The following is a 57,671-nucleotide window of genomic DNA, read 5'->3' on the forward strand; positions in this document are numbered from 1 at the left end:
CTGCTGATATCAATGCCAATAATAATGTTTTTCATAACTTTGCTTTTACGATTCAACAATGATTTGAGAAATTCATCATAAGCTCAACTCCTTAATAACGGGTCACTAGCCCAAATTTCTATCTGAGTCTTTGATGAAAGGGAAGCCAAAGTCTTAATCAAGATATGAGCCACAAACTCAGAGGAACGAATAGTTTACTTTTGCTTCCTTTCTCAATCATAAATCTACTTAAATTTTAAAAAACAAATCTAAAGGAGGAACGAGAAATCTCCGCAAGTAGCTCCGCAATCTAATGTCTCAATCTTTGTAGAGTTTCTTGCGAAGATTTCTCGTTCCTCGAAATGACAAAACAATGTTCAAATGCGTTTTACCTAAAACAAAAAATCCCAAACCCCAACAAGAATTGGAATTTGGAATTTTAAAATATTGGAGTTTCTTTAAAACTAACCTTTAATTTGTTTCAAAGAAGTCTTAATTCCTTTTATTAAAGACGAACTGAAGCCATTGTGTTCCATTTCATTTAAACCAACAATTGTACAGCCTTGTGGCGTTGTTACACGGTCAATTAATTGTTCTGGGTGTACTTTCTCTTCTAAAAGCATTTTTGCGGCTCCTTTTACGGTTTGTGCGGCAATTGCTAAAGCAGTATTAGAATCGAATCCAATTTCGATTCCTGCCTGCATAGAAGCACGAATATAACGTAAAGCATATGCAGTTCCGCATGCGCCTAAAACTGTCGCTGCATCCATTAATTTTTCGTCGATTACAGGAGCCGTTCCTAAATCCTGAAATAAGTCAACAATTGGCAATGCTTTTTCTCTGTCTTTTTCAGGGAAAGAAATACAAGTTGCCGATTCTCCAAATTGTGCTGCAATATTTGGCATAATACGCACAACCGGATATTCGTTATTTGTTTTTGTTTGAAGAACATCCAAAGACAATCCGCTTACGGCAGAAGCAATTGTTTTATTTTGAATTACCGGCAGAATTTCAGCCAAAACAGTATCTACCTGATACGGTTTTATGGTTAAAATTACCACATCGGCTTCCTGAATATTATGTTTATTATCGTTAGAAACCGTAATTCCGTATTCGGCTAAATATTGAATACTTGCAGTGTTTCTTCTGGTTACGGTAACCTGATTGTTTTTAGAAAATTTTGCAATTCCCAAGGCAATAGAAACCCCAAGGTTTCCTCCCCCTATAATGTGTACTTTCATCCTGCTTGGTTTTAATTTATTTTGGACTTGCTAACAGCCTGTTTTTCGGCTGTAAATTACGCAGATTTTAAGGATTTTAAATCACTGTAATCTATTAATTTGTGGCAAAAATTTAAAACCCAAGAATCAATTTGGCTACTCCAAAATAGAGCATAATTCCAAAAACATCATTGGTTGTAGTGATAAACGGCCCGGTTGCAATTGCGGGGTCGATTTTGTTTTTATGAAGAAAAAGCGGCACTAAGGTTCCTAAAATTGCAGCAAACATAATCACTACTATCATAGAGATCGAAATAGCAATTCCCACTAAATATTGTCCGTACATAAGAGAATGATATCCTAGTAAAAGCAGGGAAATTATACTTCCGGAAATCATCGAAACGGTAATTTCTTTGCTAAAATAACTTTTGCTGAATTCTTTCAAAGTTCCGTTTGCCAAACCCTGTACCACGATTGCCGATGCCTGAACTCCAATATTTCCGGCTGTAGCCGAAAGCAGGGGCACGAAAATAATTAGGGTTGAATATTTCTGAAAAGCGGTTTCATTATCTTTCAAAACAAAAGAAGCTACAATCTCGATTACCATACCAATTAAAAGCCAAGGCAAACGTGCTTTTGTTAATTCAAGAACGCTGTCATTTGTTTCAATGTCCTGCGTAATACCCGCTGCTAACTGGTAATCTTTATCGGCTTCTTCTTTAATTACGTCTACGATATCATCAATTGTAATTCTTCCCACCAAACGACCAAGCTCATCCACAACCGGAATTGCCTCCAAGTCGTACTTTTGCATGATACGCGCTACCTCAACATCTTCGGTATCAACGTTTACGAAATTTAATTTTCGGATATAAACATCGCCAATTTGTGTTTTTGTAGATGAAGTCAGTAAATCTTTAAGAGACAATCTTCCTTTTAGGCGGTTTTCATCATCAACAACATAAATAGAATGTACTCTCGAAACATTTTCTGCCTGAATTCGCATTTCTTTTACGCAGGTTAAAACATTCCAGTTTTCATTGACTTTTACAAGCTCTTTACCCATCAAACCACCCGCCGTGTTTTCATCGTAGCGTAATAATTCGACAATGTCTTTTGCGTGTTCTACGTCAAGTAACTCAGAGATAACTTCAGCTTTGATTTCCTGCGAAAGTTCAGCGATAATATCTGCCGCATCGTTTGTCTCCAGCTCATCAAGCTCTTCGGCAATTTCTTTCGGTGAAAGTCGGCTTAAGATATTTTCACGCAGATCTTCTTCTAATTCCAGAAGAATCTCGGCGGTTTTATCACTATCTAAAACTTTAAAAATATAGGTTGCTTCGTCAAAATCCAGTTCATCAAGGATTTCGGCGATATCAGCATGGTGAAGGTCGTTAAGTAAAATTTCAAGTTCATTGTCATTTTTCTTAACGATTAAATCTTCTAATTGATGAATAAATTCTTTGCTAACTTTGAACTCCATCGGCTTCTATTTTTTGAGTCAAAACAATAAATTCGTCAACGCTAAGTTGTTCCGGACGTTTATCAAAGATAATGTCTTCTCTTAGTTTATCTGATAAATTTAATGTTTTCAAACTGTTACGTAATGTTTTTCGTCTTTGCTGAAAAGCCGTTTTTACAACCGTAAAAAATAACTTCTCACCACAAGGAAGACTATAATCTTCCTTTCGGGTCATTTTCATCACACCCGACTTGACCTTGGGCGGAGGAATAAAAACATTTTCGCTTACAGTAAACAAATACTCAGTATCATAGAAGGCCTGGGCTAAAACGGATAAGATTCCGTAAGCTTTTGATCCTTTTTTTTCGCAGATGCGCTCTGCAACTTCTTTTTGAAACATTCCGGAAAACTCCGGAATCTGATCTCTAAACTCTAATGTTCTAAAAACAATTTGAGTCGAAATATTATAAGGGAAATTTCCAATTATAGCAAATTGCTTATCCTTGTAAACTTCATTAATATTATATTTTAGAAAATCCTGAGAGATAATCTGATCTTTTAATTTTGGATAATTTTCACCCAAATACGCCACAGATTCTGTGTCGATTTCAATAACGTGTGTATTTATGGGCTTTTCAAGCAAATACTTAGTCAACACACCCATCCCTGGTCCTATTTCTAAAACCTCCTCGTATCCTTTTAAACTCAAAGTATCGGCAATTGCTTTTGCAATACTTTCGTCTTTAAGGAAATGTTGTCCTAAATGTTTTTTGGCTTTTACTTTTTCCATTTTCTTTCTTGTTTTGCCACAAGGGCGCAAAAGTATTCTTTTTGAGGCGAAGGGTCAAAGCTTATTTCACTTTTTTTGCCACAAAGGCTCAAAGACACAAAGCTTTATTCTTTTTTGCCACGAAGGCTCGAAGGCACAAAGTTTATTCTTTGTTTTTCCGTTCGATTATAATCTGAAAATTATCTTTATTTTTATCTACTTTGTTTTTTACAGGAAATCTGCTTATTCGCTCGCTCAAACGTAAAAAACTATAAAACCTTTCCGCTTTTGATAATTTCAAAAAATCGTCCTGCTGCTGTTTATTGCTTTCTTCTTTAGTTTGAAATCGGATTTCCATAATATCTTTGTTTTTTTGTGTTGCAACAAAGACTCAAAGCTTTATATTTTTTTGCCACGAATTACACAAATTATCACAAATTTTAAATCTATAATCTGTGTAAATCCGTTTAATCAGCCAAATCTGCGGGCTATTTCTTCTTACTGAAAACTAAAATTAATGTTCTGAAATAACCTCCAGCTCTGTTCTAAAAGAAAGCATTTTATCTGCAAATAATTCTAAGGCTTCTCTATCAAATTTAGGTTGATCTTCTAAATAATACTTCTCTAAAGTATCTTTACTGTCTGTCGTGTATTGTACAGAATACGTGATTCCGCCCATTTCTTCTTCAACTAAAACTTTTACAATTCTTGCTGATGAAAATTTTTGTGTTGCTAAAATCTCCGGTATGTGCTTTTCCTGCATCCATTTTAACCATTGATCGTGTGCGCTTTCGTGTATATTTGTAGTAACGTTGAAAATAATCATTTTTCTTAATTTTAGATATCAGATTTTAGATTTTAGATTCTCTGTAAAAGGTTAGAATCTAATTGAACTAAATCCAAAAATCATTTTTTTATAAATTCTTTCTTTGGAATTTGGAATTTAAAATATTGGAATTTACAAATTCTTATCCCCCCTTAACTCGCGGTATTTTTTTCTGGCATCAACAAAGTAAATACTATCCTGATGGCTAAAAATTACCTTTTCATATAAAGGCTTGGCCTTTTCTACATCTTTTAATTCGTCGTTGTAAATTTCTGCTGAGAAAAACAATGCTTCATCTACATAAATTCCGTCGCTGTGGCTGTCAATGATTTGCTGGTATTGGCTTAAAGCCGAAGTATAATCTTTCTGACTTTCATATATTTGACCTAAACGCAACAATGTTACAGCTTCGATTTCCTGCCCTTTAAAGGTTTTCAGGATGTTTTGAAAATGTGTAATTGCTTCTTGTTTTTTATTTTGATAAAGTAAAAAATCGCCTTTTGCAAATTGCTTTAAAGCTGTTTGAGTCGAATCGGCAACGGTATTATCATTTATCAGTAAGAAATATTCAAGAGCGTCATTAGCAATTAATTGTGTGTTTGCCGATTTTAATTCTTTAAACTGTTTTAAAGCCCATTCAAAATCGCCTTTGTAATAACTTGTTTTTGCTGCTTTTAAACTTGCTTCATGCGACATGACATCATTCTTTAAATCCAGCTGAATCTGCGAATAATAAATCAATGCCTGATTGAACTTTTCTTCTAAAAGCAAAATATCTCCCAGCTCCATCTTTGCATCAGCCTGTTGATAAGCGTTTAAATTTAATTCTAAAGCTCTTTTTACAACTGTTTTGGCTTCTTCCGTCTTTTTCAAATTAAAAGCCAGGAAATGTGCCTGAATTAATTGCAAAGATAAGGTAAAAGGATTTATTTCATAAGTAATCAGTAATTGCTGCAATTCTGCTGTAATGGCCGGATAATCTTTTTCCTGTGCTTTATCAATTTTAATCTGCATTAAACTGGCGTTGCTCTGAATCAGTAAATCTGTATCTTTTGTGTTTAGAAGAATAAAATTCAGAATTTCAGAGGCAGTTTCGGTATCATCTTCATTTAAGGCAAACTGGCTTAAGTTTACAATGCTGATTAAAGATTCCGGTTCACGTTTGTAAATGGCTTTTTCCTGAATAAAAGCTTTTCCAAATTCTTTTTGCTGTACATAAAACCAGCTTAAATAATGATTCCAGAAAACATCCTGATCTTTTTGCGTTCTTAAAATCAATGCTTTTCGCATAGCATCTTTAAAAGCCGTATTATCTGTTTCGCCGTTCATAAAACGGGATAACTGTGTTTGGATTAAATTAGCGTTTTGCTGGTTATTATAAGATTCTGTCAGTAAAAGATCTATCATTAAATCGGTTTTTCCTAACTGGCCGTACAACATTCCAATTTGAAAATTGAAATTATAATTCGGCTGAACCTGCATGGCGGTTTGATACGCTTTTAAGGCATATTCTAATAAAACCTTTTTCTCGAAAGCATTTCCAACTCCGTAAACATCATTGGGACTGGTTTTGATTTTATCGATTGCCTGTTCATAGTAATTTTTGGCTTTCGATTCGTTTTTCTGTAACTGGTAATTGTATCCTAATTCCACCAAAAAAACACCTTGTTTATAGGCATTGTAACGACTTAAAATTGTTTTTTCGGCAAGATCAAACTGCTGCAATTGCTGATAACAATCTATCGTTCGTAAAAAGTATTGGGTATTTGATGGTGAACTTCTTAAAAGATCTTCGTAAATGATTTTTGCTTTTTCAAAATCACCTTTGTCGTAGTAATTGTTTGCTAACTGTTCGTTTTGCGAAAATGCAAAACCAGACCACAACAAAACGATATAGATAAAGATGTTTTTCATATTTCAGTTTTTAAATGTGGTATTTTTTAGTATTCAATCACAGCTTACAGTCTCGGTAATCGGTTCAGCTAAACTGAAAACTGAGACTGTGACTGTAAACTATATACTAAAGTTAGTCAATTATATCAAATCCGCAGTAAGGACGTAAAACTTCTGGAATTACAATTCCTTCCGGCGTTTGGTAATTTTCTAAAATTCCGGCCAAAACTCTAGGCAATGCTAATGAACTTCCGTTTAATGTATGTGCCAATTGGTTTTTTCCGTCTTTGTCTTTGAAACGTAATTTCAAACGGTTTGCCTGAAAAGTTTCGAAGTTAGAAACTGAACTAATTTCTAACCAGCGATCCTGCGCCGTAGAAAACACTTCAAAATCGTAAGTCAAAGCTGATGTGAAACCCATATCGCCTCCACAAAGACGTAAAACTCTATATGGTAATTTTAATTCTTTTAAAATATCCTTTACGTGCTCCACCATTCCGTCAAGCGCTGCGTATGAATTATCCGGATGTTCGATACGTACGATTTCAACTTTGTCAAATTGATGTAAACGGTTTAACCCGCGAACGTGTGCTCCGTAAGAACCTGCTTCACGACGGAAACATGGCGTATAAGCAGTATTTAAAACCGGCAATTCGCTTTCGTTTAAAATAACATCACGGAATAAGTTCGTAACTGGAACCTCAGCTGTTGGGATTAAATATAAATCGTCAATTGTTGAATGGTACATTTGTCCTTCTTTATCTGGCAATTGTCCTGTTCCGTATCCTGAAGCTTCGTTAACCAAATGCGGAACCTGAACTTCGTTATATCCTGCTGCTGTGTTTTTATCTAAAAAATAGTTGATTAACGCACGCTGCAAACGAGCTCCTTTTCCTTTGTAAACAGGAAATCCTGCTCCGGTAATTTTTACACCCAATTCAAAATCGATGATGTCGTATTTTTTCACCAATTCCCAGTGCGGTTGTGCGCCTTCATGCAAAACCGGAATATCACCTTCCTGAAAAACATTCAAATTGTCATCTGGAGTTTTTCCTTCAGGAACAATATCTGCCGGAAGATTTGGCAAAGTGTATAATTTATTTGTTAACTCAACCGCCAAAGCTTCTGCTTTTTCGCCAAGTTCTTTGCTTTTTTCTTTTAATGAAACGGTTTTTTCTTTTAAGATGGCTGCTTTAGATTTCTCACCCGCTTTCATCAATTCGCCTATATCTTTGGACAATTTATTAGATTCAGCTAAAGTATTATCTAATTCCACCTGAGTTGCACGACGATTTTCGTCTAATTGCACCACCTCTTCAACAACGCTTTTAGCATCGATATTTCGTTTTGCTAAAGCCTTGATTACTTTCTCCTGATTTTCTCTAATAAATGCGATTTGTAACATAGCTTGATTTTTATAACTATTGTATTTTTTAATAACGGAAGCAAATTTAAGGAAATGTTTGCTAAGATTACGTACAAAGTTTAGTCTAAAGTTATTTGAAGGATTCCGCAGAGATACACGAAGTTTTCGCAAAGATGCGAAGACAGTTTTATTCTTTTATTAGTTTAAAAGTTTGGACAGAATCGCCAAGCGTTACTTTCAAAATATAAAATCCGGAATCAAGACTAATGATGTTTATAGTTCCGTCGCTGGTTTTTCCTTTTAAAACTGATTTTGATTCGAAATTAAAGAATTCAAAATCAAAGTTTTTAGCATCGAAGTTTTCTATGGAAATGGTTGTCTGCACTGGATTTGGCGAAACAGAAGGTTTCTTTTTAACTGATTTTTCTAATGGCTGTTTATTACAGGCACTTTCTAAAAGCGAATCCAGGTCATTTTCATCGTATACCAAAGTGTAATGAAGTTCTTTTGCTTTTTGAAATAATTGGCAGGCATCATCATATTTTTTCTTGTCGAGATAAATTATTCCAAGATTTTTCATTGCATACGAATTGTTTTTATCCATTTCTAATGCAGCTTCTAAATCAGCAATTCCTTTTTTAGATTCTCCCAGTTTATGATAAAGTAGACCTCGGGTTGTTTTTAAATCTCTTCCACCCTTTATATTTCCTTTGTCATATTGAAAAGCTTTTTCGATATTTTCAAATGCTTTTTCATACTCGCCTTCATCACTCAATAACCTGGCGAGTGCCCAGTATGCTTGGGCATGGTCTGGTTTTTCTTTTATAATTTTCTCTAAATAATAGCGTGCTAAATCATACGATTTTCTTTTTTGCAACAATGTTGCAAAGTTGTATAAAATGCGATAATCAGTGGGCGCGTTCTTAATTGCTTTAAAATAATAATTATACGCAAAACCTTCCATTTCGAGAGTTGCATATACGCTTCCCATTCGGTCGTAAAGTTTGCTTCTAAAGACTGCGGTTTTCTTTTGAGCAGAATCTGATTCTGTTACTTTTTTGTTTTTCGGGTCTTTGTCGATGGCAAATTCAACCTTTTTTAAATCTTCAATTGCTAAAGTATTATTGCCAAGACTTACTCCTAAAACTCCTCGATTATACAAATCGTTAATAGTTGTTGGATTAAAATTAGTTCTTGCATTAATATCCGTCAGCATCTTTAAAGCTTTTTTGACTGATTCTTCGCGGTCTTTATTAAACGGAAGTTTATGATCTGTTCTGCCCGTCATTTTTCCGTGTGCAAAATTCCAGGTTACAAGTTTTTCGCCTTGATAATTATACTGAAAACAATCACCGTCTTTTAATCCGTCTTTATCAAAATAGAAAACTTCGTTTATCTTTCCGCTTGGATAATAGGTTTTAGAACTGTCTTGCTTTTTATCTGCACCGAACCAAATTTCGACCGAAACTACTTTATCATCATAATAATAGCGCGTAACATTATCTGCGGCCTCTTTTTGTTTTTCCTGAGCCAGCAAGAAAAAAGGCCAAATGAGTACAACAAAAAAGATTTTTTTTGACATGTTTTGTTTCAATTGAATGCGAATTTACAAAAACCGATTTCGATCGTCTTTTTTAAACGAATAAGTTTTTCCGTCAAATTTCAGTTTTTGGAATTCTTTTTTGACTTTTAGGTCGCTTTTTTGCTGAATGTCGTTTTCTAAATCTTCTTCGGCAGCGTCTTCATAAGTATAGATTTTTGAAACTAATAAATCATAAAAACCGCTTGTTTGCGAGGCAGAAAGACTAATTCCGGTTTCTAAGGTTTCTATTTGATACGTTCCGCCTCCGTTTGAATCTCCGTTTGCGGAGCGAATTGGGTATTCATATAAAACTTTCCTGATTCTGTTTCCATCAAAAGTAACGATGGTAAATTTTTCTTCAGAATACATTACAACTCTGCTGTTTGAATATACTTCTGTGCTAAAAGCAATAGCCGGAGTTTTGTCATTCAACTGTAATACATTATTCAAAATATATGTTTTTGCAACTCTTAAACCTTCATTTTCGTAATAACCGAGATTTTTATCGGTTTCTTCTGCCAGAATTTTTCCGTCTTCATTATTAACAAAAACGAATTTTCTTTCGTAGTAATTGCCTAAATCTTCTTCGCCCGACTTTGTTTTGTTTTTCTTAATAACACAAATCACAAAAAAGGTTGTTTCGTTGTTGTAGCGAATTGAACTTACATCTTCAATTTTAATATTGGAATATTTGATGTTTAGATTTTCGGCAGTTTTTTTGAGCAGGCTCAAATTGAGTTCTTCGGAAGGAACAATGTCTTCACTTTTTCTAAAAAGAAGCTGTTCTGCTGGTTTTGGGTTTTCAGACTGAACGGCTAACGATGGGGCGTTTTCGTCAATGATCTGTTTTTCATTTTTTCCACAGGAATATAGAAATAGAAAAATGCCACTGAGAATTAAGTAGGTTTTAATTTTCATTGGTGTTGATTTTAAAATTAGGGGCTATCAAATATAAAATATTCTTAGTTAGCTTTTTAAATAAAATCAAAAATTTAATAAAATTGGTAAATTATTTATATTCTACTAATAATTCTCTTAATTCATTGCTTTTTAAAAACACAGCAAATCGTCCTGCCAAAAGCAGCATATCTCTTTCTTCTGGTCTGATTCGGAGTTTTGTTTCAATGTGTGAGGTGTATTCATACATTAACAGAGTTTCTCCGGCTGTAAATTCTGAAAATTTATCTTTTTGAAGTGTTGCAGCGATTATCTCACCGTCTTTATTTTTTCTGAATGCGCTTTCGCCGAATTTGTTTACAATGTCTGATTTAAATTCCGTAAATAATTTAAACCAGCCCGCAGCATCATCATTTGTGGTTTTTAATTCTGTTATCAATTCTTCGTACTTTTCATCTTTTTCCATTTTTTGCAAATGATTTCGAATGGTAGTAAAACCAATAACCTGATAATTTTTTACCGGAATTTTATAACGTTCAAAAGTGTTTTCTACGTCTCTGTCAAAAGTTATGTATCGGGTTTGAACAGTATAAAGTGAAGCAGTTTCAAAAAGGGAAAGCAGTCCAATTTTCGTATCGTTGATATATGGTGTTTTTTTACCTTGTCCGAGACAATCAATAAAAAGCGCTTTTTTGTTTTTGTCATCAACAGTTGTATCGGCATGGAGAAGCTCAACTAAAGTTTTATATCCTGTATTATCTGAAGCACCGCCGTCAATAATACATAAAATTTTATCCTGATTTTTAATCCCGAATTTCACCTTTGGGAGAACGCCCGGAAAAGCAGAACTTGCCGTAATTCCGTAAGTTACCGGAAAATTGTAACCGTCGTTTATTTTGTTTTGATTCAAAACAAGATCAGCTTTATTGGGCGCGAGTGATTCATCTATAGCTAATCCTTTAATGATATGCGGCATAAACGGAATGCGTTCGCCGTTATTAAAAGCGGTTCCGTTGGCAACAAACATAGGCAGCGAAGGTTCTGATTTACTTTCCTTTGGAACAAAAAAATCAGACAAAAGCATTTGAGTGTCAAATTTATCTTTGTTATCAGGATTCGTCACATCGTATTGCAAAATATCGGCATCAATGCGTTGTGACATCGATATTTTATCGCCCTTTTCGTTTCGGCTGTTGTTTAAAAGCGACAAAATATTGGCCGATTTATCTACATAATCTTTGAAAGCATCGGCTTTTGAAAAATAAAATTCGTTGAAGGAACAATTATCATGATGCAGTTTGTTTTTTAAAACGGTTAAATAATATCCCGCCGAAAAACAACCGCCAGAAACTGTTGAGTAATAATCTATTTCATTTAAAAAATTGCGTTGCAAGTAATTTTCGTCAATTTCTTCAAGTCCTAGAAGAACGCCCATACTAAAAAACTGTGCACGCGAGCCTCCGCCAGAAATCCCGATTCCGAGTGCAATATGTGGGTTTTGAAACTTTTGATCTCTTTCCTGAACCGATTTATAATCCGATAAAGAAACGGCAGGAATCGAACTGTAATTGATCTCTGAAAAAAGGTTGATTTTATTTTGAGAAAATCCTTTGTCTAAAAAAACAAGAAACAACAATACTAGCTGCAGTCTTTTAATTTTCATGCTAAATTCTTTTAATTAATATTGTTTATTCAACATTAAACAATCTGAGTATATACGAGAGTTTGTAGAGAATATACGGAACTAAATTTAAATCAATTAATTCAGAAAGAAGTGTTTACGTGGAAAAAAGTTTATTCCACAAAGCTGCACGGAGATTTTTCGCAGAGATTCGCAAAGAATATTTAAAGTAGTGTGAATTAATCTCGCAAAGTCGCGAAGTCGCAGAGAAATAAAACTTTGCGACTTCGCGAGATTAAAACATAAAACCTTAGCGAATCTCTGCGAATAAACTTTGTGAATCTTTGCGGCAGAAAAAACTACGCACGTTTAATCTCGTGCCCAACATATTCCTCTAAATCCGCAAACATTTCGTCTACAGAAAGGACTTCAAAATCGGGATGATTTTTTAAGAAATTGGCGTTTAGTTCGGCTAGATTTTCTTCTAATTCAAAAAAAGTATCATTGTTCAATGAATCACGAATTGGATTTACGTCTTCTAATTTTGCTTTCAGGAATTTTCCGAGCTTGATATTACTTATTAGTTTCACTTTTTTGCTTTGCTCCAGAAACAATTCTAAATGTTTTTCGGCACCAATTAGAGCCAGACCTTCTTCGATAAGTTCGTTTAGTTCTTTGTTCCAGCCTGAATTGTAGACAAACTGCGAAAAATTTCCTTCGGTATATTGTGAATAATAATAGTCGAGATAGTAACTCGTCAAGGCGTCTTCGTGAATAAATTCGTCGTCTACACCTTCTTCGCGCATTAAGTTGATTACCGAAATATTAGAGTGAATAACATCCTGCGGGTTTTCACTTTTCATTGCTGTTTCAGAAACTATTATTCTACCGAATTCCTCCATTTGAGTTTTGTTTTGAGATTTGTTTTTGCTAAGATCAAGATCTTCGCCGTTCTTTTTTTCATTTATTTTAGCGGTTAAAGCCTTCAATCTTTTGGCCTGAGCTTCCTTTTCTTCTCGAAGCTTTGCCTTTTTTCTGTTTAGCAACTTAGTGTGCAAGGCCTTATTTTTGGTGTTTTTTTCAGGTCCCTTTGCCATGATTTAAATTATTTAATTTTTCAAAATAAAAAAAGCAGTAAATACAAATTTACTGCTTTTCTTAAAGACTATATTATTTTCTAGAATCTTTCAAAACTAAAACTACCATCAGTAACTTCAAAAGTGGTATTGTTTTTTGTGCCCGAAAAACTAAATGTTCCTTCTATTTTTTTATCCGTAAGAACTGTAATATTAAGAGTTCCTGTTGTTGCATCTGTATTATTAAAATCTGGCATGAAGGTAAATCTCGCCTGATACGTTGTTTCAAGATGAGATAAATCGAAAACAATTGGGTGACTTCCTAATGTAGGTTTTAAAGGCATCCATAGAGAAACTTTTTTATACGTGTTATCAATTCCTTCACTTCCGTAAATGTTCATCGACAATGAAGTTGAAAGAGTTGGTTCGTAAGAATACGTTTTCCCCTTGTAATTAAATTTAATGAAATTCGCTGTTGTTTGATTTTCATCCGGGTTTTCATTTGGAGAATCGTCACTGCTGCATGAAGATAAAACTAGTGCGAATAAGGCAATAGTAAAAAACATGATTTTTTTTAATTTTTTCATTTGATTTGGCTTTTATTAAATATGAAGCGCAAAAATAAAGATTTTTTTTACAAAAACTAATTTGATTTCGGCATAGTGACTGTATAAAATTCGATAAAACCAAAATTGAATGTGCAAAACCTTCGGCATGATAAATGTAATAGTGTAAGCTTCAATATTTAACCAAAAACCACCAAACCATGAAAAACACTATTTACAAAAGTTTACTTCTTTCTCTTTTAATAACCAATATCTGGTCAGTCGTTATATTTTTCATCTATTATTTTGATAGTCCCGGTCTTTTTAGTGGATTTAGAACGCTTGGAGTTTATTTATGGAGTTGCTGGATTAGTTCAGGATTGGGCGTATTGGTTTTCTTACTTTCATTTTTAAGAATTTGGAAATCAAATCAATCAAAAGTTTTTTTTCTAATACTATTTGACTGGCTTAATATTTTCTTTTCAATAACATTTGTTTTAACAACTTGCTTTGAAATAATGGCATATGAAGGCATCGTTGAACTTTATCTTTTTACTAATTTTATTATTTCAATTGTAATTTTCTTTCGTGCAAGAAGAATAATCAAGACAACTATATGAACTTCCCAAAAAAACTAACTCTATTTTTCGTCTTAGGAATTCTTTCCATTTTAGCAGAAATAATTTATGCCATAATATTGATAACAGGAAATTCCGCAGAAGATGGTTTATTGGGAATTTATATTTTAATGGGTTTGATTCCTGTTTCTCTAGTTATATTGATTGATCGATTATTGGTTAGAAAATTTGGAAATCAAAAAGTCAATAAAGTACAATTCTCTTTTCTCTTATTTATTATACTTTTATGGATTGTTAGAGCAATCGCTAATTTGTAACCTTGTAATATTAAATGAATTTTTTTAATTGGTATAAAAGTAAATCTCTAAACGTCGAATTTCAAGAAGCTTTCTCTAGTTTAAAAAGAATGGGAGAAATAGTTCCTAGTGCAAAAAGAACTTTTGAATTACTAACCGAATTAAATTCCGAAACAAAAGATTTGGAATCGGATAATTTGATTTCTGAATTCCATAAAATAAAATACGCATCAAACACCAACAGCTATTTTTACTTCTATTTTCCAATAGTAAGTCATATTTTGTATTATAAACCACAATACGAAAAAGAGCTTTTAAAATATTTAATCGCGCCTAATTTTGCCAACGGAACATCAGAAACTGAAGAAATGATTGAGATCATTTTTGGTGCAATGAAATACAAACTCAATGAAAACAAATATTATCTCACCAAAGAAAGTCAAGATTGGGTTTTAAACGAACTTCCGAAATTACAGACAGAAGTCAAACGAGAAATAGAGACTTGCTGGAAAGAATTGAATGAATAAAACAACTAATAAATATGACCCCAACCTTCTTCCCAACACAAGAAAAATTTAGAGAATGGTTAGAAAAACATTACCAAAAAGAAACCGAACTTATAGTGGGTTTCTATAGAGTGAGCACCAAAAAACCATCTATGACCTGGTCAGAATCTGTAGATCAGGCTCTTTGTTTTGGCTGGATTGACGGCATTCGAAGAACTATTAACGAGGAAAGTTATACGATTAGATTTACGCCGAGAAAAAAATCGAGTATTTGGAGTGTTATAAACATTAAAAAAGTCGAAGTGCTCACAAAAGCCGGATTGATGAAAGAAGCCGGAATAAAAGCTTTCGAACACAGATCTGAAGAAAGATCTAAAATTTACTCGCATGAAAATGAAGCGTATGTTCTCGACCCTGAATTCGAAAAGCAATTTAAAGCTAATGAAACAGCTTGGGAATATTTCAGCAATCAGGCGCCATCATACAAAAAAGTAATAATTCACGTAATTATGAGCGCCAAACAAGAAAAAACCAAACTTGCAAGATTAGAAAAAGCAATAAAATTTAGTGCCGAAGGAAAGCGAATGTTGTAAAATAATAAAAACCTATTTTACCAACAGTTCAACCCGAAATTTTGAATTTTGAAAGTGAGCTTGTTTTAATAAAATAACTATAAAAATGGGTATTTTTCCTGTAGGTTAATTACAATAATAAACCGTAATTTTATTGCCTCAAAAAAAATAAAAGAAATAAAGAATGGAAGGAAGAAAAGCATTAGAATATTACGTTTTAGATGTATTTTCAAACGAAAGCTACAAGGGAAATCCACTTTCTGTGGTTTTTACCGATGGTAATTTAAAATTAGAAACCTATAAGGATATTTCTAAAGAATTTGGCTATTCTGAAACCTCTTTCGTATATTATTCTACAACCGAAAAAGCGCTGACTGTTCGTTCGTTTACTCCAACCGGAATTGAAATCGACGGCGCAGGACATAATTTATTAGGCGCTGTCTGCGGTGCTTTGTTAAAAGGAATGCCTATTTTTGAAGAGCAAAACGAAAGTGAACCTTTTGTAATTATGAAACGTTCCCCAATTCCGTTAACGGTAAGTTTTGATCCGGTTACTTTTTATCCAGTTGTTCAAATGCATCAAAAATCGGCAGTTATCAAACAAGAAATTCCAACTTATAGAATTGCGGTAGCCCTCGGTTTAAAAATTGAAGACTTAGATGTGAATTCTTTTGTGCCAACAATAGTTAAAACAGAAGTTGCACACACAATGGTTCCCATAAAAAATAGTCAATTACTTAATAGCTGTGTTCCAGATAATCAACTCTTAATCGAAATCTCAAAAGAATATAATTTTGAAGGTTTTTATTGTTTCACCATTGCCGATGAAGGTCAGGAACATATAGTCGAAACGAGATTTTTTAACCCAATAATCGGGATATACGAAGATCCGGCAACGGGAACAGCTGCAGGCCCGTTAATTGGCTTTTTAACACAAAAGAAATTCACTAAATCTGAGAAAGAGTATAAAATTCTTCAGGGCGTAAAATTAAAACAAGCGTCAATGATCGAAGTAATGAATCGTGAAGAGGATATTTTAGTAGGCGGTTCTTCGATAATTACGATGAAGGGGGAACTTTATATATAAAAGATGATTAAAGATTTACTTACAACTATTTCTGAACAAACAATTAAACACAAAGATTTTAATTTTACGTCTGAACAAATTGAAAACAATTGGCTGGGAACTATTTCAGCTACAGAAGAACAAATAAATAAAGCCGAAAACAAACTTGGAATAAAATTACCGCAAGATTATATCGAATTTATAAAAATAACTAATGGCTTCTCGGCTCCAAATGATATTGAACCAAGTTTTGAATCAATTGAAAATATTGACTATTTAAAAAATATTGAACCATTTGTAATTGAAGCATATTCATATCTGCCAGAATTAAAAAACGCTATTCTTATTGCAGGTATAGACGAAGAACAATATTTCTTATTACTTCCACCAGAATTAAAAGATGACGATTGGAAATATTGGAAATTTTCTAATTGGTTTCCGGGGGAACATCCTTATCAAAATCTAAAAGAATATTTTGAAGACGTTCTTCAATTTATAGTCGAAAATCACGAACCATAAAAAAAGCTGCATCTAGAAAATGCAGCTTTTTTTATATTCCAAACTAAGTAAAAATTTAGTTCGTTTTCATTGGCGGTAAATCAAACGCAACAGAATCATGTTCGAAATTGTTTCTGTGTCCTCCATCGCAAAATGGTTTGTTATTAGATAATCCGCAACGGCAAAGCCCAAGTGCAGATCTTCCTTGTAAACCGTACAGTCCTCCTTCTGGATCCATGATTTCAAAATCACCTTCTATTTTGATCGATCCGTTTTTATTGATGATTAATTTTGTCTTGCTCATAAACTTGTTTTTTTGTTTTTTTTCGGAAAGCAAAGATTGCGAAATAAATCCTGAAGATTTTACTGGTAATGCTAGTTTAAACTGGTTCTATTTTATTGAATTTTACCACAGAGAGTTTTCGCAGAGATTCGCGGAGTTTTTTATTTTTTGAATCTCGCAAAGTCGCAGAGACGCAAAGCTTTGTTTCACGAAGATTGCGCAGATTTAAGTAAAAATCATTTTAATCCTTTTAATCTGTGGCTAAAATTAAAAAACTTTGCGTCTCTGCGACTTTGCGAGATTATTTCGCCACAACAACAAAAATCTTTGCGAATCTCTACGAAAACTCTCTGCGAATCTTTGCGTAATAACAAAATCTCAATTCTATTGCTTATTTTTGCACTCAATAAAATTGAGTTATGATACAAAATCCAAAGAGATATACTATTACTGCGGCATTACCTTACACTAATGGACCAATCCATATTGGTCATTTGGCGGGGGTTTACGTGCCTGCCGATATATATTCGAGATATTTGCGTTTGCAAAATAAAGATGTTGCTTTTATCTGCGGAAGCGATGAACACGGTGTTGCAATTTCGATGAAAGCAAAAAAAGAAGGAATTACACCACAAGAAGTTATAGATAAATATGACGGAATTATTCGCAAATCATTTTCTGATTTCGGAATTTCATTCGATAATTATTCAAGAACTTCGGCAAAAGTTCATCATGATACAGCATCGGAATTCTTTAGGACTTTGTATGATAAAGGAGATTTTATTGAAGAAGTAACGGAGCAATTATACGATGCAAAAGCAAATCAGTTTCTTGCAGATCGCTTTGTGGTTGGAACTTGCCCAAGATGCGGTAATGATGGAGCTTATGGAGATCAATGTGAAAATTGCGGATCTACTCTAAATGCGACTGATTTAATTAATCCGAAATCGACAATTACCGGAGAAACTCCAATTTTAAAAGAAACAAAACACTGGTTTTTACCTTTAGACCGTTATTCTGATTTCTTGACAGAATGGATTTTGGTTGGACATAAAAACGACTGGAAACCTAACGTTTACGGACAAGTTAAATCATGGATCGACGGCGGACTTGAGCCTCGTGCCGTAACGCGTGACCTTGATTGGGGAATTGATGTTCCGGTTGAAGGTGCAGAAGGAAAAAAATTATATGTTTGGTTTGATGCGCCTATCGGATACATTTCGTCTACGAAAGAATGGGCGGCAGAAAAAGGAAAAGACTGGGAACCGTATTGGAAAGATAAAGACACGAAACTGGTTCACTTTATTGGGAAAGACAATATTGTTTTTCACTGTATCATTTTCCCTGCAATGCTTAAAGCCGAAGGAAGCTATATTTTACCAGACAACGTTCCGGCAAATGAGTTCCTGAATTTAGAAGGAAATAAACTTTCGACTTCTAAAAATTGGGCGGTTTGGTTACATGAATATTTAGAAGATTTCCCAGAGAAACAAGATGTTTTGCGTTACGCATTAACATCAAATGCTCCTGAAACAAAGGATAACGATTTTACATGGAAAGATTTCCAAGCGAGAAATAACAATGAATTAGTTGCCATTTTTGGAAACTTCATTAATCGTGTTGTGGTTTTAACTAACAAATATTACGAAGGTGTTATTCCAACCCCAAATGAGTTTTCAGAAATTGACGAAGCAACTTTAGCAGAATTAAAAGCGTATCCGGCGGTTATTTCAAGTTCTGTTGAGCGTTACAGATTCCGTGAAGCTTTAGGCGAATTGATGAATGTTGCCCGTTTAGGGAACAAATATCTTGCCGATGAAGAGCCTTGGAAAGTAATGAAAGATGATCCGGAACGTGTAAAAACTCAAATGTATGTTGCACTTCAAATTGCTGCTGCATTGAGCGTTTTGTCTGAACCGTTTTTACCTTTTACAGCAAATAAACTTTCGAAAATTTTAAATATCAAAGATTTAAGTTGGAATTTGGAATTTGAAGATTGGAATTTATATCCTGAAGGTCACAAAATTGGTGAAGCAGAATTACTTTTTGCTAAAATAGAAGACGAAGAAATACAAAAACAAATAGATAAATTGGAAGCTACAAAAACCGCAAATCTTGCCGAAAATAAACAAGCTGAACCTCAAAAAGATTTAATTCAGTTTGATGATTTTGCCAAAATGGATATTCGTATTGGAACCATTCTTGAGGCCGAAAAAATGCCAAAAGCAAACAAACTTTTGGTTCTTAAAGTTGATACAGGAATTGACGTTCGCACAATTGTTTCGGGAATTGCCGAAAGTTTTTCTCCAGAAGAAATCATAGGAAAACGTGTTTCTGTTTTAGCTAATTTAGCACCAAGAGCTTTACGTGGAGTTGAAAGTCAGGGAATGATTTTAATGACAACAAATGCCGAAGGAAAATTGGTTTTTGTAAATCCTGATGCTGATGCGCCAAATGGAGCTACTGTAAACTAAAGAAATTTAATTTATTTCGATAAATAACTATTTAAAAGAAAGTTATCAGCCAAAAAAATCTGGCAGATAACTTTCTTTATTTAAACATCATTGTATAAATTATCGCAATCGATTATACTATCTAAGAATAAATCTTTAATTTTGAGTATATAAAGAAATATTATGGACTTGACTGCACAAATAAAAAAGAATTTAATATCGAGAATCAAAGATTCTACGGATTTGAATTTCCTAAATGCACTTCAAACCATTTTTGATTCATCTGAACAAGAGCTTTATGAATTGTCAAATGATCAAAAAACGGCAATTGAAACTAGTCGTACAGAGATCAAAAATGGAAATTTTCATAAAAATGAAGAAGTAATTTCAGAAATGCGAGAATGGCTAAAAAAGAAATAGTTTGGTCTTCTTTGGCTAAACTGCAACTACAAAATGTTCTTGAATACTACTTCAATAGAAATGAAAGCCCAACTTACAGCTTAAAACTGCTAAATGAAGTTGAAGATTTATTAAATACACTTTCAAATTCAGAACTAATTGGAAGACTTACTTCAAACAAAATTACACGTGTTGTTTCTATGAAAGTCTATCTAATATTTTACGAAATAAATGAAAATCAAATTGAAATAGTATCTTTTTGGGATAATCGTCAAGATATTAAAAACAGAAAGGTAAAATAATGGATAACAGATTCACGGTAAACTAAAATTCTTTTTACAGAATCAAAATATTAAAACATGAGAAATTTCTCATGTTTTTTACTTTTATATGAGTTTATAGTTGTAAGTTTGTCTTGCAAAAATACAGTAAGGAGTAATCCTTGAAACTTTTTAAAGTTAACATAAGCGAACCCTCGCCATGATGTCCCTACGGAAACAAAGGGAAACCTATCCTTACGGGTATTTTTGCACATCTAAAGCGAGGGTTTCGTGCGTTTATATTTTTCCGGTTATGCAAAGAGAAAATGAAAAAACAACAGAAACGGCTGTAATGACAGCAATGGCAAAATTCCTTTCAGATCTTTGGTCTGTAGATGATTTTAGAGATCAACACGAATGTTTGTCTGAAATTTTCGAGACAATTCTGTTAACTGAAATGGGCGACGATCAAGATCTGAGAATCAGAATGATAAACTCCATTCGAACCAGTAAAATGTTAGCAGAAACGCTCGGCTCTTTTTCTGATACGGAAATTAACAATGCCTGCAGGAAAATCATGAATGCATAATACCACACAAAAACAAATTTAATCCTCATTTTATTATAATACGAATCAAGAGAAATGTGCCGTTAGGCACAAAATATCGGTAGAAAACACTGGATAAATACAGCGTGCCGTAGGTACGCAACAAAATAACCATTGCGTACCTACGGCACGCCAACGAATTTCAAAACCTAATTGGCTACCGACATTTTGTGCCTAACGGCACATTTCTCTTGATTCGTTTTATTAAAAATGTGACCTTCGCCAAAAATAAAATTATCAATTATCTACGCTTAAATGATTAATCATATATTCGTAAAAATTAGAATTAACAAAACTTACCAATGATAAAAAAGGCATCCCTTATTGTTTTATTATTAAACAGTTTCTTTTCATTTTCACAAGAAATGATAAAAGAATTTGATTTAAAACTGGAAAAGAAAAGAGACTTTTTTCAGGTCGTTAATGAAAATAAAAAAGAAATTATTTTGTTTTTGAATGATAAAGAAAAAGTTACTTCTATACGATTCGATGAAAAGTTCAACATAAAAGATTCTCTCTCGTCTGCAAGACCTGAGAAAATGTATGAGGAAATCATTGGATACAGTCAGAATGAAAATGATTACTTTGTTTTTTGGGGATCAAAAGACAGAAAAAAGATCAATTCTCAATACTTTAATTTTACAACAAAAGAAACCAAAACAACTTCTGTGAGTTTAGAATTAAAAAAAGAAAAAATAATTAAAGAACTCACAATAAACAATGTGTTTTACCTCATCACGATTGTTAAAAATACAAGTATTATTAAGTTTTATATTTCCGACAATAACGGCAGCCTGAACGAAAAGACATTAGACTTATCTCATTTAGAGTTCAGGAATATATATGACAAGCCAGCAGATTTATATACCGTTTTAACAGATGAATCGTCAGAACCATCTTTCCAAAATATAGCTAATGACAGTCCGCCATCACTCGCATTGAGTGCTAAAACATATAAAATTTACACTTACAGTCCCAATGAAATTATTTTTACATTGGATAATACCGCAAAGGCGACTCAGGTTTTAAGAATTAATCTTCAAAATTACACTTCAGATCTTAAATTTATTACACAACCAAAAACTCAGAGAGGAGAATATGGTTCATTAATATTTAAATCGAATTCATTTTTAATTGACAATAAAATTATTCAGTTAAAAACTAATGCTTTTGTTTTATTTGTTACTATTAGTGATTTAAATGACAATAAAATTAAGGAATATAAGGTTTTACATGATCAGGAAATAGACTTTAAAAACTCTGACTTTTTTCAGGAAAGCAATGGTATCAATAATCAAAAGACTATTGAAAATACAGAAAAGTTTCTTCGCAAAATCCATAACTATCCCAGTATATCCAGCTATAACTTAAATGGAATTTATTATACTTCAATAGGAAGTTCTGTAGATAAATCTCATGCTAGTGGCGGTGGAATGGGTGCTGCAGGTATTGGAATGGGTGCTGGCGGGATGGTTCCTGTTTATTATGGCGGTGGTTATACAGTAGAAAATCTGGTTTCTTATAAAGATAAAATTGTATTTTACACTAATTGTTTATTCGATTCTAATTTTAATCATGTTAATGGCGAAATAAAAAATTCGGCTTTTGATAAAGTTAGAATTTTTCTTGAAGAAAATAAAGATATTCGCGAAACTGTTTCAATGTTTACTACAAGTTTGTATAAAGATTTAATACTTTTCAAATTCAACAATAGTTTATATCTTGGGAACTACAATAAAACAAATAAAAAATACCAAATTTTCAGTTTTACTGAATAATAACAATACGCAATTATAGTTTTTCAATTAAGAATATTTTTTTGAAAAGCCCAAATAAAATCAAAAATGAAAATCACCAAACCAAGATTAGCCTTAATCTGCGGTATACTTTGCATTTCGATTTTTCCTATATTGGTTAAATTACGTTTAACGCCGGGATTAATTTCGGCTTTTTACCGAATGTTTTTTGCAGTTGTTTTGCTTTTGCCATATGTTGTTTTAAGTAAAAACTTTAAACTTCCGAGTTTGAAATTTGCACTTTTGGCAATACTTTGCGGAGTTTTATTTTCTTCGGATGTTGCGGTTTGGAATATCGCCATTCAGGATTCGAGTGCAACTCAGGCTTCTTTACTCACAAATTTATCTCCGGTTTGGGTTGGAATTGGTTCCTTTTTATTTCTGAAATCAAAACCAGCAACAAACTTTTGGATTGGAACAATTGTTTCTTTATTCGGAATGGTGACTTTGGTTGGGTTTGAATTTTTTATTGATCTCAATTTCGATCAGGCTTTTCTATTTGCTGTTTTATCCGGAATCTTATATTCGATCTATCTTTTGGTCAGCAAAAATGTACTTTCTCAAGTCGATGTTTTATCGTTTATGACAATTAGCTTAACCGCATCAAGTATATATTTAGGAATTCTTTGTTATTCACTAAACGAACCTTTTACAGGATTTTCAAATACAGGCTGGTTTGTACTGGTTCTTCAAGCTGTAATTTGTCAATTGTGCGCCTGGCTTTCGATTAGTTACGCCACGCAGCACATGCGAGCAACCAGAGTTTCATTAAGTTTATTGAGTCAGGCTGTAATTACCTCTATTTTAGCTTGGTTATTTTTAGAAGAAAAAATAACTTTACAAATGGTTTTCGGCGGAATCGTTTTACTTTTCGGAATCCGAATTACATTTTACGATAAGACTATTTCTTTAAAGAGGTTGTTTTCTAAATAATTTGGTTCACTGATTTTACGGATTAAACCGGTTTACGCTGATTGATTTTTAAATTTGCTTAGAAAAGTTCTCCCGCAGATTGAGCAGATTGAGCAGATTTATTTTTTAAAAAATCCTTAAAATCATTTTAATCTGTGGCAAAAAAATTAGTGAAAATTAGTGCAATTCGTGGCAAAAAACTTTTCACGCAGATTCAGCAGATTTGAGCAGATTCAAAAAATCATTTTAATCTTTTAATCTGTGGCAAAAAAACCTGAAACAAAGAAAACCTGAAACCTGAAACAAAAAAAAAAACCTGAAACAAAAAACATATGTTACATAAAAGCAAAATACCAAACTTAAAAGTAATCGCATTTGATGCCGATGATACTTTATTTGTAAACGAACCTTATTTTCAGGAAACAGAACACAAGTTTTGCACTTTGATGGAAGATTATCTTTCGCATCAGGGAATTTCTCAGGAATTATTTAAAATCGAAATTGCAAATCTTCCTTTATACGGTTACGGAATTAAAGGTTATATTCTTTCGATGATCGAAGCGGCGATGAACATTTCAAACAATACAATTCCGGTTGAAGTGATCGAAAAGATAATTCAGTACGGAAAAGAATTGCTTGAAAAACCAATTGAGCTTCTAGACGGAATAGAAGAAACGCTGCAGGCTTTACATGGAAAATATAAATTGGTAGTTGCCACAAAAGGCGATTTAAAAGATCAGCACAGCAAATTGCATCGTTCTGGTTTGGGTCATTATTTTCACCATATCGAAGTAATGTCAGACAAACAGGAAATCGATTACGAGAAACTACTTGGTCGTTTAGATATTCAGGCACATGAATTTTTGATGATCGGAAATTCATTAAAATCAGATATTCTGCCAGTTTTAGAAATTGGCGGTTATGCCATTCACATTCCGTTTCACACCACTTGGGAACACGAAAAAATAAACCATAAAGTTGAACACGAACATTTTAGTTCATTCGAAAAGATTACAGAAGTAGTCCATAATTTAATAAAATGAAAACACTTTTAGACTTAGAAAACTGGAACAGAAAAGAGCATTTTGCACATTTTAAACAAATGGAAGAGCCGTTTTTTGGCGCAACTGTCGAAATTGACTGCACCAAAGCATATCAAACTGCCAAAGAACTTAAGGTTTCCTTTTTCATTTTCTACTTACATAAAACACTGGTTGCTGTAAATGCGATCGAAAATTTCAGGTACAGAATTGCCGATGACAAGATATATATTAATGACCGCATCGATGTTTCGGCAACAATTGGCCGAGAAGACGGCACTTTCGGATTTTCATTAATTGAATACAATCCTGATTTTAAAATCTTCGAGAAAAATGCCCTTGCAGAAATCGAACGCATTCAAAACACAACCGGACTTTTTACAAGATCTTTTGATGATGATAATGTAATTCATTTTTCGGCAATACCGTGGTTGAATTTCACCTCACTTTCGCACGCCAGGAGTTATACATTTCCAGACAGCTGCCCTAAAGTTTCCTTTGGTAAAATGATAACATCTGAGACCGGAAAACGTACCATTGCAATGTCTGTTCATGTACATCATGGTTTAATGGACGGCTTACACGTAGGTCAATTTGTAGATTTGCTTCAGGATCAGATGAATAAAAAATAATCCTTATCTTACTTTTTGTCTTATTTTAATACTTTAAAACCTTTTATTGGAATAGCTAAGCAGTATTAAATTCGTTGGTTTGGGGAAAATTTTAAAACTCAAATTACAATGAAAAAATCTGTAATTATTCTCGCATTTGCTTTAGGCTTAACAGGCGTAAATGCACAAACAGAAACAAATTCTTCGAACAATTACAATAAGTGGTCTATAGAATTTGCTGGTGGTGTAAACAAGCCTCAAAAACCATTTTCTGACGGTTACTTTACAAGTACCCCAAGTCCATGGGTTGGTGATTTAGGAGTACGTTACATGTTCAATAACAAATTTGGTTTGAAAGCTGATTTTGGTTATAACAGCTTCAAAGGTAAAAGCAACTCTTTAGATTTTGATTCAAAATACTACAGAGTAGATTTACAAGCTGTTGCGAACTTAGGGCGTATCATGAATTTTGAAACATGGACTAACACTATTGGTTTATTAGGACATGCTGGTTTTGGTTATTCTCAATTGAGAAATGACAATTTTAGAGGAGCAGACGAAATGGGTAACTTTATTGCTGGTGTAACTGGTCAAATAAAATTATCAAACAGACTTGCTTTAACCGGAGATTTCTCTACAATCTTTAACGCATCTCAGGATCGTTCTTTTGACGGAGCTTATCTTCCTGAAAACAGAGGTTACTCTGGATTAATTTTCAATGGTACAGTTGGATTAACTGTTTATTTAGGTAAAAACACTAAACATGCTGACTGGACTGTAGTTTCTGAAAATGTTGATCTTTCTGCGTATGACAACAAAATCGCTGATCTTGAAAACAGAATCAAAAACATGCCGGAAAAACAGGTTATCGTAGAAAAACCGGTTACAAACAATGTTGTTAATGAAAGAGATGTTGTTAAAGATTTGATTAATGACAAGTATTACAGTGTATACTTTGATTTCAACAAAGCAACTCCTATTGAAAATTCAACTGCTGCAATTGATGTTGTTTTATCTTATTTAAGAAAAAACCCTTCAGCATCTCTTGATATTATTGGATATGCTGACCAGGTTGGAAAAGCAGACTACAATGAGAAATTATCAAATGCAAGAGCAGAAAACGTGAAAAAGATTCTAACTCAAGCTGGAATTGCTTCTTCAAGATTAAATGTTGTTGCTGCAGGATCTGATACTTCAATCCAAAAAGATTCAGACGAAGCTAGAAGATTAGCTAGAAGAGTTACTTTTAAAGTAAAATAATTCCTTTAAAAAGTAATAAATTCAAAAGCCCGAAAGTTAATTCTTTCGGGCTTTTTTGTTTTTTATTGTGTCAAAATATCTATTCCGCTTTCTATTCATAAATTATAATCACAATTATTTGATTAAATTTGGAATAATATTTGCCCGTAAAAACCCATGAAAAAACTTGTACTTTTTTTGCTTTTACTTTCTAAATCAGTATTGTTAAGCCAGACAGTATTGAATTCATTTCCGTTAAACTTAAACAACGCTCTGGAAGATGGTCAAATTTTAAATGTTGAAGATGTAAAAACGCACAATATTTATGTTTTTGCCGCCGATGATAAAAAGGTCAACATTTTAAAATATAACAAATCACTATTTCTCACCAATCAATTTACAGATTCTATAAAAAGTGTAGAAAAGAGATCCCTAATTGGCTGCAGCATTAATGAAGATGGTAATCCCCTGCTTTATTGGAGTTCTCAGAATTTAAGAAATATCAGAATCGTTAAATATTTTTTGGAAACAAAAACTTCGCGATCTTTAAATTTCGATTTTCCAGAAGGCAATGAATATATTATAACGAGTTTTCAAAAAAACAATAATTTTTATGTTCTGGCTAAAGAAAAAAGCCAGCAGCATCTTCTGCTTTATGAATTTAAAAATGGAAACTGTGAAATAAAAATGTTTGACTTTTCAGGTTTTAAATTTCAAACCGAAAAAGGACAAAACTTAACTTTTAATTCTCTTATTCGATATTATCCCATTCAAAAAATGGAGTTAAATGATTTTAATCCTCTTGATAAGGCTTCAAACATAAACAAAATGTATGTTCTTGACGATCATATTCTTTTGACATTTGATTATAGTTTTCAAAAAACACAGGTTTTCGATCTCAACATAAAAACACTTGAAATTACAGAGAAAAATTTTAATCAGCCTGCTTCTCTTAAAACCTCTAAAACTTCCAATTCATTTTATAATCAAAATAAACTCTACCAAATTAAGGCCAACAGCGACGAGTTTTTATTTGATATAAAAGATTTCGAGTCAGGAAAAGTGATTAAAAACATTTCGGTTTCAAAAAATGATACTATCCGTTTTAAAAATTCGCCTTTGTTTCTTCAAACAAATAATAATAAACCTCAGGAATTAAAAACTACGGCTAAATTCCTGAAACAATTAGCAGACTTGAGCGTTGGAGTTTCTGTTTTAGAGAACAGAAAAAACAGTTATTTGACATTTGGAGGTTATGTAGAATATATTGTTTCGAATTTTGAATACGGGCAAAATGATTTTTATGATGCCGGAAACTCCTATTATTCACAAAACAAAATGGTTTTCTTTGATGCTGTACTGAACGAAAACAATGATTTTTTGACTGCAGTAAAATCAGAACCTCTGGCAATTGATAACATTTTCTATTATTTAAGTACAAATAAAAATGTATTGCTTCAAAACATTATAAAATTAAAAGACTACTCCATTTTGAGCTATTATGATGATACTCAAAAGCAATTTATAATTCGTAAATTCACAGATGGTTTTATAAGAGAAGACAACGGAAACCCAATTATGAACAAGTCTATATTCTCGAAACCGGCATCTTTTGGGCAAATCAAAACCCATTAAATTTATAAATAATTAACCCAAATGTCTCAATGTTTTAGAGGTTTGAAAAAATGGTTTGGAATATTTTAGTTAATTTTACAAAAAAGACATCATTATGCTATCAAAAAATATTGAAACAGCTTTAAATAAGCAGATCCGCATAGAAGCAGAATCTTCGCAAACTTATCTTTCTATGGCTTGTTGGGCTGAAGTACACGGATTAGAAGGAATCTCTCAATTTATGTACACACAATCAGACGAAGAGCGTGCACATATGCTTAAATTAGTAAAATATGTGAACGAACGCGGAGGACATGCTCTCATCACAGATCTAAAAGCACCTAAAATAACCTATTCTACTTTTAAAGAAATGTTTGAGGAGCTTTATAATCATGAAATTTTTGTTTCGCAATCTATCAACGAATTAGTACACATAACTTTTGAAGAAAAAGATTATGCAACACATAATTTCTTACAATGGTATGTTTCTGAACAAATCGAAGAAGAAGCTACAGCTAAATCTATTTTAGATAAAATCAATTTGATTGGTGAAGATAAAGGCGGACTTTATTTGTTTGACCGTGACATTCAGCAATTAACAGTTACAAGTTCGATTGCCATCAACCCAAAATAAAAAAGTTAAAGTTTATTTAGAACATTTAAAAATAACTTTTTTCTTTTATATTTGTCTCTGTTTTTAATAATACAGAGGAAAATTGGGCAAGAAAGAGAAAGATAAGGACAAGAAAAAGGATAAAAAGAAAAAAAAGAACGCTGTTATCCTTGATAAGATCAAGAAGATTGAAAACTGTAAATCTTCTTGTTGTGAGAAATATAAAAAGAGTGAAAAGAAACGCTGCTCACGCTGTCCTATGTTTGATTTATTCAAAAAAACTGCTTAACGAAATATAGAAAACCCACCAGGAAATCTGGTGGGTTTTTAATTTTAATTATATTCGTCTTCTGATTTTAAAAAAGTCGCTATTGCATTATGAAAAACCAAATCATTATACCAAAATCAAGTCTTGATTTTTTATATCAACTGAAACAAAACAATAACAAACCCTGGTTTGAAGAGAATAAACCAAAGTATTTAATCGAATTAAATCACATTGAAACTTTTGCAGAAGCACTTCTTAAGGAACTTTCAAAAGCAGATGTTTTAGAAACTCAATCTGGAAAGAGAAGCGTTTATAGAATTTATCGCGACATTCGTTTCTCTAAAGATAAAACGCCATTTAAAGCTTATTGGGGCGGAAGTTATAAAAGAGCCACAAGCGCACGCCGAGGCGGATATTATTTTCATATCGAAAAAGGAAACACTTCATTAATCGGTGGTTTTTGGGGACCAAATGCTGCTGATCTAAAACGTATAAGAAGCGAGTTTGCCCACGATCCTGAAACATTCCAAAAAATATTAAACTCAAAATCTTTTAAAAGCACTTTTGGAGTTCTGCAAGGCGAACAGCTTAAAACAGCACCAAAAGGTTTTGACAAAGATCACGAAGCCATAGATTTATTACGTTTTAAACAATATTTGATTATCAAACGATTTTCAGATGAGGAAGTTTTGAGTCCGCAGTTTTTAGAACATGCTTTAGAAACTTTCAAAAACATGAGACCCTTTTTCGATTATATGAGTGAAGTCCTTTCGACAGATATAAATGGAGCTTCGGTTTTATAAATTTCAACACAAAAGTTAAACCCGACAGGTTTTAAAAACCTGTCGGGTTTGTTGTAAAGACAAGTTAGTAATAAACCTGTCGGGTTTCGCGGCGTTTAGGCAAGATTATCTATTTAAGCAGTAAAATCTCGTTTACAACAACTTCGGTAACATATCTTTTTTCTCCATTTTTGTCATCGTAACTTCTGTGCGTTAACTTTCCGTCAACTGCGACTTCTTTTCCCTTCACTACAAATTTCTCAATGATTTCGGCAGTTTTCCCCCAGGCTGTAACTCGGTGCCATTCGGTTTGTTCTACTTTTTCGCCTTTATCATTTTTGTAAATCTCGTTTGTTGCGATACTCAAATGAACCAGTTTTCTTCCGTTTTCTAATGTTCTAATTTCAGGATCTTGTCCTACGTTACCAATAAGTTGTATTCTGTTTTTCATTGCATTCATGGCGTATACTATTTAAATGTTTCTATAAAAATTCGCTGATTAATTTCAACGAGGCAAAGGTGCGGTCGTTGTCCTGAAATATTCGGTTGCAAACTATTTACTTTCGGTTGTAAATATTTGTAAGCGTTTGTAAATGGAAGTTATTTTTGCTATATTTGAGAGAAATCGTACATATATGCAGAAAGAAATTAAAAAAGTTGAGTTACGAAACCTTGCGTTTGAAGATTACAAACAATTGAAAAATTCAATGGTTGAATCGTATCCAGAAATGGCGAACTCCTACTGGAGATCAAATGATATAAAAAAACTACTCTCAATATTTCCCGAAGGACAATTGGTAATCTTAGTCGACGGCGTTGTTGTAGGCTCGGCATTATCGTTAATTGTTGATGAAAAACTAGTCGATAAACGACACAATTACAGACAAATTGTTGGTGATTATTCTTTTTCCACCCATAATCCTGACGGTGAAATTTTATACGGAATTGATGTTTTTATTCATCCCAACTATCGCGGACTACGTTTGGGCCGACGTCTTTATGATGCCAGAAAAGAACTTTGCGAACAATTAAACTTAAAAGCTATTGTTTTTGCAGGCAGAATCCCGAACTACAATCAATATTCTAAAAAATTTTCTCCTAGAACTTATATTGAAAAAGTAAAAGACAAAGAACTTCATGATCCTGTTCTATCTTTTCAGTTAAGTAATGATTTTCATGTTCTCCGCATCATCAAAAATTATTTGGAAGGAGACGAAGAATCAAAAGAGTTTGCAGTTCTTCTGGAATGGAACAACGTTTATTATGATGAAAGTCCAAAATTGATTAATTCTGAAAAAAGTATTATTCGTTTGGGACTAATTCAATGGCAGATGCGTCAGCTTAATAATGTTGAAGCTCTTTTTGAACAGGCCGAATTTTTCATTGATGTCGTTTCCGGTTATGGAAGCGATTTTGCATTATTTCCGGAACTTTTTATCGCTCCTTTAATGGCCGATTACAATCATTTATCTGAAGCCGAAGCGATTCGGGAATTGGCAAGACATTCAGATCCTATTCGAAAACGTTTCCAGGAATTTGCTATTTCATACAATATCAACATCATCACAGGAAGTATGCCGCATCTCGAGAATGGTATTTTATACAATGTTGGCTTTTTATGTAAAAGAGACGGAACTTCTGAAATGTATTCTAAAATACATATAACGCCAAATGAAGTGCATCATTGGGGAATGAAAGGCGGATCTGAGTTTAAAACCTATGACACAGATTGCGGTAAAATTGGAATTTTAATTTGCTACGATGTCGAATTCCCTGAACTTTCAAGATTACTGGCCGATGAAGGAATGAATATTCTTTTTGTTCCATTTTTAACCGATACCCAAAATGCTTATACACGAGTTAAGCATTGTTCACAGGCACGCGCGATTGAAAATGAATGTTACGTTGCCATTGCCGGCTGCGTTGGAAATCTTCCGAAGGTAAACAACATGGACATTCAATATGCACAGGCTTCGGTTTTTACACCTTCTGATTTTGCTTTTCCAAGTAACGGAATCAAAGCAGAAGCAACTCCAAATACTGAAATGACACTTATCGTTGACGTCGATTTAAATTTATTAAAACATCTTCATGAACATGGAAGTGTGCGAATTTTAAAAGACAGACGAACAGATTTATATCAAATTAATAAATTGTAATCGATGAGAACATGTCTTGAATGCTCGGAAAAACTTGTAGGCCGGGAAGATAAAAAGTTTTGTTCAGACAACTGTCGAAATGCCTACAACAATAAAATAAATAAAGACAGCAACAATTTCATGCGAAATGTAAACAACAAATTACGAAAAAATTACCGTATTTTGTCAGAGCTGAATGTTGACGGAAAATCAAAAGCAACTAGGGAGAAAATGATTAATAAAGGTTTTGATTTTGATTTCTTTACTAATATCTTGCAAACCAAAACAGGAAATACCTACTATTTCTTGTATGACCAAGGATATAGGTCTTTGGACAATGATTATTATATGCTTGTTAAAAAAGAAATTTAGTTATTCATCATGAGAAAAAACCCCACCTCGATTCTGGCAGTTGTCTTAATTCTAGCCATTTTAGGTATCATTTATGCCACAATGATGCCGCAATACATTTCAAAAAATGATGAAGCTCTGGCTGATTTTTCGACGGAACGAGCTTTGAATCAGGTTGAAATTATTGCGCAAAAACCGCATTATGTGGGTTCAACTAATCATGAATTGGTAGCCAATTATCTTAAACTGGAGCTAAACAGAATTGGATTAGAAACAAGCGTTCAGGAAGGTTTTACTCTTAACGATAAAGGGCTTTTAGTCAAATCTAAAAATATTCTTGCAAGAATTAAAGGAACAAATAGTTCAAAAGCACTTTTATTACTTTCTCATTATGACAGTGCACCGCATTCTTTTTCAAAAGGCGCAAGCGACGATGCATCTGGAGTTGCCACAATACTAGAAGGAATCAGAGCTTTTTTATATGCTAAAGAACCTCAAAAAAATGATATCATCATTCTTTTTTCAGATGCTGAAGAATTAGGTTTAAACGGAGCTGCCCTTTTTGTAAACAAACATCCATGGGCAAAAGATGTAGGTCTGGTTTTAAACTTTGAAGCAAGAGGAACTTCCGGACCAAGTTATATGCTGATGGAAACCAACAAAGGAAATCAGGCACTTGTACAGGAATTTACAAAAGCAAAAGCATCTTATCCGGTATCAAACTCATTGATGTACAGCATTTATAAAATGCTTCCAAATGATACTGACTTAACCGTTTTTAGAGAACAGGGAAATATTCAGGGATTTAATTTCGCTTTTATCGACGGACATTACAATTATCACACACAGCAGGACGATGTTCAGCATTTAAATAAAATGACTCTTGCGCATCAAGGTTCTTATTTGATGCCATTATTACGATACTTCGCAAATACTGATTTAAACCAAACGGCTTCAACAGAAGATTATGTTTATTTCAGCGCTCCTTTTTCTTTCATCAGTTATCCGTTTTCCTGGGTAATGCCAATGACTTTAATCGCTTTTGGTTTGTTGGTTCTTTTCATGTTTATCGGGAAAGCCAAAAGAATGATTACGCTAAGAGAAATATTTAAAGGATTTGTTCCGCTTTTAGGATCTTTAATTATTGCTGGTTTAGTTACTTTTTTAGGATGGAAAATTATTTTAGAAATCTATCCGCAGTATTCTGATCTCCTAAACGGATTCACCTATAACGGTCACGCTTACATTGGTGCATTTGTAACCTTAAGCATTGCCATTTGTTTTGCCTTTTACCATCATTTTTCTGATGCTAAAATTACAATGAACCACTTTGTAGCGCCTTTGTTACTTTGGATTATTATAAACGCATTTTTAGCAAACAGTTTAACAGGGGCAGGATTCTTGATTATTCCGGTTTATTTCGGAATTCTTTTATTCGGAATTTTTGTTTTTACACAGCATTACAGCTTAGGCGTAAATTTAATTTTCAGTATCCCGGCTTTAGCCATTATTGCGCCATTTATTGTCATGTTTCCAATTGGTTTAGGATTAAAAATACTTTTTGGAAGTGCTGTTTTAACCGTTCTTCTCTTCGGATTATTACTGCCAATATTCAATACTTTTGCTAAAAAAGGCGCATGGATTATGGTTTTCTTTGCAGCGTCGATTGGATTTTTTATCTACGCAGGATATCATTCTGGATACGAACACGGAAAAGCAAAATCAAACAGCTTACTTTACGTTTATAATGCTAATACAAACTCAGCACTTTGGGCAACTTATGATGTAAACCTGGACGACTGGACGAAATCGTATTTAGGTCAGAAAAACCAAAAAGCGGTAGGCTTAAACAGTCTTCCTATTGCAAGTAAATACAATTCTGCTTTTACATACAGTGCCATTGCTCCTGTTGTTGATATTCCAAAACCTACTATTTCTTTCTTAAAAGACAGTATTATCGGTAATAACAGATACATCAAAATCCAGATAACTCCAAATAGAAAAGTAAACCGTTACGATATCTACGCCAATCCAAAAATGACGTTTTATAACTTTAAAGCAAACGGCGTTTCAACTTCTGGCGAAAAAACAAATCGTTTAGAGCGCGACGGAATGCGTGTTTTATGTTATTATGTTGTAGGAAACGAACCGCTTGTTATGGATTTCTACATCAATAAATCATCTATTTTTGATATGGATTTAATTGAAAGTTCATTCGATTTAATGACAAATCCGTTGTTGAAAGTGAAACCGAGAAGCGACTGGATGATGCCAACACCATTTGTTTTAAATGACGCGATTATGATTCAGCAGAAAATCAAGAGATATACCGCTCCCGTAGCCCCGCCGGTACAGCCAGCGCCAGTTCAGGATAGTGCCGTAATCGCAAAAGACAGTTTAATAAAACCGGTTATAAAGCCTGAATAAACCATAAAAACCATTTACTATGGCAACAAATGTTTCTACAATATTTTTAAGTGCGCCAATAGAAAAAGTCTGGGATGCATTGACAAAACCAGAATTAGTTAAACAATGGCAATACGGAAGTGATTTAATTACGGATTGGATAATCGGAAATGAAATCAGGTTCAGGAATGAATGGAAAGGTCAGGTTTTTGAACAATGGGGAACGGTTTTAGAAGTTTCTCCAAATCAAAAAATAAAATATTCATTGTTTTTTCCGAGACCGGAATTAGAAGACAAACCGGAAAATTATTTTATAATGAGTTATGTTTTATCTGAAGAAAATCAAAAAGTAAAACTCGAAATAATTCAGGAAGACAATCGTCCGGGAGCAGTTCAAGAAGAACCTCAAGGCGAAGAAAATCCAATTCTACAAGCTCTCAAATCTGTTGTTGAAGCTTAAAAATAGGTTCAAAGAGACAGAGTGACAAAGGCGCAAAGGTTTCTCAACTTATCTATAAAAAACAAAAAGCACTATTTTCATAGTGCTTTTTTAAGGCATGTTGAGAAACCTTTGCACCTTTGTAGCTTTGCGCCTTTGTCACTCTTAACACGCACATTCAATTTTTAAACCTGTTTTTATTCCTTTTGCACCTTCTGTTGCATATCCGTCAAACTTCCACCACTCTATTCCGCCAATTAGTTCTTTTACTTTAAATCCTAATTTTGTCATATTCAAAGCGCCTTTCGTCGAAGCGTTACAGCCAATTCCGTCGCAATACGTAACATACAAAATATCTTTATCTAAATCTTTTGTAGTTTCTGCTGTCATTTCGCGATGTGGAATATTAATCGCACCCGGAATATGTTCTGCTTCAAAGCCAAAAGCTTTTCTGGCATCCAGCGCCATTACTTTTTCACCATTATTTAAAGCATCAAATAAATCAGACGGATCCATTTCAAATGCTAGTTTATGCTCATAAAATTTAATTTGCTCTTCCATGTCAATGTAGTTTTAATGATTTTATTTTTTCAAAAGTAACAACTCATATAGTGCCATAAAAACGAAAAGAATTCATGAACCGCATTAGTTTTTTTCATGCAAAAGCCAGTCTAAAATTTTGTTCCTTTGTATATAAATCTCGAAAAATGGAAATACGCCACCTAAAATTGATAAAAGCAATTGTTGAAGAAGGAAGCATTACAAAAGCTATTGACAAACTTCATTTGACACAATCGGCTTTGAGTCATCAGCTCAAAGAAGCAGAATATCAATTAGGTACACCTATTTTTTTAAGAACTAATAAAAAACTGGTACTCACAAAGGCTGGCGAAAAAATCTATGAATTGGCGAATGAAATTCTGGATAAACTTTCGCAGGCTCAAACACAGATCAAACAAATGGTTTATGGTGAATATGGCGAAATCAGAATCAGCACTGAATGTTTTTCAAGTTATCACTGGCTTCCGCCGGTTTTAAAACAATTTCATCTTTTATACCCAAATGTAGAGCTGAAAATTATAACCGAAGCAACTCATATTCCGCTGCAAAAACTTTTAGAAAACACGATTGACATTGCCATTGTAAGCGATACAATAAAAGACAATCATATAAAATATACTGAGCTATTTCAGGATGAAGTCGTAATGGCCGTTTCTGAAAATCATCCGTGGGCAGATAAAAAGTATGTTGTTGCCGAGGATTTTATCAATGAACATCTTATTATTCATTCCCTTCCGATGGAAACGGTTACGATTCATCAGTTTGTTTTGGCTCCAGCCAAAATAACGCCGAAAAAGGTAACCCCGCTTCCGTTAACAGAAGCATCTCTTGAAATGGTAAAAGCCGATATGGGCGTTATGTCGATGGCAAAATGGGCATTACAGCCACATTTAAAGAATAATCCAATTAAAGCGGTAAAAGTGGGTAAAAACGGCTTAAAACGAAAACATTTCATAGCGACGAGAGCAAACGAAACCTACCCGGATTATTTTCAACATTTTATTAATTTTCTCCAAAACGAAATTAACCTGCAATGGAATATTCAATAAGAAATTGCGAAATAACCGATTTGCCTAAATTGGTCATTTTATGCCAAAAACATGCAGAATTTGAGAAAGCTGAGTTTTCTCCGGAAGGAAAAGAAGAAAAATTAAAAGAAGCTATTTTCAGCAAAAAACCAAAACTGTTCTGTTTGGTCGTAGCTGTAAAAGAAACAATTGTGGGTTATGTTTCCTATACTTTTGATTATTCAACCTGGGACGCCGCAACTTTTATGTACATGGATTGTTTGTTTCTGGAAGAAGAAGCCCGCAGTTTCGGAATTGGAGAAGTTTTAATTGAAAAGCTAAAAGAAATTGCAGTTGAAAATAACTGCGTCAACATTCAATGGCAAACTCCTGAATTTAATACTAGAGCTATTAAATTTTACAACAGAATTGGCGCAAAAGGAAAAGACAAAGTTAGATTTACGCTAAATTTGATTTAATCTCGCAAAGTCGCAAAGACGCAAAGTTTTTTATTTATCGCCACAGATTAAAAGAATTAAAATGATTTTAAAATCTGCTCAAATCTGCAGAATCTGCGTGAAACAAAAAACCTTTGAACCTTTGTATCTTTGCCCCTTTGAACCTCAAAAAAGAAATGATAAAAATAAGCATATTAGGCTGCGGCTGGCTCGGACTGCCTTTGGCGAAAAAACTAATCGAAAAAAGAAATTCAGTAAACGGATCTACGACTTCTGAAAATAAACTTTCTATTTTAGAAAATGCTGGAATAAATCCTTTTTTGGTGAATGTAGAAAGCGAAAGTGTTTCTGAAAACATTACTGATTTTTTAGCCGAAAGCGAAATCCTTATTATTGACATTCCACCAAAATTGCGAGCGGTTTCATCAGAATCTAAGAAGGTTTTTGTTCAGAAAATCGAAAACCTAATTCCGTTTATTGAGAAATCAAGTATTTCAAAAGTCCTTTTTGTGAGTTCAACTTCGGTTTATGGAGATGAAAACGAATTTATTACTGAAGAAACAACACCAAATCCGGAAACTGAAAGTGGAAAACAATTGGTTTTAGCAGAAGCAATTCTTCAAAAAAATCAAAACTTCGAAACCACAATTCTACGTTTCGGCGGATTAATCGGCGAAGACCGACATCCCGTAAAGTTTTTAGCCGGAAAAGAAAACCTGGAAAATCCCGATGCTCCAATAAATTTAATTCATCAAAATGACTGCATTGCCATTATCGAAGAAATCATAAACCAATCAAAATGGAATGAAGTTTTCAACGCCGCTGCACCTTTTCATCCATCGAGAGAACAATATTATACTCAAAAAGCAAAAGAACAAAACTTAGTTTTACCAAAATTCAGTTCTGAAAAATCAAACATCAAAAAGATTATTTCAAGCGAGAAAATCGAAACCATTTTAAATTATCAATTTAAGCTGAAGGATTATTAAACTGAAATGTCAGGCTGAGCGAAGTCGAAGCCCTTTTGTTTCCATAAACCTTCTACTTCGCTCAGGGTGACAATAGTGTAAACTTTGTGAGCTTAGTTAAACAATAAAAACTTAAATTACTTCTATAACTTATATGGTTTAAAAAAACTTTGCGAACTTTGCGATAAACCTTAGTGCCTTTGCGGTAAAAAATTATGGAAACAGTATATGTTAATTCTCCTTTAGGAATCACCAAGATAGTTGGAGATGAAGATGGTATTGCAGTAATTTCCGTTTCTGATGTTGGTACAAACGAGGTTTCAAAGAAAATCCCAAAAGTTTTAAAAGATGCCGTTTCACAGCTTGAGGAATATTTCGAAGGAAAAAGAACCGATTTCGATTTAAAACTGAATCCGCAAGGAACAGAATTTCAACAAAAAGTCTGGAAAGCATTACTGGAAATTCCGTATGGAAAAACGGTGAGTTACATGGATCAAACCAAAAAACTGGGCGATATAAAAGCAATTCGTGCAGTAGCATCTGCTAATGGTAAAAACCCGCTTTGGATTGTTGTTCCCTGCCACAGAGTTATCGGTACAAATGGTTCTTTAACCGGTTACGCCGGCGGATTGTCCCGCAAAAAATGGCTTTTGGAACATGAAAATCCTTCTCCACAACAAAGTTTATTCTAAAAAGTGTTAGCCACGAATTTCACTAATTTTCACGATTTTTTTCTTTCATAATTATGACTCAAAAAATCTCTTTATTTAAAGAAAATTCATTCAATTATAAATTCGTGCCTGAAAAAAATTCAAATTATTGTACATTTATCTCCACAAAGAATTAGTAAAAATTCGTGAAATTCGTGGCAAAAAAATATGATTGAAAAAATAAACCTTAATAACATTCTCTTTCTTGATATAGAAACCGTTCCGGAAGAAGAAAACTTCAATTCCCTTGACGAAGAAATGAAGTCTCTTTGGGATTTAAAAACACAGTATCAGCGAAAAGACGATTTTACACCAGAAGAATTTTATGATCGCGCCGGAATTTGGGCAGAATTCGGGAAAATTATTTGTATTTCGGTTGGTTATTTTACAATCAAAGGCGACGTTAGAAATTTCAGGGTAACTTCCTTTTTTGGAGAAGAAAAAAAGATTCTGAAAGACTTTAATAATCTGCTGAACAATCATTTCAATCAGCCGCAGCATCTTTTATGCGGACATAACGCAAAGGAATTTGATATTCCGTTTATCGCACGCCGAATGATTATAAATCAAATCGCAATTCCGGACAAGCTGAATTTATTCGGAAAAAAACCTTGGGAAATTGCGCATCTTGATACTTTAGAATTATGGAAATTTGGTGATTATAAACATTTTACGTCACTAAAACTATTAACAAAAATTCTGGGAGTCCCATCCCCAAAAGGCGATATTGATGGAAGCCAAGTCGCACACGTTTATTATGTCGAAAAAGACATAGACAGAATTATAACGTATTGCGAAAAAGATACAATCGCTGTAGCACAGATTTTCCTTCGTTTGCGCCGTGAAGATTTATTGATTGATGATGAAATTATTCATGTCTGATTTTTGAGGAACAAAGTTTTATTTAAATGAACTTATATAACTTATATGGTTTAATAAAATATTAAAGATGACACATTCGGAAATTTCACATCATCGTCTTGTTTCGCAGAAGCTGTATAAAACAGATAGATGTTCTCCTCAAGAAATTGTGCACCATTTTGGCGCAATGCAGTCTCAGGATTATGCAATGGCAAAATGGGCGATTGGTTCCCGTTGTGATGCATCTGAAAAAGAAATTGAAGAAGCTGTAAACTCGGCCCAAATAATCAGAACTCATATTTTACGCCCAACCTGGCACTTTGTTGCTCCCGAAGATATTTACTGGATGTTAGATCTTGCCGGACCTCAGGTAAAAAGAATGACTATTTCCGGTGCTAAAAAATTTGGTTTTGATGCAAAAAAGCTAGATCAGGCTAATAATTCCATAGAAAAACTATTATCTGGAAACAATCACTTGACCCGGGATGAAATTATGCAGGAACTTGGCATTAAAAGAACTTCAAAAGAAGATTTTCTAAGTGCTGCAATTATGATGCATGCAGAACAAGATGGTTTGGTTTGCAACGGCAGAATGAAAGGCAAAAAAATCACATACGCCTTGCTTGAAGAACGAGTTCAAAAACCAAAAACCAAATTGACAAAAGAAGAAGGTTTGGCAAAATTAGCCAAACGTTATTTTGAAAGTCACGGCCCAGCAACTTTGCTAGATTTTTCGTGGTGGTCTGGTTTTCCACCTACTATCTGTCAAAAAATTATTGATGCAATTAAGTTGCAATTAGAGTTTGTTGAAATTGATAATAAAAATTATTACTTTGTAAATCAAAACATTGAAAAGGTTAACTTCAAGGAAAGCATTCACTTTCTTCCAGCTTTTGATGAGATTTTGATTTCGTATAAAACTAGAGAAGCTTCTTTTTTATCAGAACATCAAACTAGAGTTTTTACCAATAATGGCATCTTTAAACCCATAATTCTTGAAAATGGAAAAGTCATCGGAATATGGAAACGGACTTTCAAAAAAGATCACGCCAAAATCGAAACGGAGTTTTTTAATGAAACTGAAAACTCGAAAAAAGAAATTCTATTTGAAGGAATTAAAGCTTTTGAAAACTACTTAGAAACTAAAATTGTTATTGAATAATTTGAAATTTCACTAAAAGTCTGCACTTTCTTAGAAATACTTCTCCTTTCGAGAATAAAATCTTTGTGCATATTCTGCCTAAATAATTACATTTACAAAAAAATAGCATTATGGTATTAAGTAGATTTTGGTTAGTTATTTTTATTTCTTCGATTGTTTTTATTGTAGTCAGTTTATTTACTGCCAATACTTATACGATTGATTCTGTTTTAAATGGAAAGAAAGATGATCCTGTTTTAGTTTCTGAAAAATACATTCATGAACTTCCGGCTTTCATTAAAGACAGTATAAAAAAAGCGCCTGATCAAACCATGATTATCAATCGCGATACGCTTAATGCCGACACGACTTATGTTTACAAAAGCAAAACTGTAAAAATTTACAGCGGTCTTCAAAAATCTGATGGTTTACTGCCAACTTGTAAAAGTACTTTAGTTGATTTAATTCTGCCGCTTATCGCCTATTTGGCTTTTTTCTGCGGATTAATGGAACTTTTAATCGTTTCCGGAGCTTCTGGAAATCTGGCAAAACTATTGAGTCCGGTTTTTGTAAAGGTGTTTCCAAGTATTCCTAAAAACCATCCTTCAATATCCTACATGACTTTAAACTTTGCTGCCAATTTCCTCGGATTAGATTCGGCTGCAACGCCATTTGGATTGAAAGCCATGGAAAGTTTACAGGAAATAAATCCCGATAAAGATAGAGCAAGCGATGCGCAAATTATGTTTATGTGTCTTCACGCTTCGGGTTTAACTTTAATTGCAACTTCGATTATTGGATATCGCGCCGCTGCAAATGCAAGTAACCCTGCAGATGTTATGCTGCCTTGTATCATTACTTCTTTCATCGGAACTATTGCTGCGTTTTTAATTGTGGGAATTAAACAAAAAATCAATTTCAAAAGTGCTTCTCTTCTTATCGTCTTAATGGGATTAATCGCCGCCATTGTTGGTTTGCTGATGTATGTTAATCATTTGGACTTAATTGGAAAAAACTACTTTACTTCTAACCTTTCGGGATTAATTTTAATTGCCATTATTGCTTTTACTTTGATATTCTCTTTCAAAAACGAAAAGAAATTCAGCGAGGCAAACACAACTGTTTTCGACACTTTTGTTGTTGGTGCAAATAATGGAGTGAAAACCGGAGTTACTATTTTCCCTTATGTTTTAGGAATGTTGGTTGCTATTTCTTTATTCAGAAACAGCGGTTTATTTGAAATTATCAGTGACGGAATTGCTTTTGTTTTTTCGAATATGGGAGTAAGTAAAGAAATCACGAATGCGTTGCCAGTTGCTATGCTTCGTCCGTTTAGTTCTGCGGGTTCCCGCGGATTCTTAATTGATTCGATGAATACTTTTGGTGCCGATTCGTTAACGGCGAGACTGAGCAGTATTTTTCAATGCAGCGCCGAAAGTACTTTTTATGTAATTGCAGTTTATTTTGGTTCGGTTAATATCAAAAATACCCGTTATGCTTTAGGCACTATGCTTTTAGTGGATCTTATTTGTGTGATTACGGCAATTTTTGTGGCGACTTGGTTTTTTTAAATTATGTCGTAAGTATCAAAATTAATCTGTTTTTTTATTGGAAATGGTATTAAATGGATTTATTATGGAGGAAAAAAGCCGATGAATGAAGTTGCAAAAGAAGACAATGAGATAATTAGATTTGTAATCATGGCTTTTATTTTCTTCTTTTTATATTCATCTAACAAATCAAAAATATAATTAATGAAATTGAAATATCTTTTCGTTCTATTAGTTTTCGCAAGCTGTCAAAAAGAACAAACGAAACCTAAAATAGCTGATTTAAATCATACGCAAATTCCAGAAATAGCTGTTCCCGATACAAAAGAAACCGAAGAACGTTCTCTTAAAACAGATACAATTCTTCTTTCAAACGAAAAAGATGCTGAAGTGACTCATATTTTAGCCAATCTTATCGAGCAAAAAGCAGATAAAGACAGTGTTGTTACTTCAAAATTCAGACTTGACTTTTATCAGAATAAAAACAAAGTAGCGTCTTCAAAAGTTAGTATCAAAAACTACGAAAAAGGTTCTGAATGGAGCGGATCGAACGGTTTAACTTATACTTCAGACAAAAATTCTTCTTTTATAAAAATTGATTTCGGATATCCGGCCTGCGGATATACCTATGAAAATTATTTGTTTTATTTCAAAAACGGCAATTTACAGCTTGTACATGAATGGGAATCCATGTCAGACAGCGGCTGGGGAACCTGGACGGAATTTATAGGTGATGTTTCTGGAAAAGATCCCGAAAGTTTTTATTGCAAAATTGTTTCTTATGACCCAACAGATGACGATTCTGAAGATTTGGGAATTGTAACTTATTCTGATTCAACTTCATTTTCACTAAAAGGAAATCATTGGAAAAAGAAATTACTGTCGGCAAAAGACAAACCTTACTTTGAAAAGAAAATGACCTTTAATGAATTTCATCAGCAAGATTAAAATTCTTCTTTTTACAAATAAACTGGACTGAAGTCCAGCCCTACAATATTGTTCGAGCCGTTGGCTCTTTTTTCTTAGTTGTGCAAAAACAATTTATTTGTTGAGTTGCACTTCAATTCATTTCTATAACATTAAGTATAATAATAATGTCACATAAAGTTTCGCAAAGGACGATATCACATAAAGTTCCGAAGGAACGATTCATTTTGTAGGGCTGGACTTCAGTCCAGTTTAAACATAATAAACGAACATTGCATTTTTTGTAAGAAAATTTATATATTTACAAAATCATAATCGTTAACAATACAAAATGTCAAACACCTTTCATCAAGTTTATATACAAGCAGTTTTTGCAGTTAAATACAGAGAAGCACAAATTACAAATGATTGCAAATCTAAAATATTAAGCGTAATAGGGAATTTAATAAATGAAACTGGCTGCAAAACCATAATAGTAAACGGAACTGAAGATCATGTTCATTGTCTTCTAGCTCTTAAACCAACAATCTCTGTTTCGGATTTAATGAAAGCTGTAAAAGGAAAATCTTCAAAATATATCAATGATCATCAATTGACAAAATACAAATTTGAATGGCAGGAAGGTTACGGTGTCTTTTCATATAGTAAATCTCACATTGATGCTGTGTATAAATATATTGAAAATCAAGAAGAGTATCATAAAAAGCAAAATTTCAAAGAGGAATATTCTTCTTTTTTAAACAAACACAATGCTAAATTTGATGAACGATATCTTTTTGAAAATTTAATATGATTACATCGTAACAATTTAAACTGGACTGAAGTCCAGCCCTACAAAATGAATTGTTCCTTCGGAACTTTATGTGGATCATCATCATATTTGATGATATTGAAATTCATAGTCCCTTAGGAACTAAAAAAAGAGCCAACGGCTCGAATCATATTGTAGGGCTGGACTTCAGTCCAGTTTAAAATATAAATACAAGCCCCTAATTCAAATTCTTTCTTAGGTAAATAATTTTTAACTTTGTAAAAAAACAAAGAAATGATTGATTTTATATACCAGGATCCTTACCCAATTTTAAAGGATGATACACAGTACCGCAAAATCACCTCTGATTTTGTAAAAGTGGAGCAATTTGGAGAACGTGAAATTTTAACCGTTGATCCAAAAGGTTTAGAATTACTGGCTGAAGAAGCCTTAACAGATGTTTCGTTCATGCTTAGAACGACACATTTACAAAAACTAAGAAACATTCTTGACGATCCTGAGGCAACAGACAATGATCGTTTTGTAGCTTACAATTTACTTCAAAATGCTTCGGTTGCTGCCGAAGGCCAATTACCAAGCTGTCAGGATACCGGAACAGCGATTGTAATGGCAAAAAAAGGCGAAAGCATCTTTACAGGTGTTGATGATGCTGAATGGTTAAGCCGTGGTATTTTCAATACATACCAAAAACGTAATTTACGTTATTCTCAAATTGTACCAATTTCGATGTTTGAAGAGAAAAACTCAGGTTCAAATCTTCCGGCACAAATTGATATATATGCTAAAAAAGGAACTTCATACGATTTCCTATTTATGGCAAAAGGTGGTGGTTCTGCAAATAAAACATACTTGTATCAACAAACCAAATCGTTATTAAACGATAAATCTATGGATGCTTTTGTGAGAGCAAAAATCAAAGATTTAGGAACTTCGGCTTGTCCTCCTTACCACTTAGCTTTGGTTATTGGTGGAACTTCTGCGGAAGCAAACTTAAGTGCCGTTAAAAAAGCGTCTGCAGGATATTATGATCACTTGCCGACTTCTGGAAATATGGCAGGTCAGGCTTTTCGTGATTTAGAATGGGAAGCACGTGTTCAAAAAATCTGTCAGGAAAGTGAAATTGGAGCTCAGTTTGGAGGAAAATATTTCACACATGACGTTCGTGTAATTCGTTTACCGCGTCACGCCGCTTCGTGTCCGGTTGGATTAGGAGTTTCTTGTTCTGCGGATAGAAATATCAAAGGAAAAATCACTAAAGACGGAATCTTCGTTGAACAATTGGAAGTAAATCCAAAACAATTTTTACCAGAAACAGCTCCGCATTTAGAAGCTCCGGTTGAAGTTGATTTAGATCAGCCAATGGCAGATATTTTGGCTAAATTATCTCAATATCCTATCAAAACACGTTTAAAACTAAACGGAACTGTAATTGTTGCCCGTGATATTGCACACGCAAAAATTAAAGAATTACTGGATGCCGGAAAACCAATGCCGGAATATTTTAAAAACCATCCGGTATATTATGCAGGACCGGCAAAAACTCCGGAAGGAATGGCTTCAGGAAGTTTTGGACCAACAACTGCCGGACGTATGGACGTTTATGTGGATGAATTCCAAAAACATGGCGGAAGTATGATTATGCTTGCCAAAGGAAATCGTACGAAACAAGTTACGGATGCCTGTAACAAATACGGCGGATTCTATTTAGGTTCTATTGGTGGTCCCGCTGCTATTTTGGCACAAGACAATATCCTAAAAGTTGAAGTTGTTGATTTTGAAGAATTAGGAATGGAAGCCGTTCGTAAAATCACCGTAAAAGATTTCCCTGCCTTTATTATCACTGATGATAAAGGAAATGATTTCTTTGAAAATTTATAAGTTTTTGCCACAAAGGCGCTAAGACGCAAAGATTTTAAAAATAAAAACCGCCCAATTAGGCGGTTTTTTATTTATTTCTTACTTAAAAAATCTTTGCGTCTTAGCGCCTTTGTGGCATAAAATACTTAAGCGCTTTTATCTTCTTTTTCAAAAGCTATAAAATGAGAGAGCTCACCTTTTAAATTATAAATTGGAGTTGCATCCATGCTGCATTTATAACTTCTGCCGTCTTTTTTATAGTTTTGGATGGTTTTCTTAAAAGGTTCTTTTAGTTTTATTGCTTCCTGAATTTCTTTTAAAACAGTTTTACAAGTCTCCGGGCCTTGAAACATTTTAGGTGTTTTGCCTAAAATTTCATCTTCTTTATATCCCGTCATTCTTTTGATTCTGTTGGAGGCAAAGACAATTTTTAAATCTAAATCAGTAATAAGCACTACTTCGTCTTTGATTCTTTCCTCGATTTTAAGATTTTTATCGTTCCAGGTAAATTGATTGGAGATTTTATTTACCTTTTTCATATCGGCAAAAACTGCCTTCAATTCATTTAAATACTCATAATGAAGATCTAAGGCCAAAATAGGCAACCAAGTCCGGTTTGCTGTATCATCAGAGCTATTCTTTTTCATATGAAATGAATTTTAGAAATCTTTTCTCTCAAACTTACTACTAAAGTTACAAAATAAATTACGGGAAAACCTCATTTAGTAAAATTTTACTAAAACTTTACCAAATCTAAAATGCAAACTTTAGTTGTACTACAACGGCTTTTTTTTCTTCGTTATTCAAATTGTTGAGTGAAATTCCGAGCAAACGAACAGAATCTTTCATTTTTTCCTGATACAGCAATTCTTCCACAATCTCCATAATCAAACTTTTATCTGAAATAAAATAAGGCAGCGTTTTACTTCTTGTCTGCTGGGTAAAGTCGCTGTATTTGATTTTAAGCGTAACTGTTTTACCAGAAATATTGTGTTTTTTTAATCTTTTTTCTAATGAAACCGCAATTCTTTCCAATTGTTCGAGCATAAAGATTTCTGAAGATAAATTGACGTCAAAAGTATGTTCTGCAGCGACAGATTTTGTAACCCGAAATGGTTTTACTTCGCTATTGTGAATTCCCCGAACTACTTTATAATAAAAAGTGCCTGATTTACCGAAGTGTTTCTCCAAAAATTCCAGCGATTTACCTTTAAGATCCAGTCCGGTAAAAATGCCGAGCTGATACATTTTTTCGGTTGTAACTTTTCCAACTCCATAGAACTTTCGAATAGGCAATTCTTCTAAAAAAGGTATAATTTCATCTGGATTTACCGTTTTCTGTCCGTTTGGTTTATTGACATCACTGGCAATTTTGGCTACAAACTTATTTACTGATATTCCTGCCGAAGCCGTAAGTCCAACTTCATTTAAAATTCGGAGCCTGATTTCCTTTGCTAATAAACTGGCACTTGGATTTCCTTTTTTATTTTGGGTCACATCGAGATAAGCTTCATCCAGCGAAAGCGGTTCAACTAAATCTGTGTATTCGTGAAAGATTTTATGGATTTTAGAAGAAATCTCTTTGTACCGATCAAATCTTGGTCGGACAAAAATAATTTCGGGACAATATTTTTTTGCTAAAACGCCGCTTATTGCACTGCGAACACCAAATTTTCTGGCTTCATAACTTGCGGCCGAAACTACTCCTCTATTTTCTGAACCGCCAACAGCAACAGGTTTTCCGCGTAAAGCAGGATTATCCATTTGCTCTACCGAAGCATAAAAAGCATCCATATCAATATGGATGATTTTTCGATATGTTGGCACATCTGACATTATGCAAATTTAAACAGTAAAAGCAATAAAAAGAACGGTACTATAGTTATAAATAGTATCAATTTTTAAAGATTAACAACTAAATGATTCCAAACGAATCATTTTAATTATTTTTGTAGTTTACTCGAAATATTAAACAATGCGAACATTTGTTATAGGCGACATACACGGAGGATTACTCGCACTTGAGCAAGTGTTGAAAAGAGCCGAAGTTACTACACAAGATACTCTTATATTTTTAGGTGATTATGTTGACGGCTGGAGCCAGTCGGCAGAAGTTATCGACTTTCTTATAGAATTTAAAAAAACACAAAACTGTATTTTCATTAGAGGAAATCATGATCAGCTGGCTCTTGACTGGCTGGAGAACAGACATGAAGACCTGGATGAAGAAATGTGGTACAAACATGGTGGAAAAGCTACTGTTGAAGGATATTCTAAAATTTCGCCTGAACGAAAAAAAGAACATATCGCTTTTTTTGAATCGCTGAAAGATTATTATCTGGATGATGAAAACCGACTTTTCGTTCATGCCGGATTTACGAATTTAAATGGCGTTGTCTGGGAATACTTTCCGAAATTATTTTATTGGGACAGAACACTTTGGGAATCGGCATTGGCATTAGACCCGAACTTAAAACCTGATGATTTATATTATCCGAAACGTTTTACGGTTTATAAAGAAATTTATATTGGACATACTCCCGTTACCAGAATTGGAGAAACGGTGCCCATAAATAAAGCATGTGTTTGGAATGTAGATACGGGTGCTGCTTTTAAAGGCCCTTTAACGATTATGAATGTGGATACCAAGGAGTTCTGGCAAAGCGAACCGTTAAATGAATTGTATTCTAACGAAAAAGGTAGGAATTGATATATAAAAATTTAAATTTGCACAGCAAAATAATTAATATTTAAGTTATGAAAAAAGTTATCACATTATTGTTTTTGGTATCATTCGGATTTATTCATGCACAGAAAGCTTTTACTGGAAAAGGTGACATGAGAGTAAACGTAGGTGCTAATCTACAAGATGGAGGTTCAGGAATTCAGGGATCTATTGATTTTGGTTTAGGAGAAAATTTCTCTTTCGGATTTGTTTCAAGTTATTTACTTGGTGTAGATAATTATAATGGTTTCTACCACGGAGGCCCAACTTACTACACTGATCACAAACCAGAATTTAAAGATCGTTTTGATGCAAAAGCAAGAATTAATGCTAATTTAAGCAGCGTTATTGGTGTTGAACAATTAGATGTTTATCCTGGTTTAAATTTAGGTTTACATAATTTTGGCGGGCACATTGGCGGACGTTATTTCTTTACTGACGGATTTGGTGTGTTTTCAGAACTTGCTTTTCCAATTGCAAAATACGGAAGTAATAATGACGTATTCGATCATTTAAACAATCAGGTTACTTTTAGTTTAGGAGCTTCTTTCAATTTGAACTAAGTTTTAAACAACCGCAACAAAATTGCAATAGTTATAAAAAAACCGCTCAATTGAGCGGTTTTTCTTTTTTATATTAAGATGACTTCAGCTTATTTGCTAAGCAAAATAGTCCAGTCAGCTCCGCTGTAAATTTTATGTTTTGCTGAGAAACTGCCTTGATTTACTGCCAATGAAAAATTCAAAAGGCTGTTAAAATACGTAACGTCTGTTCCTACCGGAACTTCTCCAAAAGTATTTACCAGTTTTAGTTTTCCTTCGTAAGCTTTTTTAGTTCCGTTGAAAATCTGAATTTTAACAAAATCCCCTGCTTTCAAACCTAGATTAGCAAAAGTCTTTTTATCAATATTTGTCCAAACATTTCCGTATTGAATATCAAGAATTGGAATTCCGCCTTTTATAACACCGTTTTCAAATACTGGTTTTTGGTAATCAATTTTAACAACTTCGCTTGGTAATTTTGGTCCAACTTCTTCAAAAGTAATTGTTTTTGATGCTAAACGTGCTCCGGTAAAAGCATATACATCACGTCCGTGAAAGGTATATGATTCATTTGAGTTTTGACGGCGGTTTTTTACCTCATCAATTTCACGAACTTCCTGAATTCCTAATTGTTCAGCAATTAAAGTCAAAGTTCCGTTATCCGGAGTTACAAAATAATGTCCTGATTTTGTCAATAAAACTACAGAATGTCTTGCAGTACCAACTCCCGGATCACAAACCGAAACAAAAACAGTTCCCGTTGGGTAATATTGAGCTGTCTGCGATAAACGATATGCTGCTTCCCAAATATTAAAAGCCGGAATTTCGTGCGTTAAATCAAATATTTTCAAATCGGTCGAAACACCCATTGCAACACCTTTCATGGCAGAAACTGCTCCATCTTTCAAACCAAAATCTGATTGAAAAACCAATACATTATTTTGCGAAAAACCATTAAATGTTATAGCAAGCAAAAAAAGTAATACTCTTAATTTCATTTTTTCTCTTTTTAAATTTATGCAAAGATATTTCATTAAAACTAAAAATTGACATGCATATCTTAGAAAAAACAAGATTATATAAATTGATTTTAGTTTTTTACAATTACATTTGCATTTTATTCTTTATCCTATATAAGTAGTAGGTAATTTATTTTTTGCCTTTCTTTTATTTCAAAACCATTTATTATGAGAAAAAAACTAAAACTTATTATAACACTCATTCTCACTTTATCGAGCAGTTTGTTTTTTGCCCAAAATCACGAAATCAGCGGAACTATTACAACAGAAACGGGAATTCCGTTAGAATTTGCTACGATTCTTGTAAAAGGTTCTAAAACGAGTACGACAAGTGATGCGTTAGGGAAATTCAAGATATCATCTGCAGTAAATAATCCAACACTTATTGTATCGCTATTTGGCTATCAAACCAGAGAAATTGTGGCAAAAGATCATTTTGTAGATATTCAGCTGGTTTTAGAAAATAATAGTTTAGATGAAATTGTGGTAGTTGGAAGCAGAAACCCAAAGAAAAGCAAATTGGAAACAGCGGTTCCTGTTGACGTTGTGAATTTGGCAAAAATCAGAAATACAACGCCGCAGACTACAACAAATGATATTTTAACGTATTTGATTCCGTCTTTTAATTCAAACAGACAATCTTCTGCAGATGGAACGGAACATATTGATCCGGCATCTTTAAGAGGTTTGGGCCCAGATCAGGTTTTGGTTTTAATTAATGGAAAAAGAAGACATACAACTTCATTGGTAAACTATCAAAATACGGTTGGAAACGGTTCTGTTGGTACAGATTTGAGTGCGATTCCTGCTTCGGCAATTAAACGAATTGAAGTTTTACGTGATGGAGCGGCAGCACAATATGGATCTGACGCTATTGCGGGAGTAATAAATTTAGTTTTAAAAGATAATGCGGGTTTAGAAGCAAATGCTACTTATGGCTCAACATCGAGAGATGACGGACAAACTACTAATTTAAACCTGAATTACGGAACTAAAATTGGAAACAAAGGCGGTTTTATAAACTTTACAGGTGAATTTAATGACCGTCAAAAAACGAATCGTTCTCAAAATCATAATCTTATTATTTTTGATCAATCGGCACAGGGAAACTTCTTTGCTTATGAATATGCAGATGATCCGGCTCAATCCCGTCAAATTGATGATAATTTATTAGCTAAAAATGGTTTAAAACGTGATGATTTCAATTTCCAGATTGGTGATGCAAAAATCCAGAACATCCAAGGTTTCTTTAATGCTTCCATTCCGTTAAACGATCAAATTGAGTTTTATGCTTCTGGAGGTGTGAGCCACAGGAAAGGAACGGGTTACGGTTTTAGACGTTTACCAAGTGAAACCGAAAGTGTTGTGGCTTCAATTTTTCCATTTGGTTTTCAGCCCGAATTGAACTCAGTTGTAACAGATCTTTCATCTTCTTTTGGTTTCAAATTTAAGTTTGGCGAATGGAAACTGGATTTGAGCAATACTATCGGAGAAAACAAATTTGTTTATGATGTTTCAAACACAAACAACTTTTCTTTAGGCGATGCAAGCCCGACAGAATTTAAAGCGGGAAATCATTCTTTTCTTCAAAATACGGTAAATGCGGATATTTCAAGATTGTATAAAGATATTTTCAGCGGATTGAATGTTGCTTTTGGTGCTGAATACCGATATGAAAAATACAAAATTGTTCCCGGCGAAGAAGCTTCTTACATCAACGGCGGCGCACAATCTTTTCCTGGGTTTTCTCCTTTGAATGAAGTGAACGAAGACAGAAACAGTGTTGGCGTTTATGCTGATGTTGAAGCAGATATTACAGATAAATTCTTAGTTGGAATTGCTGGTCGTTATGAAGATTATACTGATTTTGGAAATACGATTAATGGAAAATTATCTTTGAGATATAAAATTCTGGATAATCTTTTTGTTCGTGGAGCAATTAGTTCTGGTTTTAGAGCGCCTTCTTTGCATCAGCAATATTTCAATAATATCGCAACAGATGTTGTCGACGGAGAGCTTTTAAATTCGGGTATTTTTAGAAATGACAGCGATGTGGCTAAACAGCTTGGAATTCCGAAATTGAAAGAAGAGACTTCCAGAAACTATAGTTTCGGAGTTGTTTTTTCTCCAACAAAACAATTGCATATTACAGCTGATTATTATCATATCAGAATTGATAACAGAATTATCCTAACTGGAAATTTAGGAAATGATGCTTATGGAGAACCTGTGCCGGAACTTCGTAATTTGTTTGCTCAATATGGTGCGCAAACGGGTCGTTTCTTTACAAATGCAATTAATACTACTACAAACGGTATTGATGTTGTTATCGATTATGATTTAAATGCGGGACGTGGTAAATTGAATCTTTCGTTATTGTATAATTACAACAACAACCAGGTTGATAATCAATTGAACAATATTCCGTCGATATTTATTGGTCAGGAAGATGTGTATTACGGACCACAGGAAAGAAGTTTGATTGAATCGAATACACCTAAACATAAAGGAACTTTTGCTGTAAATTACAATATCGACAAATGGAACTTTTTATTGAGAAACACCTATTTTGGTGAAGTTGTTCGTGATGGTTTTCCTTTCGGCGGAATCCAAAGACACAATGGAAAAGTGGTTACGGATTTGACAATTGCTTATAAAATAACGCCAAAACTTCAGTTTGCTTTGGGTGCTAATAACTTATTTGATGTTTTCCCGGATAAACAAATCTATGAGAACAGTTATTTCGGAGTGTTTAAATATGCACCGGTTCAAATGGGAACTACTGGGGCTTATTACTTCGGAAGAATGAGTTTTAGTTTATAGAATTTTAACGCAGAGAACGCAAAGGTTTTTCGCAAAGTTCGCAGGGATTTTTATTTCTGAATGAAAGAATCTCGCAAAGTGGCAGAGTCGCAAAGTTTTTATTAATTGCCTCCTGCTTTAGCTGGAGGAAGGATAAGATTACACAAAAGGGCTTTAGCCAAACAAATTACTGTTTGGCTAAAGCCCTTTTACTTTGCTTACTTTACATCCAGCTAAAGCTGGACGCTATTGAATCTAAACAATAAACTCTGCGACTCTGCGACTTTGCGAGATTAAAAAAACTCCGCGAACTTTGCGAAAAACCTTAGCGCCCTTTGCGTTAAAAAAAGAAAAAAGCCCCGCAAAATGCGAGGCCTTTTATCTACTAATTCGGGTTTTTATTTTTTAGCAAATTTCTTCACGATTTTCTTATCTCCATTATTTAATTCGATAAGATAAATTCCTGTGCTTAATTTACTTACATCAATTGCTCCGGCAACTTGACCTGAACCAAGCTGCTGTCCTAATGTATTTAAGATTTTATATGAATATCCATTTTCTTCTGAAATTGAAACATTTAATTCGCTTTCAACCGGATTTGGATATACTGCAAAACCAGCTGGTGCAGCAGTTTCAACTAATCCTGCTGTGATTTCTTCTGCAACTGTTCCAGAAGCTGTAATGTTTATAGAGTAATCTTCAACTTGTCCGTAAGAGAAACTTTCACAAGCCGTTGGAACTCCGTTGTATTTCAGAGAAACTCTTAATCTTGTTGTTCCTAAAGCTGCTGTAGCAGGAATTGTGATTGTTGCTGTTACCGGAGTTGTTTTTGATGCTGTTTTTGTCCACACCGTTTCTCCAGAATCTGAGAAATCACCATCTTGGTTATAATCGATGAATACTCCGTATCCTTCATTATAAACAGTCGATGTCCATGTTGGTGTAATTGTTATAGTATAGGCACTTCCTCTAGCTGCATTTGTAGAAATAGCAGTAAAGTTTTCGTAACCTGTTGTTGCTGTAGAAGTATTATTAATCGTTCCAAAAACAACTTTACCAATTCTTTCATCAGTTGCGTCGTTTCCTTGAGATGAACAATATGATACAGAAGTTGTTGTAGTTGTTACGTTTACTGTATTACTCGCTGCAGAAATATTTCCCGCAGCATCTTTAGCTTTTACGCTAAAAGTATAAGCTGTTGAAGGAGTTAATCCAGTTACTGTATATGAAGTTGTAGTTGAAGAACCTTTAAGTGTTGCTCCCTGGTAAATATCATATCCTGTAACGGCAACATTGTCTGTAGAAGCTGTCCAAGTTAAGTTTGTAGTAGTTCCTGTTGTTCCAGAAGCAGCTAAACTAGTTGGTGCAGATGGTGCAATTGTATCAGAACCTCCTCCAGAATATGCGGCTCCAACTCCTACTGCGTAAAACGCATTTGTTGTTGCAATAACTTCTGCAGAACCAGCTCCGTATAAATCAATAGCCGATTGTATTCCGTAAGTTCTTGCATTAGCATAAGTTGAGTTTGCTCCCAAATAGAAATCTTCTAAACGAAAAGCAATTTTTTCTGCTTTATCAAGAGTGATTCCCGTTACATTGTAAGCGTTTCCAAGATCATTTGTTCCTGATTTACCTACAGATAGAATGTAAAACCAATGGTTTAAAACTCCAGAATTTGTGTGTACTCCACATTGGTCGTTATTGTTTGTTGGTGTACAGTTTACGTTTACCCAATATGTTCCTCCATAAGTATCCGGCTGTCCTTCAGCATTTGGATCACTCATAGAACGTAAAGCAACGTGTCCGCTTCTTCTTTCAATATCTTCACCAACCAGCCAGATTGATTTTGTTGGTGCTGAATGGTATTCAATACAAGCTGCCCAAATATCAGAGAAAGCTTCGTTCATTGCTCCTGATTCTTTTTGGTACGCTAAGTTTGCTGTGTAAGTACATACCGCGTGACCAATTTCGTGTCCAGCAACGTCAAGTGAAGTTAAAATATCAAATCCTCCGGTACCGCTTCCATCGCCGTAAGTCATAACGCTTCCATTCCAGAAAGCATTATTATTACTTGAATATCCAGCAGCAATTAAATTATAATGCACGTAGCTTTTAATTTTTGCGCCAGCATTGTCAAAACTGTTTCTTCCATGAACAGCTGACCAATAATCATATGTCATTTCAGCTCCCCAATGTGCATCAAGTGCTCCATTGTCTTTGTTGGTGTTGTTATATTCTATCCAGTTATTATCTGCATCGGTGAAATTTGTTGTTGGATAAGTCGCAGTTCTTGCAGAATTATATGTTTGGATTCCTAAACCACGAGATGTATCTGATAAAATATAAGATGATCCGCTTAATGTAGTTTGAATGGTCTGCGTTCCGCTGTAACGTGTTGCTGCATTTGCTGCAACGAATGCCATTTTTGAAGCTGTTTCATTCTTTTTAGCTACATCTGAAGTTTTACTTCCGTGAACATTATCGTTCAAGTGTTTTATAGTAGCATTATAAAACAATGCTTTTCCAGTTTCGGCATCAATGTAAAGATCACCGCGGCTTAATGGTTTTGTCGCATAAATGTCAAATTTATAAGCTAAACGAACTTTGTCGCTTCCTCTTTTTTGACCTTGCTGTTCCATGTCTGGAAGCAGAACCAATTCTCCTTTTGGTTTTTCATAACCCAGCTCGCGGGCATCTTGTGGTTTGTCCCAAAGGTATTCGGTTGCGCGGGTATAACCCAGTGCTTTATTAAATGCATCTTGTGCAGAAAGTGACGGAGCTAGTTTCACGTTTTCGATGTTATAAAATTCACCGTTCATCGAAACTAATTTTCCATCTTTTGAATGTAAAGTATAATTGGCAAATTCTACTTTAATTCCTTGTTCATACAATTGAAATTTTTCATGTGTGTAACCTTGTTTATCCGATTCTGTTTTAATTTTTGTGAAGGATTGAGAATCTTTTAAACCTAATTGTTCTTTAAAAACCTTTTGTGATTCAGAACTCTTATAACTTGAAAGTTCATTAAACTTAATTAAGTTGGGCTGTCCGTTTTCTGAAACGCTTTTCTCCTCTACACGTTTGTCATCTTTTTGGACTTGTGCAAAGGCAGAAAAAGAAAAACTAAGAACAATTGCGGTCACAATAATCTTTGGTAATTTTTTTTTCATAATAAGTGGGGGTTTTAGTTTGGTTAAAAATAATTTTTGAAATCAATTAAAGTAAGTAAATACTTAAATTTGAGATAAAAGTATTTTAATTTTGTTAGATAATCGATGAAATTTGCCGTTAATCGATAAAATGCAACATTTTTTACGTAAATTTAACTTTTATATAACAAAGTATAAGAATTAAGCAGCAAATATGTGCGAAAATTAATATATAAATTATTTTTAATATACTGAAATACAGACAAAAGACTTTAAATAGATCAAAATAGAAATAAAAAAACCGCCCAAAAGGCGGTTTTTTTATTCTTTATATGAACAAATGGTTATGCTCTGGAAAATTTTCTTTTTAATCTAACCATAAACTCTTTCAAGGTAATTTCGTCATCTTCATCTGAATAATGTTCAACTAATTCTGAAATATCTTTTTTTCTATAAGGAAGAAATAAAAAGAAAATCGAACTATTTGAATCGTTTGTTGTTGTATTTGGAAACATAGCCAATAAGTAATAGAAAACCAAAAGTCTAACGAATACAAAAATCTTTCGAAGACCTTTACTTAAATGATATTGATTGTTTTCTCTGGCAGCTTTAATAGTAAAATAAATCAGCTGAATTATAAAAACTGGAATAAGAGCATCATATAAATATATTAAACTGTAATTATTAATTAAAAACATTAACAACACTATTATAATCGAAATGGTCATATTTGCTATAAAAAAATAGCTTCCCCATTTAATATCTATTTCAAACTTTTCCAAATGTGTTTTTTTTTTAGTTCATAGCAAATCTAAATAAAAAGATTACTTGTTATTTCATCTTAAAAATAAAAAAAGAGAATCTTCAAAAATGAAGATTCTCTTTTATATAAATTAATTGGAAGATTAAAATCAGATATCCATTTCGGGAATTTCGCCTTCAATTATCAAATCTGCTTCGGTTGAAGCGATAATGTGCTCGACAGAAACACCTGGCGCTCGTTCTAAGAGCTTAAAACCCTTTTCCGTTACTTCGAGAACTGCAAGCTCTGTTACAATCTTTTTAACGCATCCTACACCAGTTAGTGGCAAAGTACATTTTTTTAAGATTTTAGATTCTCCCGCTTTGTTCACGTGCATCATCGCAACAATTATGTTTTCGGCGGAAGCCACTAAATCCATTGCACCTCCCATTCCTTTTACCATTTTTCCCGGAATCTTCCAGTTGGCAATATCTCCATTTTCAGAAACTTCCATCGCGCCTAAAATAGTTAAATCTACTTTTTGGCTTCGGATCATTCCAAAACTAAAAGCCGAATCAAAAAAACTAGCTCCAGGCAATGTTGTAATGGTTTGTTTTCCTGCATTGATAATATCGGCATCTTCTTCTCCTGCAAATGGAAAAGGTCCCATTCCCAAAACTCCGTTTTCACTTTGAAATTCAACAGCAATATCTTCCCGAACATAATTGGCAACCAAAGTTGGAATTCCAATTCCAAGGTTTACAAAATATCGGTCTTTAACTTCTTTTGCGATTCTCTTCGCTATATCTTCTTTTGTTAACATGTCTTGAATGTGTTAATTAGAAAATTTGATAATTAGATAATGTTTATAATTATCTAATCGACAAATTATCTCATTATCTAATTACGCTCTCTGT

The 57,671-nt window shown here is 33.7% G+C and carries 56 protein-coding genes (1 of these 56 running past the window's edge); 34 read left to right on the forward strand and 22 right to left on the reverse strand.

Features of this window, described 5'->3' with window-relative positions; all coding sequences use genetic code 11:
* Positions 1-443: 443 nt before the first annotated feature.
* From proC to APR43_RS16835, 12 genes are all read right to left on the reverse strand, one after another.
* Positions 444-1,220, reverse strand: a complete 777-nt coding sequence (gene proC / locus APR43_RS16780; protein WP_053473062.1) for a pyrroline-5-carboxylate reductase — start codon at positions 1,218-1,220, stop codon at positions 444-446.
* Positions 1,221-1,332: 112 nt separating this feature from the next.
* Entirely contained in the window at positions 1,333-2,682 is a 1,350-nt protein-coding gene (mgtE, locus tag APR43_RS16785) for a magnesium transporter (RefSeq protein ID WP_053473063.1), read from the reverse strand.
* Positions 2,666-3,451: a 16S rRNA (adenine(1518)-N(6)/adenine(1519)-N(6))-dimethyltransferase RsmA gene (gene rsmA, locus APR43_RS16790; protein WP_053473064.1), complete on the reverse strand. Its 786-nt coding sequence runs from the start codon at positions 3,449-3,451 to the stop codon at positions 2,666-2,668. The genes mgtE and rsmA overlap by 17 nt, the downstream gene beginning before the upstream one ends.
* A gap of 142 nt (positions 3,452-3,593) precedes the next feature.
* Entirely contained in the window at positions 3,594-3,788 is a 195-nt protein-coding gene (locus APR43_RS16795; RefSeq protein WP_053473065.1) for a hypothetical protein, read from the reverse strand.
* Between the two features lie 156 nt (positions 3,789-3,944).
* A complete protein-coding gene (locus APR43_RS16800) occupies positions 3,945-4,256 on the reverse strand; it encodes a DUF4286 family protein (RefSeq protein ID WP_053473066.1) in 312 nt (103 codons plus the stop codon).
* A 132-nt stretch (positions 4,257-4,388) separates the two neighbouring features.
* A complete protein-coding gene (locus tag APR43_RS16805) occupies positions 4,389-6,170 on the reverse strand; it encodes a tetratricopeptide repeat protein (protein ID WP_053473067.1) in 1,782 nt (593 codons plus the stop codon).
* A 112-nt stretch (positions 6,171-6,282) separates the two neighbouring features.
* Positions 6,283-7,554 carry a serine--tRNA ligase gene (gene serS / locus APR43_RS16810; protein WP_053473068.1) on the reverse strand — a complete coding sequence of 424 codons (1,272 nt, stop codon included), beginning with the start codon at positions 7,552-7,554 and terminating at the stop codon, positions 6,283-6,285.
* A gap of 148 nt (positions 7,555-7,702) precedes the next feature.
* Positions 7,703-9,097 carry a T9SS type A sorting domain-containing protein gene (locus APR43_RS16815; protein ID WP_053473069.1) on the reverse strand — a complete coding sequence of 465 codons (1,395 nt, stop codon included), beginning with the start codon at positions 9,095-9,097 and terminating at the stop codon, positions 7,703-7,705.
* A 24-nt stretch (positions 9,098-9,121) separates the two neighbouring features.
* Positions 9,122-10,015 (reverse strand): hypothetical protein, encoded by an 894-nt coding sequence (locus APR43_RS16820; protein WP_053473070.1) that lies wholly within the window; start codon positions 10,013-10,015, stop codon positions 9,122-9,124.
* A 91-nt stretch (positions 10,016-10,106) separates the two neighbouring features.
* Positions 10,107-11,657, reverse strand: coding sequence for a patatin-like phospholipase family protein (locus tag APR43_RS16825; RefSeq protein WP_053473071.1), 1,551 nt, complete (start codon positions 11,655-11,657; stop codon positions 10,107-10,109).
* A 317-nt stretch (positions 11,658-11,974) separates the two neighbouring features.
* The gene (locus APR43_RS16830; RefSeq protein ID WP_240514968.1) at positions 11,975-12,712 is read right to left on the reverse strand and encodes a hypothetical protein; all 738 of its coding nucleotides are present in this window, start codon (positions 12,710-12,712) and stop codon (positions 11,975-11,977) included.
* Between the two features lie 80 nt (positions 12,713-12,792).
* Complete coding sequence (locus APR43_RS16835) at positions 12,793-13,278, reverse strand: hypothetical protein (RefSeq protein WP_053473072.1); 486 nt, start codon at positions 13,276-13,278, stop codon at positions 12,793-12,795.
* Between the two features lie 574 nt (positions 13,279-13,852).
* On the opposite strand from APR43_RS16835, the gene APR43_RS16845 reads away from it, so the two are divergent.
* The 5 genes from APR43_RS16845 to APR43_RS16865 all read left to right on the forward strand — a co-directional run bounded on the left by APR43_RS16845 (position 13,853) and on the right by APR43_RS16865 (position 16,773).
* A complete protein-coding gene (locus APR43_RS16845) occupies positions 13,853-14,131 on the forward strand; it encodes a hypothetical protein (protein ID WP_053473074.1) in 279 nt (92 codons plus the stop codon).
* 89 nt (positions 14,132-14,220) lie between these two features.
* Positions 14,221-14,637, forward strand: coding sequence for a hypothetical protein (locus APR43_RS16850; protein WP_240514964.1), 417 nt, complete (start codon positions 14,221-14,223; stop codon positions 14,635-14,637).
* Positions 14,638-14,651: 14 nt separating this feature from the next.
* Positions 14,652-15,209 carry a YdeI/OmpD-associated family protein gene (locus APR43_RS16855; RefSeq protein WP_053473076.1) on the forward strand — a complete coding sequence of 186 codons (558 nt, stop codon included), beginning with the start codon at positions 14,652-14,654 and terminating at the stop codon, positions 15,207-15,209.
* 163 nt (positions 15,210-15,372) lie between these two features.
* Positions 15,373-16,275 carry a PhzF family phenazine biosynthesis protein gene (locus tag APR43_RS16860; protein ID WP_053473077.1) on the forward strand — a complete coding sequence of 301 codons (903 nt, stop codon included), beginning with the start codon at positions 15,373-15,375 and terminating at the stop codon, positions 16,273-16,275.
* Positions 16,276-16,278: 3 nt separating this feature from the next.
* Entirely contained in the window at positions 16,279-16,773 is a 495-nt protein-coding gene (locus APR43_RS16865; protein WP_165590697.1) for an SMI1/KNR4 family protein, read from the forward strand.
* A gap of 55 nt (positions 16,774-16,828) precedes the next feature.
* On the opposite strand, the gene APR43_RS16870 is transcribed toward APR43_RS16865, so the two are convergent.
* Positions 16,829-17,056 carry a CDGSH iron-sulfur domain-containing protein gene (locus APR43_RS16870; RefSeq protein WP_053473078.1) on the reverse strand — a complete coding sequence of 76 codons (228 nt, stop codon included), beginning with the start codon at positions 17,054-17,056 and terminating at the stop codon, positions 16,829-16,831.
* A 398-nt stretch (positions 17,057-17,454) separates the two neighbouring features.
* On the opposite strand from APR43_RS16870, the gene metG reads away from it, so the two are divergent.
* The 12 genes from metG (at position 17,455) to APR43_RS16940 (ending at position 29,650) form a co-directional block, all read left to right on the forward strand.
* Complete coding sequence (gene metG / locus APR43_RS16880; RefSeq protein WP_053473080.1) at positions 17,455-19,509, forward strand: methionine--tRNA ligase; 2,055 nt, start codon at positions 17,455-17,457, stop codon at positions 19,507-19,509.
* A 162-nt stretch (positions 19,510-19,671) separates the two neighbouring features.
* On the forward strand, positions 19,672-19,908 hold the full coding sequence (locus APR43_RS16885) for a hypothetical protein (protein ID WP_053473081.1): 237 nt from the start codon (positions 19,672-19,674) through the stop codon (positions 19,906-19,908).
* Positions 19,890-20,189 carry a type II toxin-antitoxin system RelE/ParE family toxin gene (locus tag APR43_RS16890; protein WP_053473082.1) on the forward strand — a complete coding sequence of 100 codons (300 nt, stop codon included), beginning with the start codon at positions 19,890-19,892 and terminating at the stop codon, positions 20,187-20,189. The genes APR43_RS16885 and APR43_RS16890 overlap by 19 nt, the downstream gene beginning before the upstream one ends.
* Before the next feature lie 271 nt (positions 20,190-20,460).
* On the forward strand, positions 20,461-20,736 hold the full coding sequence (locus APR43_RS16895; protein WP_053473083.1) for a hypothetical protein: 276 nt from the start codon (positions 20,461-20,463) through the stop codon (positions 20,734-20,736).
* A 320-nt stretch (positions 20,737-21,056) separates the two neighbouring features.
* Positions 21,057-22,532 (forward strand): hypothetical protein, encoded by a 1,476-nt coding sequence (locus tag APR43_RS16900; protein ID WP_053473084.1) that lies wholly within the window; start codon positions 21,057-21,059, stop codon positions 22,530-22,532.
* Between the two features lie 66 nt (positions 22,533-22,598).
* Complete coding sequence (locus tag APR43_RS16905; RefSeq protein ID WP_053473085.1) at positions 22,599-23,483, forward strand: DMT family transporter; 885 nt, start codon at positions 22,599-22,601, stop codon at positions 23,481-23,483.
* A gap of 311 nt (positions 23,484-23,794) precedes the next feature.
* Positions 23,795-24,505 (forward strand): HAD family hydrolase, encoded by a 711-nt coding sequence (locus APR43_RS16910; RefSeq protein WP_053473086.1) that lies wholly within the window; start codon positions 23,795-23,797, stop codon positions 24,503-24,505.
* Positions 24,502-25,134 carry a chloramphenicol acetyltransferase gene (locus APR43_RS16915; RefSeq protein WP_053473087.1) on the forward strand — a complete coding sequence of 211 codons (633 nt, stop codon included), beginning with the start codon at positions 24,502-24,504 and terminating at the stop codon, positions 25,132-25,134. Before APR43_RS16910 ends, APR43_RS16915 begins: the two co-directional genes overlap by 4 nt.
* Before the next feature lie 108 nt (positions 25,135-25,242).
* On the forward strand, positions 25,243-26,373 hold the full coding sequence (locus APR43_RS16920; RefSeq protein WP_053473088.1) for an OmpA family protein: 1,131 nt from the start codon (positions 25,243-25,245) through the stop codon (positions 26,371-26,373).
* A 156-nt stretch (positions 26,374-26,529) separates the two neighbouring features.
* Complete coding sequence (locus APR43_RS16925) at positions 26,530-27,987, forward strand: hypothetical protein (protein WP_053473089.1); 1,458 nt, start codon at positions 26,530-26,532, stop codon at positions 27,985-27,987.
* A 94-nt stretch (positions 27,988-28,081) separates the two neighbouring features.
* The gene (locus APR43_RS16930; protein WP_053473090.1) at positions 28,082-28,600 is read left to right on the forward strand and encodes a ferritin; all 519 of its coding nucleotides are present in this window, start codon (positions 28,082-28,084) and stop codon (positions 28,598-28,600) included.
* Between the two features lie 357 nt (positions 28,601-28,957).
* The gene (locus APR43_RS16940; protein WP_053473092.1) at positions 28,958-29,650 is read left to right on the forward strand and encodes a DUF2461 domain-containing protein; all 693 of its coding nucleotides are present in this window, start codon (positions 28,958-28,960) and stop codon (positions 29,648-29,650) included.
* A gap of 109 nt (positions 29,651-29,759) precedes the next feature.
* On the opposite strand, the gene APR43_RS16945 is transcribed toward APR43_RS16940, so the two are convergent.
* A complete protein-coding gene (locus APR43_RS16945) occupies positions 29,760-30,089 on the reverse strand; it encodes a single-stranded DNA-binding protein (protein ID WP_053473093.1) in 330 nt (109 codons plus the stop codon).
* A gap of 175 nt (positions 30,090-30,264) precedes the next feature.
* Here APR43_RS16945 and APR43_RS16950 point away from each other — a divergent pair, with 175 nt between their 5' ends.
* Genes APR43_RS16950 through APR43_RS16965 form a run of 4 tightly spaced genes read left to right on the forward strand, consistent with a single transcriptional unit; the run spans position 30,265 to position 34,984 of the window.
* Entirely contained in the window at positions 30,265-31,788 is a 1,524-nt protein-coding gene (locus APR43_RS16950; protein WP_053473171.1) for a carbon-nitrogen hydrolase family protein, read from the forward strand.
* Between the two features lie 3 nt (positions 31,789-31,791).
* Positions 31,792-32,139 carry a hypothetical protein gene (locus APR43_RS16955; RefSeq protein ID WP_053473094.1) on the forward strand — a complete coding sequence of 116 codons (348 nt, stop codon included), beginning with the start codon at positions 31,792-31,794 and terminating at the stop codon, positions 32,137-32,139.
* Between the two features lie 9 nt (positions 32,140-32,148).
* Positions 32,149-34,545 carry a M28 family peptidase gene (locus APR43_RS16960; protein WP_082356454.1) on the forward strand — a complete coding sequence of 799 codons (2,397 nt, stop codon included), beginning with the start codon at positions 32,149-32,151 and terminating at the stop codon, positions 34,543-34,545.
* Between the two features lie 19 nt (positions 34,546-34,564).
* Positions 34,565-34,984, forward strand: coding sequence for an SRPBCC family protein (locus APR43_RS16965; RefSeq protein WP_053473095.1), 420 nt, complete (start codon positions 34,565-34,567; stop codon positions 34,982-34,984).
* 144 nt (positions 34,985-35,128) lie between these two features.
* Here the strand turns inward: APR43_RS16965 and APR43_RS16970 are convergent, their stop codons facing one another.
* Positions 35,129-35,524 (reverse strand): rhodanese-like domain-containing protein, encoded by a 396-nt coding sequence (locus tag APR43_RS16970; RefSeq protein WP_053473096.1) that lies wholly within the window; start codon positions 35,522-35,524, stop codon positions 35,129-35,131.
* 146 nt (positions 35,525-35,670) lie between these two features.
* Between APR43_RS16970 and APR43_RS16975 the strand changes: the two genes are divergently transcribed.
* From APR43_RS16975 to APR43_RS17020, 10 genes are all read left to right on the forward strand, one after another.
* Positions 35,671-36,573 (forward strand): LysR family transcriptional regulator, encoded by a 903-nt coding sequence (locus APR43_RS16975; protein ID WP_053473097.1) that lies wholly within the window; start codon positions 35,671-35,673, stop codon positions 36,571-36,573.
* Positions 36,558-37,010, forward strand: coding sequence for a GNAT family N-acetyltransferase (locus tag APR43_RS16980; protein WP_053473098.1), 453 nt, complete (start codon positions 36,558-36,560; stop codon positions 37,008-37,010). The genes APR43_RS16975 and APR43_RS16980 overlap by 16 nt, the downstream gene beginning before the upstream one ends.
* 155 nt (positions 37,011-37,165) lie before the next feature.
* Entirely contained in the window at positions 37,166-37,978 is an 813-nt protein-coding gene (locus APR43_RS16985; protein ID WP_053473099.1) for an NAD-dependent epimerase/dehydratase family protein, read from the forward strand.
* Positions 37,979-38,172: 194 nt separating this feature from the next.
* Entirely contained in the window at positions 38,173-38,649 is a 477-nt protein-coding gene (locus tag APR43_RS16990; RefSeq protein WP_053473100.1) for a methylated-DNA--[protein]-cysteine S-methyltransferase, read from the forward strand.
* A 186-nt stretch (positions 38,650-38,835) separates the two neighbouring features.
* Positions 38,836-39,549, forward strand: a complete 714-nt coding sequence (locus tag APR43_RS16995; protein ID WP_053473101.1) for a 3'-5' exonuclease — start codon at positions 38,836-38,838, stop codon at positions 39,547-39,549.
* A 67-nt stretch (positions 39,550-39,616) separates the two neighbouring features.
* Positions 39,617-40,690 carry a winged helix DNA-binding domain-containing protein gene (locus APR43_RS17000; protein ID WP_053473102.1) on the forward strand — a complete coding sequence of 358 codons (1,074 nt, stop codon included), beginning with the start codon at positions 39,617-39,619 and terminating at the stop codon, positions 40,688-40,690.
* A 110-nt stretch (positions 40,691-40,800) separates the two neighbouring features.
* Positions 40,801-42,240: a nucleoside recognition domain-containing protein gene (locus APR43_RS17005; RefSeq protein WP_053473103.1), complete on the forward strand. Its 1,440-nt coding sequence runs from the start codon at positions 40,801-40,803 to the stop codon at positions 42,238-42,240.
* Between the two features lie 183 nt (positions 42,241-42,423).
* Positions 42,424-43,167 (forward strand): hypothetical protein, encoded by a 744-nt coding sequence (locus APR43_RS17010; RefSeq protein WP_053473104.1) that lies wholly within the window; start codon positions 42,424-42,426, stop codon positions 43,165-43,167.
* Positions 43,168-43,477: 310 nt separating this feature from the next.
* Positions 43,478-43,939, forward strand: a complete 462-nt coding sequence (gene tnpA, locus APR43_RS17015; protein ID WP_053473105.1) for an IS200/IS605 family transposase — start codon at positions 43,478-43,480, stop codon at positions 43,937-43,939.
* A 252-nt stretch (positions 43,940-44,191) separates the two neighbouring features.
* Positions 44,192-45,796, forward strand: coding sequence for a fumarate hydratase (locus tag APR43_RS17020; RefSeq protein WP_053473106.1), 1,605 nt, complete (start codon positions 44,192-44,194; stop codon positions 45,794-45,796).
* Between the two features lie 125 nt (positions 45,797-45,921).
* Here APR43_RS17020 and APR43_RS17025 read toward each other — a convergent pair whose 3' ends face one another.
* Complete coding sequence (locus tag APR43_RS17025) at positions 45,922-46,422, reverse strand: PAS domain-containing protein (RefSeq protein ID WP_053473107.1); 501 nt, start codon at positions 46,420-46,422, stop codon at positions 45,922-45,924.
* A gap of 106 nt (positions 46,423-46,528) precedes the next feature.
* Complete coding sequence (gene dinB, locus APR43_RS17030; RefSeq protein ID WP_053473108.1) at positions 46,529-47,611, reverse strand: DNA polymerase IV; 1,083 nt, start codon at positions 47,609-47,611, stop codon at positions 46,529-46,531.
* Between the two features lie 139 nt (positions 47,612-47,750).
* On the opposite strand from dinB, the gene APR43_RS17035 reads away from it, so the two are divergent.
* Both APR43_RS17035 and APR43_RS17040 read left to right on the forward strand, forming a co-directional pair.
* The gene (locus tag APR43_RS17035) at positions 47,751-48,485 is read left to right on the forward strand and encodes a metallophosphoesterase family protein (RefSeq protein ID WP_053473109.1); all 735 of its coding nucleotides are present in this window, start codon (positions 47,751-47,753) and stop codon (positions 48,483-48,485) included.
* A gap of 47 nt (positions 48,486-48,532) precedes the next feature.
* Positions 48,533-49,063 carry a DUF6646 family protein gene (locus tag APR43_RS17040; RefSeq protein ID WP_053473110.1) on the forward strand — a complete coding sequence of 177 codons (531 nt, stop codon included), beginning with the start codon at positions 48,533-48,535 and terminating at the stop codon, positions 49,061-49,063.
* Positions 49,064-49,152: 89 nt separating this feature from the next.
* On the opposite strand, the gene APR43_RS17045 is transcribed toward APR43_RS17040, so the two are convergent.
* The gene (locus APR43_RS17045; RefSeq protein ID WP_082356455.1) at positions 49,153-50,040 is read right to left on the reverse strand and encodes an S-adenosyl-l-methionine hydroxide adenosyltransferase family protein; all 888 of its coding nucleotides are present in this window, start codon (positions 50,038-50,040) and stop codon (positions 49,153-49,155) included.
* Positions 50,041-50,229: 189 nt separating this feature from the next.
* Between APR43_RS17045 and APR43_RS17050 the strand changes: the two genes are divergently transcribed.
* Positions 50,230-52,884, forward strand: a complete 2,655-nt coding sequence (locus APR43_RS17050) for a TonB-dependent receptor (protein ID WP_053473112.1) — start codon at positions 50,230-50,232, stop codon at positions 52,882-52,884.
* Positions 52,885-53,261: 377 nt separating this feature from the next.
* Here the strand turns inward: APR43_RS17050 and APR43_RS17055 are convergent, their stop codons facing one another.
* From APR43_RS17055 to APR43_RS17070, 4 genes are all read right to left on the reverse strand, one after another.
* On the reverse strand, positions 53,262-56,033 hold the full coding sequence (locus APR43_RS17055; RefSeq protein WP_053473113.1) for a M4 family metallopeptidase: 2,772 nt from the start codon (positions 56,031-56,033) through the stop codon (positions 53,262-53,264).
* A gap of 323 nt (positions 56,034-56,356) precedes the next feature.
* A complete protein-coding gene (locus tag APR43_RS17060) occupies positions 56,357-56,794 on the reverse strand; it encodes a hypothetical protein (RefSeq protein WP_053473114.1) in 438 nt (145 codons plus the stop codon).
* A 129-nt stretch (positions 56,795-56,923) separates the two neighbouring features.
* The gene (locus APR43_RS17065; protein ID WP_053473115.1) at positions 56,924-57,577 is read right to left on the reverse strand and encodes a CoA transferase subunit B; all 654 of its coding nucleotides are present in this window, start codon (positions 57,575-57,577) and stop codon (positions 56,924-56,926) included.
* Between the two features lie 81 nt (positions 57,578-57,658).
* Positions 57,659-57,671 carry the 3' portion of a CoA transferase subunit A gene (locus APR43_RS17070; RefSeq protein ID WP_053473116.1) on the reverse strand. The gene runs 689 nt beyond the window's last position, so only the last 13 of its 702 coding nucleotides appear in the window; its start codon lies beyond the right edge, outside the window; its stop codon occupies positions 57,659-57,661.

The organism is Flavobacterium sp. NLM, from assembly GCF_002210235.1.
Lineage (GTDB): Bacteria > Bacteroidota > Bacteroidia > Flavobacteriales > Flavobacteriaceae > Flavobacterium > Flavobacterium panici.

Excerpts from the sequence above, each read along its gene's own strand:
- proC (WP_053473062.1), bottom strand. The coding sequence starts at position 1,220 with ATGAAAGTACACATTATAGGGGGAGGAAACCTTGGGGTTTCTATTGCC.
- mgtE (WP_053473063.1), bottom strand. The coding sequence starts at position 2,682 with ATGGAGTTCAAAGTTAGCAAAGAATTTATTCATCAATTAGAAGATTTA.
- rsmA (WP_053473064.1), bottom strand. The coding sequence starts at position 3,451 with ATGGAAAAAGTAAAAGCCAAAAAACATTTAGGACAACATTTCCTTAAA.
- APR43_RS16795 (WP_053473065.1), bottom strand. The coding sequence starts at position 3,788 with ATGGAAATCCGATTTCAAACTAAAGAAGAAAGCAATAAACAGCAGCAG.
- APR43_RS16800 (WP_053473066.1), bottom strand. The coding sequence starts at position 4,256 with ATGATTATTTTCAACGTTACTACAAATATACACGAAAGCGCACACGAT.
- APR43_RS16805 (WP_053473067.1), bottom strand. The coding sequence starts at position 6,170 with ATGAAAAACATCTTTATCTATATCGTTTTGTTGTGGTCTGGTTTTGCA.
- serS (WP_053473068.1), bottom strand. The coding sequence starts at position 7,554 with ATGTTACAAATCGCATTTATTAGAGAAAATCAGGAGAAAGTAATCAAG.
- APR43_RS16815 (WP_053473069.1), bottom strand. The coding sequence starts at position 9,097 with ATGTCAAAAAAAATCTTTTTTGTTGTACTCATTTGGCCTTTTTTCTTG.
- APR43_RS16820 (WP_053473070.1), bottom strand. The coding sequence starts at position 10,015 with ATGAAAATTAAAACCTACTTAATTCTCAGTGGCATTTTTCTATTTCTA.
- APR43_RS16825 (WP_053473071.1), bottom strand. The coding sequence starts at position 11,657 with ATGAAAATTAAAAGACTGCAGCTAGTATTGTTGTTTCTTGTTTTTTTA.
- APR43_RS16830 (WP_240514968.1), bottom strand. The coding sequence starts at position 12,712 with ATGGCAAAGGGACCTGAAAAAAACACCAAAAATAAGGCCTTGCACACT.
- APR43_RS16835 (WP_053473072.1), bottom strand. The coding sequence starts at position 13,278 with ATGAAAAAATTAAAAAAAATCATGTTTTTTACTATTGCCTTATTCGCA.
- APR43_RS16845 (WP_053473074.1), top strand. The coding sequence starts at position 13,853 with ATGAACTTCCCAAAAAAACTAACTCTATTTTTCGTCTTAGGAATTCTT.
- APR43_RS16850 (WP_240514964.1), top strand. The coding sequence starts at position 14,221 with ATGGGAGAAATAGTTCCTAGTGCAAAAAGAACTTTTGAATTACTAACC.
- APR43_RS16855 (WP_053473076.1), top strand. The coding sequence starts at position 14,652 with ATGACCCCAACCTTCTTCCCAACACAAGAAAAATTTAGAGAATGGTTA.
- APR43_RS16860 (WP_053473077.1), top strand. The coding sequence starts at position 15,373 with ATGGAAGGAAGAAAAGCATTAGAATATTACGTTTTAGATGTATTTTCA.
- APR43_RS16865 (WP_165590697.1), top strand. The coding sequence starts at position 16,279 with ATGATTAAAGATTTACTTACAACTATTTCTGAACAAACAATTAAACAC.
- APR43_RS16870 (WP_053473078.1), bottom strand. The coding sequence starts at position 17,056 with ATGAGCAAGACAAAATTAATCATCAATAAAAACGGATCGATCAAAATA.
- metG (WP_053473080.1), top strand. The coding sequence starts at position 17,455 with ATGATACAAAATCCAAAGAGATATACTATTACTGCGGCATTACCTTAC.
- APR43_RS16885 (WP_053473081.1), top strand. The coding sequence starts at position 19,672 with ATGGACTTGACTGCACAAATAAAAAAGAATTTAATATCGAGAATCAAA.
- APR43_RS16890 (WP_053473082.1), top strand. The coding sequence starts at position 19,890 with ATGGCTAAAAAAGAAATAGTTTGGTCTTCTTTGGCTAAACTGCAACTA.
- APR43_RS16895 (WP_053473083.1), top strand. The coding sequence starts at position 20,461 with ATGCAAAGAGAAAATGAAAAAACAACAGAAACGGCTGTAATGACAGCA.
- APR43_RS16900 (WP_053473084.1), top strand. The coding sequence starts at position 21,057 with ATGATAAAAAAGGCATCCCTTATTGTTTTATTATTAAACAGTTTCTTT.
- APR43_RS16905 (WP_053473085.1), top strand. The coding sequence starts at position 22,599 with ATGAAAATCACCAAACCAAGATTAGCCTTAATCTGCGGTATACTTTGC.
- APR43_RS16910 (WP_053473086.1), top strand. The coding sequence starts at position 23,795 with ATGTTACATAAAAGCAAAATACCAAACTTAAAAGTAATCGCATTTGAT.
- APR43_RS16915 (WP_053473087.1), top strand. The coding sequence starts at position 24,502 with ATGAAAACACTTTTAGACTTAGAAAACTGGAACAGAAAAGAGCATTTT.
- APR43_RS16920 (WP_053473088.1), top strand. The coding sequence starts at position 25,243 with ATGAAAAAATCTGTAATTATTCTCGCATTTGCTTTAGGCTTAACAGGC.
- APR43_RS16925 (WP_053473089.1), top strand. The coding sequence starts at position 26,530 with ATGAAAAAACTTGTACTTTTTTTGCTTTTACTTTCTAAATCAGTATTG.
- APR43_RS16930 (WP_053473090.1), top strand. The coding sequence starts at position 28,082 with ATGCTATCAAAAAATATTGAAACAGCTTTAAATAAGCAGATCCGCATA.
- APR43_RS16940 (WP_053473092.1), top strand. The coding sequence starts at position 28,958 with ATGAAAAACCAAATCATTATACCAAAATCAAGTCTTGATTTTTTATAT.
- APR43_RS16945 (WP_053473093.1), bottom strand. The coding sequence starts at position 30,089 with ATGAATGCAATGAAAAACAGAATACAACTTATTGGTAACGTAGGACAA.
- APR43_RS16950 (WP_053473171.1), top strand. The coding sequence starts at position 30,265 with ATGCAGAAAGAAATTAAAAAAGTTGAGTTACGAAACCTTGCGTTTGAA.
- APR43_RS16955 (WP_053473094.1), top strand. The coding sequence starts at position 31,792 with ATGAGAACATGTCTTGAATGCTCGGAAAAACTTGTAGGCCGGGAAGAT.
- APR43_RS16960 (WP_082356454.1), top strand. The coding sequence starts at position 32,149 with ATGAGAAAAAACCCCACCTCGATTCTGGCAGTTGTCTTAATTCTAGCC.
- APR43_RS16965 (WP_053473095.1), top strand. The coding sequence starts at position 34,565 with ATGGCAACAAATGTTTCTACAATATTTTTAAGTGCGCCAATAGAAAAA.
- APR43_RS16970 (WP_053473096.1), bottom strand. The coding sequence starts at position 35,524 with ATGGAAGAGCAAATTAAATTTTATGAGCATAAACTAGCATTTGAAATG.
- APR43_RS16975 (WP_053473097.1), top strand. The coding sequence starts at position 35,671 with ATGGAAATACGCCACCTAAAATTGATAAAAGCAATTGTTGAAGAAGGA.
- APR43_RS16980 (WP_053473098.1), top strand. The coding sequence starts at position 36,558 with ATGGAATATTCAATAAGAAATTGCGAAATAACCGATTTGCCTAAATTG.
- APR43_RS16985 (WP_053473099.1), top strand. The coding sequence starts at position 37,166 with ATGATAAAAATAAGCATATTAGGCTGCGGCTGGCTCGGACTGCCTTTG.
- APR43_RS16990 (WP_053473100.1), top strand. The coding sequence starts at position 38,173 with ATGGAAACAGTATATGTTAATTCTCCTTTAGGAATCACCAAGATAGTT.
- APR43_RS16995 (WP_053473101.1), top strand. The coding sequence starts at position 38,836 with ATGATTGAAAAAATAAACCTTAATAACATTCTCTTTCTTGATATAGAA.
- APR43_RS17000 (WP_053473102.1), top strand. The coding sequence starts at position 39,617 with ATGACACATTCGGAAATTTCACATCATCGTCTTGTTTCGCAGAAGCTG.
- APR43_RS17005 (WP_053473103.1), top strand. The coding sequence starts at position 40,801 with ATGGTATTAAGTAGATTTTGGTTAGTTATTTTTATTTCTTCGATTGTT.
- APR43_RS17010 (WP_053473104.1), top strand. The coding sequence starts at position 42,424 with ATGAAATTGAAATATCTTTTCGTTCTATTAGTTTTCGCAAGCTGTCAA.
- tnpA (WP_053473105.1), top strand. The coding sequence starts at position 43,478 with ATGTCAAACACCTTTCATCAAGTTTATATACAAGCAGTTTTTGCAGTT.
- APR43_RS17020 (WP_053473106.1), top strand. The coding sequence starts at position 44,192 with ATGATTGATTTTATATACCAGGATCCTTACCCAATTTTAAAGGATGAT.
- APR43_RS17025 (WP_053473107.1), bottom strand. The coding sequence starts at position 46,422 with ATGAAAAAGAATAGCTCTGATGATACAGCAAACCGGACTTGGTTGCCT.
- dinB (WP_053473108.1), bottom strand. The coding sequence starts at position 47,611 with ATGTCAGATGTGCCAACATATCGAAAAATCATCCATATTGATATGGAT.
- APR43_RS17035 (WP_053473109.1), top strand. The coding sequence starts at position 47,751 with ATGCGAACATTTGTTATAGGCGACATACACGGAGGATTACTCGCACTT.
- APR43_RS17040 (WP_053473110.1), top strand. The coding sequence starts at position 48,533 with ATGAAAAAAGTTATCACATTATTGTTTTTGGTATCATTCGGATTTATT.
- APR43_RS17045 (WP_082356455.1), bottom strand. The coding sequence starts at position 50,040 with ATGAAATTAAGAGTATTACTTTTTTTGCTTGCTATAACATTTAATGGT.
- APR43_RS17050 (WP_053473112.1), top strand. The coding sequence starts at position 50,230 with ATGAGAAAAAAACTAAAACTTATTATAACACTCATTCTCACTTTATCG.
- APR43_RS17055 (WP_053473113.1), bottom strand. The coding sequence starts at position 56,033 with ATGAAAAAAAAATTACCAAAGATTATTGTGACCGCAATTGTTCTTAGT.
- APR43_RS17065 (WP_053473115.1), bottom strand. The coding sequence starts at position 57,577 with ATGTTAACAAAAGAAGATATAGCGAAGAGAATCGCAAAAGAAGTTAAA.